This window comes from Pseudophaeobacter sp. A-200-2 (assembly GCF_041008815.1).
GTDB classification, from domain to species: domain Bacteria; phylum Pseudomonadota; class Alphaproteobacteria; order Rhodobacterales; family Rhodobacteraceae; genus Phycobacter; species Phycobacter gallaeciensis_A.
The window spans coordinates 1-55,161 of sequence record NZ_JAXGFU010000017.1 but is presented as its reverse complement, the minus strand read 5'-3'; the positions used below and the strand labels follow the sequence as shown (position 1 = coordinate 55,161).

The window sequence follows — 55,161 nt, the reverse complement described above, 5'->3', positions numbered from 1 at the left end:
TTTCGTACGATCTATCCGAGTCTTTGATGTCCGGTATGCGCGACAGCACGAATCCGGACGTGACGGCGACTGCAACCGTAGCGCCACCGTTGTCCTAGGCACATATGGAACGCAAGGTGGCTTCGCCTGGCAGAGGTCTTCGATCACCGCCCTACCGGCCGCCCATGTAGGTCTCGAACGCTGGGGTCAGTATTGTCCCGGTATCTATCACCGCTCCGTCTTCGTCGATTGGCGTGATTACGAGGGCAACTACGGCTTTGAACAGGTGAATTACTAACCAGTCAAAATGCCACAACGAAAGGGTTGTGTGACCCAGGATCCACTGAGTGGCGCTGCCGCTCGCCTCTGAAGCCTTCCGATACAGGCTTGCTCAACAGCAGTTGCGGCAACGAGCGCTCTCACCATCGGGCTTTGGAAGCGGCTAAATTTCCGGCACCTGAAACAGCCTATTCACTGTGTAAAGGACATCGACGGGCTTTCTTCATTTCAAAGAGGTCAGCCTAAAAATGCGTATCCCAACGTGGATGCTTCTCATCGATAATTAAAGAGTGGCTGTGTGTGCGATGCCCCTGCAGATGAGGGTGATCTAGCGGCAAATTGTCGTGCGTATGTTCGACCTCTGAGAGGTCTTCGACAGGCCAAACGAACAGGGCAAAAAAAAGGCCGCTGGCCGCGAGCATTGCAAGAACAAGCAACGCGCCCAGACTTCCATGCACAGTCAGAAGCCAACCTGACAGCGGATAGGTAAGAAGCCAACATGCGTGGCTCAGCGCGAACTGCGCGGCGAAAAGCGAAGGCCGGTCCTCGGCATGTGCCGAGCGGCGTATCAGGCGCCCCGAGGGGGTGAGCACAGCCGAGTAGCCGAGCCCGACCAACAGCCAGGCGCCAAGCAGGAAAGGCCAGTCGAGCCCGATAATGGCGATCCCACCGGCCAGCGCCATAAGCGTCAGCACCATGAGAGCCGCACCCCCGACCATTACGGGCCTGTCGGGCACGCGGTCGAGCAGGCGCGGCAGCAGCAGCGCAGCAAGCATCGACCCCGCGCCGAACGCGAACATCGTCCAGGCCAGCGCGCTTTCGGAAAGCCCTAGTGTGCCGCGTACCAGCACAACAGAGTTGACCAGCACCATCGCTCCTGCCGAAGCCGCAGCTAAATTTAGTGCCAGAAGCCCACGCAGACGCGGCGTGGCGAGGTAGATGCGGATACCGCGTGTCGTGCGGTCGTAGATGCCACGCGGTTCAGATGGCTTCGGGCTCGGCAGCATCACTGAGACGACCAGCAGCGCCGAGGCCGAGAAACCCGCGACGGTGCCGAGAAAGAGAGAATTGTAGCTCATCACTGCGAGCAGCAGCGCGGCAAGCGTCGGACTCACGATGTTCTCCAGATCGTAGGCCAGCCGCGAGAGCGACAGCGCACGGGTGTAGCGCGCCTCCTCGGGCAGTACGTCAGGGATAGTCGCCTGGAAGGTCGGCGTGAAGGCAGCCGAGGCCGATTGCAGCAGGAAGATCAAGACGTAGACGTGCCAGACCTCGGTCACGAACGGCAGACAGAGCGCCGCCCCCGCCCGCACCACGTCGAGCCCAACCAGGAGTGCGCGGCGGTTTACCCGGTCCGCGAAGGCCCCGGCGATGGGGGCGATGCCGACATAGGCCACCATCTTGATCGTAAAGACCGTGCCCAGCACCATTGCCGCCCCGTCGTCCGCGAGGTCATAGGCCAGAAGCCCAAGTGCAACCGTCGCCAGGCCAGTGCCCAGCAGGGCCATGACCTGCGCGAGGAACAGGTGGCGGTAGGTGCGATCGGCGAGGATCTCCAGCATCGATAGGCTCAGAGGTAGCGGGCGATGGCTTTCAGCTCATCGCGGTCCGCGGGTGAATGGTCTTCGTCCAAGCAATGGTCCATATGATCGTGGATCAGGGCCCGCTTGGCATTGACCACGGCCTTTTCAACTGCCTGCAACTGCTGAGCGATATCGAGACAGGGTTTGCCGTCTTCGATCATCGCGATCACCGACCGCAGATGACCGTCAGCGCGTTTCAGCCGCGCGATCAGGGCGGGATGGCTTGCATGGACATGCGGCTTTGTCATAGAACAACGATATCCCCCCAGGGAGGATAGAACAAGACGGTCTCACGAGAGGCCGCATGGCTGAGCGGGCAGATCGAATGAGAGCAATTGCGGCATATGGGCGGATAGCGTTTGCGACGCTTCTGTGCCTGTCGCTGACCGTCTGGTCCGTCGTGCCGACTGCAACGCACACACCTGCTGTGTTTGAGACAATCCAGGACCATCTGGAAATGATCGCGGATCATGGCCATTCGCACGGGTTTGAAGAGGACCTCTACTGGGCCATGCACGGCCACAGTCACGATGTGGCCGACCATGATCACAACCAGGCATTTCTCTCAAAAGGGCCACGTCCGGAGCCAGTTGCGGCGATCAGTGAAATCTGGCTGAGCATATCTGCGTTCAGCGGGCCGTCTCGTCAGTTCCGAATAGACCGACCTCCGCGCGCATGATCGGCGTGGCTTTGCCACGGTGCACTCGATCACGTTCAATCCAAAGCGGAGTAAACCCATGAAGACCCTCACTCGGGGCCTCAGTCGCATGTCAACGCGTCTTGCCTTGTTCATTCTCACAACACTGGTGCTGTCAACAAGCGCAGCCCTTGCCCATGACGTCACCCCCGGTGACGCAGGCTATATCCAGGAAATCTGGGGGGTGCATATCATCCCGTTCATCTACCTTGGCGCAAAGCACATGATCACGGGATACGACCATATCCTGTTCCTGCTCGGCGTCGTCTTTTTCCTTTACTACATGAAGGACGTGGCGATTTACGTCAGCCTGTTTGCCATCGGGCATTCGGTCACGATGCTTCTCGGTGTTTGGTTCGGCTGGGGCATCAATGCCTATATCATCGATGCCATCATCGGCCTGTCGGTGATCTACAAGGCCCTCGACAACCTTGGCATGTTCCAGAAATGGCTGGGCTTCCAGCCCAACACCAAGGCTGCAACGCTGATCTTCGGCCTGTTCCACGGCACGGGTCTTGCATCAAAAATCCTTGAATACGAAATCGCAGCCGACGGCCTGCTTGCCAACCTTCTTTCGTTCAACGTGGGCGTCGAGGTCGGCCAGCTTTTGGCGCTCTTCGTCATTCTGATCGTGATGGGATACTGGCGGCGAAGCCCGAATTTCCTGCGGCAAGCGGCCTATGCCAACTGGATCATGGTCGGGCTGGGGGTCTGGCTGACCTATATCCAGATCGCCGGTTACATCACCTACCTACAACAAGCCTGATCGAGGAGATTACCCATGTATAATGCACCACAACCCAAGCTCGAAGACCTTCCCAGCAAGGCGCAGCTTCGCCGGTCGTCCATCATTGCCGGTATCGGCGCGGTCTTTATCGGCGTGGCCGTCTACATGCCCGCTGAACTGGGCCGGGACCCGACAGGCATCGGCTCGCTTCTGGGCCTCACCGAAATGGGCGAGATCAAGCAGCAGTTGAAGGCAGAAGCAGAAGCCGATGCGGAAACGCATAGCGAAGTCCAGCCATCGCTGATGGACGACATCCTCGGGCTATTCGTGTCCACCGCCCACGCGCAGGAGGCCTGGCAAGACACGATCACGTTCACCTTGGAACCCGGGGAATACACTGAGATCAAGGTCACCATGGAGGAAGGCGCAACCCTCTTCTATGAATGGTCCTCGACCGGCGGACGAGTGAACTTCGATCTGCATGCTCACGCGGGCGATGATGCCGTCACATACGAAAAGGGCCGCGGTCAAACAGAAGGGATCGGTAGCTTCGATACTCCATTCGCGGGCGATCACGGCTGGTTTTGGCGCAATCGCGATGACGCGGCGGTGACCGTCACCCTGTTACTGCGCGGGGACTACAGCGCCATTGTGCGAGACGAGTAAATGGATGGAGCGCACCTCAGAGACCACAGGTGCGCTCCATATACGCATACACTCAAGTTTGACAATTTGATCTGCCAGCTTCACAGAAGCTGACTTTCGCGGGATGAAATCAACTCGGTAGATAGCGCCCCATAAGTTCCTACCTTGCCATCTTCCACGATGTCCGGCGAGTCAGCCGTCTCTTTCTACCAATTGAGTGGTGGCGACTATCTGGTAAGCTTATTTGGTGCCGCTTCTTCGGATCCGCTTGAGGCCGTCGAAGTCGATTTCTTGCTTCTGTTCCGCAGTCAGATCCGGCCGGGCTTCCGATACCGGCTGGGGCCCGTGGACGTCCCACATCACCGCATGGGCGCCTGTCGTCCATCGATACACCCAACCAACAATGCTGCACCCATCGGTCCCGATCAGATTGGCGATCGCGACGCCCTCACCTTTATCATCGTTCACTGTTTACTGACTTCCTGCACTGTGGCGCTGAATTTGCGGCGTGGTATCATAAGGCGCTAACTTGCGCCGAAGGCCGCACGTGGTGGATGTTGGCTAACTGCTCTTCATTGAGGAAGCTGATGTCACGAGGAGACATCCAAAGCGGAACGCCCCAAAATTTCTTTGCTTTCAAATTTTGTGGTCGGGCTCCGTGGCGGCTTCGACAATCGACAGGACTTCGTTTTTGTCAAAGCCAATGACCCTCGCCAGAACTGTAAACTCCACGACGTCGATACGACGCTCGCCGCTTTCGAGACGTGCCACAAACGACTGGTGGCGCTTGAGCTTGGCTGCCAACTGCTGCTGGCTGAGACCCGCATTCTGACGTGCTTCAACCAACGCACGGACGAGCGCCAACTGGCCATTTGTTCTGATTGTTTTCGCCACGCGTCACATACCTTTTGTGACGTCGCTAGCGGATGAAATCTGTTATCTAAAAAGTAGATATTTGAGGGTGTTATCGGCGTCTGGTTTCCAAGGGCTGCAAGTCTGGTGCATGCCCAGTGGCCCATCAATCCCCCACCAGTTCCAAAAACCGTCCGTAGTCCTGACTGACTTCGCGGGCTTCGTCGAAGGCACGCGCACGCTCCAGCTCGAGACAGCGAAAGTAGTCCTGAATGTCCGTGATGTAGACCTCAAAGTCCCGCCGAATGATATCGGCATAGTCACTGGCCGCTTGCGAATCGCTTGGAACAAACGGCCGGACAGGGGCGAGACAGGATTCAGCGTGGCTTGCAGCCGGAACGAGCAAAAGCATTGCTACAGACTGCATGCCCACCCATCGGCTCAACCGCAGGTTTCTGAAACCTCTATTTTCCTTGATAGACGCCAATGGCCGTGCCTAGAGTTTGAGTAACCGAGATACAGCCGTATCTGCCGCATTATATCTTGCGGTTAATAATATACTATCGTAACTCTGGGCTTCAAGTAGGAATGCCCGGGCGTTGCGCGTTTGAAGAAAGCGTGAGCCGGGCCATGAACTGGGACATCGAAGCACCAAATGTGGTTACGGAAGCGCGTTTCCGCGAACTTGTGGAAAGCGGCTATAGCGCTGAAATCCTGTGCCAGGAGTCGGCACACAAGAAGGGCCCCAGCTATTATGGGGTCTGGATCATGCGTGTCGTCTCTGACGAGGGCGTGGAGAAGCTGCTGGTCACGGCCCGCACCCGGACGACCTACAACGACATCAAGATCCGCGAGTTCAAAACCATCACGGGCGTGGTGTCCTTCCTTATCGGGATCGGTTTCTCCCATGCCGATGTGCCGCTCGAGGAAGGCCAACGGACAACGCACAAGCTGGCTGCAACCGACAAGGGCGGCAGCAAGTAGCCTTCTTCTTTTCTGGTATCTCGCGGGTCCCGCCGCTGCTCAAATGGTGTTGGTCATGGAGAGCGATGGCTCTCTGACCCCGTCTCGCTCCCAGGGCAGCTTCGCCCGCAACTACAATGACGGCATTGGACAGGGGTCTGCGTCGGACGATCTGGCGATCTTTGGCGAACAGGACGATGAGCCAGAAGACATCCAATTGGCAGCCCTCTCGCGGCCTGCACCCCTGCCACGCGCCGATGTTCTGGCGGCCATCGAGGCCACCGCTCTTCGTTACGCGGGTCATCCCGGGCTGCGCCGCACGGAGCTCTCGGTTCGCGATTGGTTGACCCTCTACCGGGCCAATATCGAGGTGGAGAGCGCCTACCGGCAGGATGCGGTCTCGAGTGCGGGCGCTATTGGCCTTGGTCAATTGATGCCAGCGACGGCGCGGGACCTCGGCGTCGACCCGCGTGATCCGCTGCAGAACCTCGACGGCTCCGCCCGCTACCTCGCGATGCTGCTGAGTGAGTTCGGAAATCCCCGTCTCGCCCTCGCCGCCTATAACGCCGGACCCGATGCGGTCCGCCAGTATGGCGACATTCCCCCCTACCGAGAAACCCAGACCCACGTGGCCCGTGTCATGGCCGTCGTGGCCCGATTGGAAGGATCAAATTCATGAAGCACATATCTAACCTGTTTATTGCGTCGCTCGCGCTCTTCCTGCTCGTCGCAGAGCCTGCGCTTGCTCAAAGCATCGATCTCTCCCCGATCCAGAGCTTGTTGCAGGGGATCGTCGATGCGCTGACCGGCCCGCTTGGCGTCGTCATCGCGACGCTGGCCGTGCTGGGCGTCTTCCTGAGCTGGTTTTTCAACATCATCGACCTGCGCCAAGCCCTCTGGGTGCTTGTTGGTATCGCCGGTGTTGCCGCCGCTCCCACCATTGTTGCAGCGGTCTTTGCCGGTGGCTGAGCGCTCGCCCCTCTTTCTGGGTCTCGTGCGACCGCCCAAGCTTTTGGGCCTGCCCATCATGTACGCGATGGTCTGGCTCTTCGGTTCGGTGCTCTTGTTCGTCTGGGTCCAGCACATAGCGGTGCTGGGCGTGGCCGCCCTGCTCTACCCCGTGCTTTGGAAGGCCGCGGACTGGGACCCGCGCTTCATCGACGTGATGATGACGGCGCTGCAGGAGACACCGCCGACGCGCAACCGCTCCATTCATGGCGGGGACAGCTATGCGCCCTAATACAGCCATGGACGAAACGCTCGATGCCCGCACAATGACGCCAGACTGGTATGCGCGCGAGACCCGCCTCGCGCACATGCTGCCCTATGTGAGCTTAGTTGATGACCAGACCGTGCGGACCCGGGTCAACGAGCTTTTCCAGTGCATCCGGCTCGACGGGGTCAATAGCTACACGACCGATGACGCCTATCTCGACAAGGTGACCGCGCTCTTTGCCCGGATCATTGCGCAGCTGGGGCCGGAGTTCAGCTATTACGTCCACAAGGTCTCGAAGGCGATCACGCCGGACCTCGAGCCTGTGCGCGAGGACAGTTTTGCAGGAGAAGTCGACCGGCTCTGGCGCTCGAAACTCGAAACCAGCGGCCTGCGCGACAAGACCCTGACCCTCACCGTCATTCACCGCCCGCCCCCCAAAAGCGTCCTGCCCTTCCTCAATCGCAGCGCCCCGGATCGCCTCAAGGAAGCGACGCAAAAGCGACTGCGCCGCCTTGGTGAGGCGGTGAGCGTGTTCACGTCAGGCCTGACGGAGCTAAATCCGCGCGTGCTCACGGCAGAAAGTGGCGAGTTGATTGGCTTTCTTGGGGCGCTCAACACAGGTCAAGAACTGCCGCTCTACCCAGCCAATACCTATGGCTTCCTGTCCTTCAACGTCGCCAATACCCGCGTGACGTTCCACGGCGATCATTTCGAGCTCTCCGAAGGAGTCGTGGGGCATCGCTTTGGGAAGAGCTTCACCATCGGGGAATACTCCGAGGCGACCTCCTGCACCATGTTCGACATGCTGAACCTGCCTGTCGACATGATCGTCACGCATTCCTTCACGCCGATAAATTCGAACCTCATGGCGGGCCGCATCAAACGGCAAAAGCGGCAGATGCAGGCGAGCCAGGACGCGGCCCTCTCGCTCCTCGAAGCCCTTGATATCGCTGCCGATGATCTCGAGGCCAAACGCCAGAGTTTCGGTGAGCACCACATGGTCGTGACGATCTTCTGTGACACGCTGGACGAGTTGCAAACGCTCAGCGCCGAGATCCTCAACGCCGCCGCGACCGAGGGCGTGAAGATGATCGGCGAGCGGGTCGCGGCCAAGGCGCATTACCTGAGCCAGCACCCCGGCAACCAGCCCAAGCGCGTGCGTGCCAGTGCGATCACCAATCGCAACTTCGCGGATTTTGCAGCCTTCCACCGAACGCAGCTAGGGAAACCCGCCGCGAAAACCCCTTGGGGCAAGGTCATCACTTATCTGCCCACGCCCGAGCAGAGCGCCTATCGGTTTTCCTATCACGAGCAAGGCTCGCCCGACAAAGAACCGACCAGCGGGCATACGCTGATCATGGGACGACCCGGGTCAGGCAAATCGGTCCTCTCGGCCTTCCTCATGACGCAAGCCCGTCGAGCAGAGTCGCGGATCTTCGTCTTCGATTACCGCCTCGGTATGGAGATGGCGGTCCGCGCCAATGGCGGGCGTTATGCATCGCTCAAGGCCGGGCAACCCACCGGTCTCAACCCGCTCTGGACGGAAACTGATAGTCGCGGCACCGCCTGGCTCTCGGACTGGCTCGCCACCCTGCTCTATCGCGCAGACAAGCCGCTGACGCCGGCACAGACCAACCGCATCCAAGAAGTCGTGCGTCAGAACGCGCAGGCCTCCAATCCGGCCCTGCGGAACTGGCGGGATTTCGCATCGCTTTTCGTCTCCACCGATGATGGCGGCGATTTGCACCAGCGATTGCTCGAATGGACCGAAGAGGGCCGCTACGGCTGGATCTTCGGGCAGACGCTGGAAGACACCTTCTCGCTCGAAGGAGATGTTGTCGGCTTCGATCTCACCGGCATTCTCGACAGCGAGGCGGAAAAGGAACGGATGGCTGTCCTTTCCTATCTCTTCCGCCGGGTCGAGCGCGAGATCGAGGACCGTCGCCCCACGATCATCGTGATCGACGAGGCCTGGAAGGCGCTCGATAACGCGTATTTCGCCGAGCGGCTGTCGAACTGGCTGGTGACTGCGCGCAAGCAGAACACCGTCGCGGTGATGATGACGCAATACGCCAGCCAGCTCGAGCGCACCCGGACCGGCAAGACGATTGTCGAGGCGGTGCCGACGCAGATCCTGCTCCCGAATATCCGCGCCCATGCCGCCGATTACGCGATGCTGAACCTCTATGAGAAGGAACTCGACGTGCTTCTCAACACTGGCAGCGACAGCCGCCTTGCTCTCATCCGCGACGACCAGGGATCCATCGTCGTCGATGCCGATCTGAGCGCCCTCGGGCCCAATCTCACCATCCTCGGCGGCATGGAAAAAGGCGAGGCGCTGGTCGGCGCCGATTACCGCGACCGCCCCGACTTCTGGAGGCTTTCATGATCCGTACCCTGTTTTTTCTCACCGCGCTCGGCGCTTTGGCCTCCTGCGCCCAGTACCAGGAACCGCAGGCGAACTGCTTCACATTCCTCGCGTCCACGGCACCTGTCGCGCCTGATTGCACCTTTGCGCCTCTAGATGCGCCGGAGGGCGACATTGAAGTCTAGCCTGCCTCATATCGTGGCTCTTTGCCTGCTGCCCGGTCTGGCCTCGTCTCAAGGTGTGCCGACCAATGACAGTGGGCTGACCGCGCGTGATATCGTCGAAACCGGGGATCGGGAGGCCGACCTCGCGGTCCAGGCCGACAAGCTTGCCGTGCGCGAACTCATTGCCGAGATCGAACGCGACCAACTGGAAACCCTGCAACGCATCCTCGATGCCCAAACCAGCTTCGGCGGCCAGGGCCTACCCGCGATGGTTTCAGGGCTGGAAAACGGAAGCGGCGATCCGGACCGTTCCGTCGAAGCGGTCTACGGCAATGCCGAGATCGACCCCAATCCCGGCGGCGCACAGATGTTCGGGGATGCGGCAGAAAACATCGAGCAACTCATCATCCGCGTCGCCCAGGAAACCAGCGGCTTTGCGGGCGTGGGCCGCGCGGGCCTCTCCCCAGTCCAATGGCGCGCACTCCTACAGGCGCTCATCTGGCAGGAAAGCCGGTTTACCATCGGCGCGCGCTCGCCGGTCGGCGCTTTTGGCCTCACCCAGATCATGCCCGGTACGGCCAGCGATCTCGGCATCAACCCGGAATACTACGACAGCCCCTACCTGCAGGTGCACGGAGGCGCGCGCTATCTGGCGGCCCAGCTCAACACATTCGATGGCAATGTCATCAACGCCCTCGCGGCCTACAACGCCGGACCCGGTCGCGTGTTCGAATATGGTGGCGTGCCGCCGTTCGCTGAAACCCAGCACTACGTCCAGGTTATCCCGGAACGCTACAATCTCTATCTGAGCCGCATCGGTGGGATCGAAGCGCTCGGCACGATCGATCCGGCGCTTCTAGCCAATGCGAACCTCTCAATCACCGGGCATGGTGCGGCCTTCTATGGCAACAATTCCCCTGCGGCGATTAGGCAGGCCGCCTTGCGTATTGCGGACATCGTCGAGCGGATTTCCGAAACGGAAGATGTTCAGGAAAGCATCGCGCTCAACACCTATGCCCGCGCCGAACTCGTACGCCTGGTCGCCGCCCGCATCCGGCTCCAGGCAGCGCGCACCCGCGTCCTTTCCGCCGAAGAGCTGGCTCAGGCCAGTGCCCGTATGGCCGAAGGCACGTTCATGGAATTCACGATCAGGGAGATTGAATGATGGGACAGATGTTCTTGAGAACGGCTTTGGCCACGACGCTTGGGATCGGTCTGCATTTCAGCACCCTCTCCCCTGCCGCGGCGCAAGGTGTGCCGGTCGTCGACACCCAGAATATCGCGCAAAACATCCAGCAGCTCCGGCAGATGATCGAAGACGAGATCCTGCAAAACGAGCAGCTGACGCAGCTCCGCGAACAGCTTGCGACACTCACGGATCAACTCGCGGAGCTGCAAAGAACCTATGAGGCGCTCACCCGTCTTGCCGAACTGCCGGAGATCATCCGCACGGAAATGGAAGACGAGCTGAACGGCCTGCTCGATCAGGAGTTCGGGGACATCCTTGCCACTATTGAAGCCATCAAGACCGGAGACTTCTCTGGCCTCTCTGGCTCCGGCGCGAGCGAGATCGAAACCCAGATGGACCGGGTGCTGGCCGATCTAGGGTTTGACGACGACACCCTCTCGGAAATGGCCACGAGCGGCAATCCCGGGGCCAATCGCGTTGCGACCCAGGCCACAACCGGCGCGCTCGTCTCGGCCGCTGCCCAGAACAGCTACGAGGACGCGGGCCAATCGCTGGAACGCGTCGACCGGCTTGTTGGGCTCATCGATGACATGGACGAACTCAAGGAAAGCATCGACCTCAACACGCGCGTGACCGCGGAGCTCGCCATTGCGCTGGTCGCCATGTGGCAGCTCGAAGCCGTGCAGACCGTAGGTGACGGCACAGGCGGTGTGATCGATGCCGCCACCATCGCCGAGGAGCAGCGGTTTATGGACTTCACGCTGCCCGAGTTGCGGGCAGACTGATCAAGGGTTGTGACAGGTGGCGAGTGAACAGGAAATCATCGAAGAAGAGCTGGTCTATGGTGCCCTGCGCCGCGAACGGCTCTGGCAGCGACTTGGGCTGATCGGCCTCATCTTCGGCATTCTCGGATGCCTGAGCGCGGCGGCTGTCGCGATCCTCGATGTCGATCCGCCGCCTGTGGTCGTGCCCTATGATCCGGCCACTGGCTTCGCACTCCCCGAGGTCTCGGTGGGCGCGACCTCGGTAACCGCCAATCAGGCGATTATCGAGGCGGAGGTCTTTCGCTACGTGACCGACCGTGAGGTCTACAACCAACTCGACAATGATCTTCGCATCCGAAGCGTCCTGCGCCGCTCGGACGGGGCGGCCGAGAGCGGGCTGCGCCAGATCTGGAACAGCGCCAATGAGAACTACCCGCCGACGGTCTATGGCCCCAATGCGCGGCTCGACGTGGAGATCCTCAGTATTAATCGCATCGGCACCAACCGCGCCACGGTCCGCCTGCGCAAGCGCCTGACCTCCATCAATGGCGTCCAAACCGGGCTTTTCACCGCCACGCTTCTCTTCGAGTTCCGCCCCGAGACCCGCCGATCAATCGATGAGGTCTGGACCAATCCTTTCGGCTTCACGGTCCTCGAATATTCCATCCGCTCCGACAGATTGGAGAAATAATGCGTTTCCGGAATTCAAATCAAAATACCTTGTCGCCAATGTCCCGAGAGCGCGCAGCGCGGCAGGGTATTGGCGACACAACTCTTTCCGGAAACGCATGGTTGTTCACAAGATCGCTTGTTTTTGTCATTGCCCTGTTGCCCGGCCTTGCCTCCGCCGAAGCCATCCCGCGTGGCGGTCCCAACGACAGCCGGGTGCGCTTGGCCACCTACCAGGAGGGTCAGGTCTACCGTCTCAGCGTGTCGCTCACCCATGTGACCACCATCGAGTTCGGCGAGGCCGAAAGCATCCGCTCGATCATTGCGGGCGACACGGAAGGCTTCGAGATCGATGGCGTCCCCGGCGGTCAGGCCTTCGCGATCAAGCCCGTCGCGCGCGGTGTCCATACCAACGTGACCGTCTACACGAACAGGCGGAGTTACTACTTCAACGTCCAGGAATCCCGCAGCCCAACCTTCTACGTGGTGCAGTTCCGCTATCCTGATGACGCTGCGCGCCCGACCCAGGCCATCGCGGCACAAGCGCCAAACTACAATTACGGTGCCAGCGCGCGCACCGACTTCACCCCGACCCGCGTCTGGGATGACGGAACCTTCACGTATTTCGAATTCCCGCGGAACGCGCCGGTGCCCGCGATCTTCCGCTACGCCAATGGCCGCGAACGGACGGCCAATACGCAGGCCACCGAGGATGGCGTGATCCGCGTCTCTGGGGTGAACCGGCAATGGGTCCTGCGGATCGGGGAAGAGGTGGTCTGCATCGAGGCCACACCGCCCGCGGGGGTAGGCTCATGAGTGACACAGGAAACGCAGACCTCGAAAAGCGCCTCGCCGCCCTCGAGCAAGGCAAAGGCGCTGGTTCGCCCCCTGCCCCACGGCGCTCACCGCTGCTCGCATTGGTCGTCGTCCTTGTGATCGGCGCGGGCGGTGCCTTGCTCTATCTCCTATCCGAACCCGAGGAAGAGGAGGCCCTGCCCACGGCCACGCCGGACGTGTTCCAGAACGAAGGCGATGGCTTCGGCGCCATCGAAACCCTGCCCCCACCCGAGCCTGAGGTGGTTCTGGTCGCGCCGGAACCGGTCGAACCAAATGCAGAACTTCTCGCACAGCTCGCAGCCCTGCAGGCCCAGATCGAAGAATTGCGCAATGCGCCGGAACCGGTGGTCCAAGAAGACACGGCAGCCGCGGAGGCCATCGATGCGCTGACCGCCCAGATCGCCGCCTTGCAGTCCGCGTCGGAAGCCGCGCAACAGCAGTTTCGCGATGAGCTGACGGCCCGCGATCGCGAGCTGGAGCAACTCCGGATGGACCTCGAACTTGCGCAGCTCGAAGCCAACCGTCCCCTTCCGGCACCAATCGGGCCAAGCCAAGACGAGCTGCGCGCGCTGGAAGAAGAACGGCTCCGCCGCGAGGAGGAAGCAAGACGTCTCGCGGAACTCGAGCGCCGCGCGGCTGAGGAACGTGCGTTTCAGGAACGCCGGATCACCTCGCCCACCATCGCCTTTGGTGGCACCTCCGGTGCGAATGAGACGGCGCTCACCGAGCGCACCTTTGGCGAGGTGGCGGATTTCGTGCTGAACGGCGCGCTGCCCACTTCGGCGACGCAAGCGGAAGTCATTGCCAACCCGTCCAACACCATCATTCAGGGCACGATGATCCAGGCCGTCATGGAAACCGCCCTCGACAGTTCTCTGCCCGGCCAGACTCGTGCCGTCGTCTCCGAAGATGTGTTCAGTTTCGACGGTTCTCGGCTCTTGATCCCGCGTGGATCCCGCCTCATCGGGCGCTATCGCTCTGGCGTCGATATCGCGCAACGCCGGGTCACCATCGCCTGGGACCGGATCATCTTGCCCGCGGGCCAAACCGTCCAGATCAGCTCCTTCGGCGGTGATGAACTTGGCCGTTCGGGTGTCACCGGTTTCGTGGACACGCGCTTTGATGAGCGCTTTGGCTCGGCAGCGCTGATTTCGCTGATCTCCGCTGCTCCAAGCGCCGCCGCCGCAAATGTGCAAGATGAGACCACAGCGGATGTGCTCGAAGACGTGGGCGATGATCTGGCCGATGCCACAGACAGCGTGATCGGCGATTATCTCTCGATCGGTCCGGTCATCTATGTCGACCAGGGGGCCCGCGTCACAGTGATGGTCGACCGCGACCTGGAGATCTTCTGAGCCCATGTCGCTGAGCTATCTCCAAACTTCGCTTGATCGGATCGACGCTGCCGCACGCGACGACGTCATCGAGATCTGCATCAATCCCGATGGCAGCTGCTGGGGAGAATTCCAGGGCGATCACTTCATGCGGAAACTGGATCAGAAGCTGACCGCCACAGAGGTTAAGGACCTCGGCAACCAGATTGCGTCCTCCGCCAATACCACGATGAGCAAGGACCGCCCGATCGTCTCGGTCTCGATCACCTACAAGGGTCGCCCGATCCGGGCTCAGGTCATCACACCACCTGCCGTGCTCTCGGCCATGTCGATCAGCCTTCGGTTCTTCTCAAGCCTGCCACTCGACGGGATCGCGCTCGATTTCCTCTATGGCAAGGAACGCAAACTCGAGGAACTGCGCCTGGAAAAAACGCGCGAGTTGCGCGAGGTCGTAGCCGCGGGCGTGATCGACGATGCGCTGGCTTTTTGCGTCGACAATAAGCTCAACATGATCGTCTCGGGCGGCACCTCCACCGGCAAGACCGTGGCTGCGCGCAAAATCCTCTCGCACGTGCTATCCGAGGAACGCATCGTCACCATCGAGGAAGCGGCCGAGCTTCTGCCGACCCAGCCCAATGCCGTGACCCTCATCGCCAATCGCGACGCGGAGTTCCAGACCGCCGATGTGCTGCTCACTGCCACGCTGCGCATGCGCCCCGACCGGATCATCCTCGGCGAGGTGCGCGGCAAGGAGGCCATGACCTTCCTTGAAGCAATCAACACCGGCCATGGTGGGTCCATGACCACACTGCACGCCGAAACCCCGCAATTGGCCGTGCAGCGTCTGGCCATCGCGGCGCTCAAGACCGAGATCCCGATGACCTATACCGACATGATCCAGTACATCGAGAACTCCATCGATGTGATCATCCAGGCCGGTCGGCATGACGGCCGGCGCGGCATCACCGAATTTTACCTCCCCGGCGCAAATCAGATCGGAGCTTCCCAATGAAGACCTTTGAATATGACATCCTGTTCTTCCAGGTGAAGAAGCAAAAGGACTACGACGCGATGCGAAGCGCCTTAAATGAGCGCGGCGCGGAAGGGTGGGAAGTCATCACCGCCGAGGCCGGTGACTACGGCTACACTACTTTCCTGAAGCGAGAGATTGCTGATACGAAGGCAGCATCAGAATGATGCGAGCCGTTGCAATCGGAAGCCTGCTGGTCGTTCTTGTCGCAACCGCTGGCGTGGCCGAGCGGAACCTGATCCCAACGCTCGAAAACCCGCCAGATGTCTGTCCCGACCAGCCTCCAGAGCCACAGTGGATGCAAGACATCGAAGTACGCGAGTCCCACAAACGGCTCCTGATCCAACAAATCTATCGTGCGAAGAGCATGCAACGCATCGTTGAAGCCCAAAGCTGTGAATGTCCGACGCGGTATCCGTCTTGGGAGGCAGCTGAAGGCGTCTTCGTCGAACATTTCGCCGCATCTGAATACTGGGACATCGTGGAAGCGACTTCAGATTACCGACGGCAGGCAAATGAGCTTCGGCGTGAAGCCATACCAATCTGCCAAGCCGCTGGAAACTGGTAGGGTTCCATGAGCGTCGTCACCTACTTCGTGGAAACGGCTGAAGGATATCTCAATACCGCTGCCGAGACTCAATTTGGCGCGGTTGCCGCAACAGTCGGAACGATGCTCGTACTCGGCACGACACTCGTTGTCATCCTGGTTTTCATCAACACGATCTACCAGTATCGCGCCATGGACGGGCGTACGGCCTTTTGGCTCGCCGTGAAGATTGGACTGATAGGCGCATTTGCAACCAACTGGGTGCAGTTCAACATCCTTGCTGCGGCGATCCTGAACGGGATCGACAGCATTGCCGGGTCGCTCGTGGCCTCTGTCGGCGGCGGATCACCTGGCCCATCCGGCACCTTCGCAGAGGAGTTCGATGACCTGATCGCGGCGCTCGGGGACTATCTGAATGCTGCGGGGTCTGAACTGAACTGGATGGCCGGTGCCCTGTTGGACACCCTTGGGGTTTTGCTGCTCTCAATCCTCGGTGGCTTGGCGGCGTTTATCGTCGTTGCGTCCAGGCTCATGATCGCTCTGCTGATCGGGATTGCGCCGGTCATGATCTTCCTGACCCTTTTTGAAGTGACCAAAGATTACTTCGCACGCTGGCTTTCGGCGCTGATTTCCTTTGCGATGTACCCGATCGTCGTTGCGGGCGTGTTCGCGACGATCACGGGTGTCTCGCGAGCGCTTCTTGCTGAGCTGGGCGACCCGGAAGGCGCCTCCAATATCGGCGCGCTCATTCCGTTCTTCATGATGGTGCTGATGGCAAAGGGGTTCATCATCGCAACGCCCTTCCTGGTTCGGGCGATTTCCGGAAACATCATGATGCCGGCGCTCTCGGCCGGGTTCGGGGGAAGCTATGCCTTCGCCAGAGGGCTCGCAGGCAGCCAACAAGTCTACAACCGCTACGCCATCGGAGGTGCGACTGGCGCGGAATACGCAGCTCTGCGCGCGCGACAATTCTTTGGTGTGCAAGCGTTGCCAAGCCGACCCAATACTGCGGGTGGGCCAACCGCAGCTCCTTCCGGTGACGCAACCGGCACAGGAGCCCGAATGCTGGCGCAGCTTTCAAGGTTGGGTCGTCTTGGACGGCGGTAAAAGTCCCGGAGTTGCCGTTGGTCAAAGATGGCGGTTGTCGAGGGCCGCATTCCACACTGGTCATTCACTTTGAGAAAGGTGATCTCAGCGAATGGCAATCTATGTTTGTTCTGCCCGTTGCTTGGGTATGCCAAGGTCCAACGTCTTGTTTTCTTTTGTGTATGCAGGACCGATAACATAGTCCTCTAGCTCGAGTTCCGGATTCATCATAGAGGTCGTGAATATTAGCTGAAACGGCTTTTCGATCTCTGTAACATTCTCGACGATCAGCCTTTGGAACAGATGGCTTCGCTCTTCTTGCATGCCTTTGTCTTCGATGTTGTCGAAGAGCGCAAAGTGGGGATGGAAGAAGCCGCTAGATTGACCTGCGGCCAAAAACAACGCGAGGATCGAAGCGTTTTTGAGATAAACATTGCTGCTCTCGGCAAAGTTGATTTTGCCGTCAACCGTCATAGAATCGTTCTGGAAATCCATCGTGACGTTTTGTGCGTTGATGAACTCCTCTTGCCTGGGCAAGTCGGACCTGAGAAGCCTAGCTGCTATGCGGCCAGCGGTTGTGAGCGCAATGCTGCGGCGCTTCGAGGCAGCTGTCCGCAGAGCACCAATGCGTGATTTGATTTTTTCCAGATCCTCATTGATCTCAGATTTTTCTTTGCTTAGGCGCTCGATTTCTTCGGCTGTCTCCATTCGGGCCAAGATATGAGACGTTGCCGCATCGATGTGACCAAGTCGGCTCGCGCGCTCCGCGAGAAATGCCTCACGTGGCCCGTTCTTTCCCGAGAACCGGAGACTGAAGTCTCGCAAAGCTTGTTCTTGAGCGAGCTTTGCCTGTCGGAGCTGCTGCTTGTTCTTGCTCAGAGCGAATTCCTTGTCAGAAATAAGCTGATGCGTTTCGCGCATCTGAATCTCGAGATCGAGCCTAATTTGATTGTAGCGTGATTGCTCCTTTTCAGGGTCTCTCTCCATCTTGCAGACAGCACATGTTCCTTCGGGCACATCTTCTGACAAGGTTTCGCCGCACGCAGGGCAATGCACAAAATCGATGTGCCCAATCACGTCGAAAGTGCTTTCGGCGCGCGCCAGCTTCTCGGTTTGCTCCGCGAGGTGATCAAGGAACGCAGCTAGTTCCCGCTGCTCGAACTCGGTGGTGGTGACGGAGGTTTCCAACTCCCGAAGTTTGTCCCGTTCCCTCACCAGCTTTTGTTGCGCGTCGCGACGCTGTCTTACATATTCAGACACTTCGCCCGGCTCTATGAGTTCATCGACCTCATCTATTTCCTTTTCTATTCTTTCGCGTTCGCGTGCGAGGTTGCCAATCTCAGCGCGGATTGCCGCCGGTGACGTGATCGCCTCTTTTGAGCGCAGCGACCGCAGCAGTGCGCTGAGGCGAGCATTAACGTCATCGTATTCTTTCTGTCGCTCGCGTTGCTTCAGCGTCAACTCATAAAGTTCATAGCCACTGATGCCGCAAATCAGATCCCCGACAGCTTCGCGAATGTTTTGTGTATCGAAGTTTTCGAACCTAAACAGACGCGTCGCAGGTGTGCGCTGATCAGAATAACAGAGTCGCAGAAGCTGATGCATTGTAATGTTGGATGCCCCATCGCTCTGAGCTTCGGGAATAAGCATCGACCGAAAGAGGATCTGCGAGAAACTCTCTTTGCCGCTTCCACTTCTGTGGAGATTATATCGCTCCCACCCATCCAATGGGCTTTTCATGGCGTCAGCCATGGCACCGAAGAAAACCGAAATCGGTTCTTGTCGTTTTGCGATACTGCGTTTGAGCACAAGGGCTCCACGAGGAGTGAGAATTTCGGCCTGTACCTCGTCGCATTGGCTCGCTGCGTCTTTCCAATCATCGTATTCGCCGCCGAGTGCGTAAAAGATGAAATCTGAAATCGTCGATTTGCCAGAGCCGTTTTGCCCCCGGATGATGTTTACACCCGCATGGAAGGTCTGATCATAAGCTGCGCGCCCGCGTCGCATGACGCGGAAACGACCCAATTGGAGAAACGGTGCGATTGATGCCATCAGCTCGCTCTCCGTAGCCCGGTGCTTTCGCGCAAGGCTCTCATTCCGTCTTCTCCGACCGGGCCGAAATCCTCAATCAGAAACGTCGCCAAGTCAATTTCGTGATCGTCAATGTGGTGACGCAGCTTGCTGTCATAGAGTGACCGTCCTTCTGCGGAAAGTGTTAAGACACGTGGATCGTCCTTCACTGGCTGCGCGAGGCCCTTGCCAAGGAGCGCGCTGAGGGCGTCTTTTTGCACTGGTTCCATCTGATGAAACAGCAGTCGGGCTGATGGATATGTCACAAAAGATTTTTCCGGACGGGGTATTCTTAGTTCTCGAAATTGCGATCTAACATCGATCTTCATCTTCGTATGGTGGAGCATGGGAGAGTTCGCGAAATAAAAATCCAAAATATAAAGCCGCTCTCTAAAAAAGCCGTCTGGCCTCAGCGACATAAGACAGGCCATGCGGCGCATGCAATCGTAGATATCGAGTTGGGCAAACCACAGTCTTCCGATCATGATTCCGGCGCATCCCACCTGATGTGGCACTGCTCGGTCAGGTAATAGAGCGCGTTCAACACCGAAGTTGCATCAAACTTCGAGCCCCCGATCTGCTTGTTGGTCAAGGGTTGGATCACATGATCCTGGAGAGCCGCGCGAACTTCATTGTCGGGCGCATACGAACAGATCAGCGGGTGGAAGACATGGGTGACGAACCGCGCTTCAATCTCTGAGAGAAAGCTGTCGTGGTCTTCACGCGCGGCCGTGAGCAGTCCGGTTTTGACGTATCGGCGCGCAAATCTGTTCTGGGCATTGTTCGCGTGGTCGTACTCATGCTCTCGCCCGGCATCAATCAGCTTCTGAAGAAGATCGCGACGATCACTGTCTGAGGGTTCGGTATAGCTTTCGATGCCGAAAACCTGCCCGGCAGGACATGCATCTACAACTTTCCTTACATGCCGCCGAATACCGCGGAACACGATATCGTCCCGGTTCGGCGGTTTGCAGATGTTGATGTGATCCTTGTCAACGGAAACCGGGATTGCCCCGGCCACGCCCGGGTCAGCACTATCACGCGAGACGACCACCTTCACTTTCTTGGTCGCGTGTTTTTCATAATAGATGGCCGTACTCAAATGATCCGAGCCGTTCGCAAACTTGCGGTAGTGTAAGTTCAGATCTTCCAGGAAGCCCGTTTCATTTGCGAGGAGCTTGATCTGCTTTGAGGTGCCCGGCAGGATTTCTAGCGCGCTCGCGAGGGAAGCACCAGTATGAGGAGTTGAAAGAAAAACAACGAGGCGGGCCTCTTCGGCGATGCACTTCCAGTCTTCATCCTCTGCGTCGCACGCTTTGCGCAGGATCATCTTAATGAGGATACCGCCAAGACTGTGGGTGACAAATATGATGGGCTTCTTTCCCAGGCCATGACCAGCAAACAGCTCAAGGACATTCCCGGCGCGCTCAAACATGTCCATTTCCTTTTTCGCCCACTTGGCAAAGAGGGAACTTGGAAAGCCCAAACTGTAGAGCGCTAATCCGGGGACATCTTCGAACAGCCAAGTCGGCCAAAAGTCGGTACCACCCTCAGCAATCCAGGTGCTCGACGCATCACCTGTCAGACCGTGAATGAACACCACATCCACAGCGCTATTTTCGTTGCCGCAAAGGCATTTGAAGTCCGGTTGATCTGTCACCTATCGCCCCAAAGATTCACGCAGGGCGCCTAAGACGCCGGAACACGAACAGCTTATGAAAAAAACTGGAGAACATGTTGTAGTTGTATTATCCGGCATCACCTAAATCCAGTCTCTAAGTATGCCATTGGTCGAAAAGAACGGCTGTGAAAACCTCTCATACGATGGCACTGACTGCGTAGAAGCCGTAGTCGATCGGCTGTAGACTTGACATGGCTAGGTCTGCTTTATGCTCCTCGCGGTTTAAGTATCGCCAGGGCAGCGCATGACCGGCATTCCGGCGAGCTGACAGACTTACCTTTCTCGCCACGCTATCGAGCAACCAGCTTTTCACCACCTTCCTCTCGCAGCATCGCTTCCATATCGTCCAAACCATCAACGGCAGAGCGCATCTGCGCCTCATCATCCACGCTCGCAGCCTCCGCATCCGTGAATTGGCCCCCAAAATCCATCTCCATCTGTCGTTGTTCCTCGGCGAAAACGGCTTGAACGACAGGCGCGGTCTTCTTTGGGGCGACATCGGTTTGCCCTGACGATTGGCCATCAGCAGCCTGGCGTGCGGCCTCAACGTCGGCCTCGGATCCGCCTGGCCCGCTCGACGGCGGTGTCATCGGCATGGCGCGCATGCTCAACGGTAGCGTGCCTTGCTCCCCCCCTCCCCCAGGCTCCGGAAACGGCAACTCGCCCGTCTGCGCCGCATGGATCGCCTTGAACAGCCGATCGTCAAAGTATTGGATCCGCTTCGCCCGGACAGGCATTTGCGCGTCTATGACCATGACGATTTCATCGAGCGGCAGGCGGCGCGCTTCATCTTCGGGCAACAGAGAACTTTCCTCGGTCCGGGTGGACTGGCTGCGGCCCTCGAAGGGGTTTTTGCCGATGGACTGGGATCGCGTGACGACGGTCTTCGTGGTCTTGCCGACCGCTTTGCTCAGCTCCTCGACGGTTTTTTCATCTGACGGTGTCAGGTAGAGCTTCACGCCTGCGTTGCCCTGTAGGGCACGACGGGTGTTTTCTCCATAGATTTCGTCGAGGGCGGGAATGGTTTGGGTGACCACGGCCAAATGCCCACGATAGGTGCGCAGGGTCTCGATGCTTTCGACCACGATGGGCATCTTGCCCAAACGGTTGAACTCGTCGAGCATGATCATCACGGGCCAGGGCTCATCCGGCCCGGGGTCCTTTTCCTGCATAGCCGAGAGCAGATCGGAAAAGAAGAGCCGGATCAGCGGCGCCAGCGGCTTCACCATGAGGGGCTGGACCACGAGATAGACCGAAAAGGGTTTCTTGCGGATCGTCCGGAAATCAAAATCCGACACCGCCGTCGCCTCATCAATCGCTGGGTTCTGCCATTGATCGAGCCCCGAGGTCATCAGAAGTGAGACATATGAGGTCAGCGTATCGTTATTGGTCGAGGCCAGCCGTGTGAAGATCAGCTTGGCGGCCCTGTTGTCGACCTCGTGCCCCCGCGCGAAATACTCCTTCTGCTTGTTCCCTCCCGAGGCCGCGATGCGGTAGATCTCGCCCAGGGTCGGGCGCTTGCGCTGGAACGCCAACAGGCCTGCGGCCACAAAGAGATCGATCCCGCCTTTCAGAAGGCCCTGCACCCGGTCGTTGTCGCTTTGCAGGAAGAGCGTCGCGAGAAGCTGCAATTCCATCTGCTGGCGGGCGGGGTCTTTCAGCTCGAAGATACGCAGGAGCGGGTTGTAGCGATGCGTGCGCTTGCCCTCCCAATCGGTGGGGGCAAAGTGGTAAACCTTGTCACCTTGGGCGGCGCGGTGCCGGGCCGTAGCCTCGAAGCATTCCCCCTTCACATCGAGCGTCACGGCGGAGCCTTGCCAGGTCAGCAAGTTTGGAATGACGAAGCCCGTGGTCTTGCCGCGACCCGTGGGGGCCACGATCAGCGCGTGGGGAAAGACCTTGGAGCAGATGTAGTTGGCGCGGGAGCCGGGCGTCCCCAGTTTGCCGAGGATGAACCCTGTCCCGGGCGCGCCGAAAAACCCATTGGCCTTCATCTCGCGGGCAGATTGCCAATGGGTCTGGCCAAACCGTGTCAGGGCGGACCCCGAGAGGGCGAGGCTCAGCATCAGGCCGGCGGCGGCGAAGCTGCCGATGATCAAGTGAATAAGTTGCGCGTCCTCCGGGCGGTGATCGAGGATCGCCAGATAGTTCTGCGCGATATAGGCAAAGTCGATCTCGGCCCCGAAGCCGAGATCCTGGTAGGTCAGCACCGCCGATGCGATGGTATAGCCCATGGCCCCGGTCACAAGCGTCACAAGCAGGACGCCCGTGGCGATCCGCGCTTTTCCCATGGCGGCGCTCAATGGACCTGGCCCCGCTCGGTCTCGCCATCCACGTCTGTCGCGCGGTGTTTTTCATATTCGGCGTCGGCGAGTTCATCGACCACCTGGCGCAGGGCGTCCGTGTTAGCCGTCGCGGCATCAGATTGCAGGTAGACCTTGGCGACGTAGAGCCGGTCGAGACGGTCCTCGAGAACCTTGTCCAGCGCATCGGCATCGCCGGATGTGAGGCGGCCCAATTGGCGTTCATCCAGCACCCGCGCGATCTCCTCGCGGAAGGCGCCCCGCTCCGCCTCGGTCTCGAAGGGCGCGGACAGCTCCCCGGCCCGTTCATGATCCAGAACACGCGCAATCTCGTCTGCGAGGCGGTCGGTACGGTCAGTCTGCGGCGCCGTTTCATCGCGGGTGGCTAGACGTTCGTCACGCGTGCCAACCCCAAGCCCCTCGCGCAACTCGTTGTCGCGGCGAACCTGATTGATGGCCTCCGTGTCGCGTATCTCGACGACGGCTGCATAAGTCGCGCCGAGCCCACGGGCGAGGTGGGAGGGCATGTCCGGATAGCGCGCGCGCAAGTCATCTGCGACAGCATCCGCAACAGGTGTGCGGAGATCGCGTCCCTCCATGATGCGGTCGACTTCGCGGGTGATCGCACTGGCGCGGGCTACATCGGTGATGGTCTCCCGGTAGGGCTCAGACCGGTCGATCACATCGCCAGGGCGTGCGAGCAGCTCCGCATGTGCCTCGAGATACGCGCGCTGCTCCGCCTCGATCCGGCGCTCTGCCCTTGAGACCACCTCCCAATCCCGGTCCTCGATCTGCTGCGCTGTCAGGCCGTCGGCGCGCATCTCCTGACGGATTGTCCCTTCCATCGCCCGGACCGCGTCCCGGTGATAATGGAACCGCTCGCTGACCGGTTCCGCTTCCATGACGCCATCCCGGCGCAGCACGTTCTCGCGCTCCAACAGCGTGCCAAGTTCCACATGCACGTCATTGAGAATGTCGCGCGCCTGTTCCAGATCGGCGCGGCGTTCGAGGTTCAGATCGCGCGCCTCAGCCACCTTGGAGAGATCATCTGCGATCCATTGATGCTCCAGCGCGGCGCTCGAGGCCCCGGTCTCGATCCGGGCCACCACTTCGGATGTGCTGATCCCCGTGCCGCGCAGGGCCGCGTCGATCCGTGAGCGCAGGCCTGGCTCGGCAAGACGTTCTAGCTGGTTGGTGTCGATATTCGCCTCTGAGTAGACCCCGCCCTCCGACGGCACCTCAGACAGCGTGCTCGATCGCAAACCGAGAGGCTGCATGTGCTGGACCTGCGTCTGGATCTCGATGAGGCGTTTTTCCAGCACGGGACGTTCCGCGTCAGATTTTTCGGCGATCATGCCCTGCACCCGCGCGAGCTTTTCCGCATAGAGGCTTCTGAGATCCTCGAAGCTTTGATCCTCGGCCATATACACATCTCCTGTTCGGTCCACCTGCCCGCCATGCGCCAGCACCTCGCCCGCGCGGAAGAGTGCCGCGGCAATATCCTCGCGGGCTTCACGCGAAGCCTCCGCGGCAAGCGAATGGTAGACGGTTCTGGTGTTGGCGATCTCCGCCAGCGTCCGGGTCAAGTCGGCCCCCACGCGTTCGCGCTCGCGGGGCGCGCGGCCCTCGTCTTTCGCGGCGTAAACCTCGCTGGTGCGGGCTGGGTAATGCACGACGCCGCGATCCACCCGCCGCGTGGCCTCCAGCCGTACACCATACTTCTCGGCCTCCTCGACCATGGCGAGGCGGAAGTCGTCATAGTTGAAGCGGTGGTTGCGCCCCAGAAAGAAGAACTCGCCTTCCTGCGAGCGGCGGTTCAGCACCAAATGCGCATGCGGGTGATCGCGGTCCTCATGCACCGCGATGATGTAGTCGAAATGCCCCGCGTCGGTCTGGAAGAACCGCTCGGCCACATCCGTCGCGATGTCGCGCACATCCTCCCCGCGCGTGCCGATGGGGAAGGACATGAGCATGTGGGTGGTCTGCCCAAGCTTGGGCTTGAAGCCCGCATCCCACCGCTTGGCAAAGCGCTCGGTCAGATCCTTGATGTCACCCGCCTCGAGCTTCGTCTTGCCATCCAAGAACCCGCTGCTGTCCACGATATGGGTGGACTTGGTGGTGAGGTACTCGAGCTGGTTTGTGAGCTGTGATTTGGTATGCGTACCGCCGCCCCGGATCGCCTTGAAGACGGCTGGCCGATGCCCTGCCGCCGCGCGCACAAGCTGGCTCTGCTTGGCGACATGCAGCCCCTGCATTGAGCCCCGGACGCGGCTCCAGCCATCCCGAAACACCTCGCCCGTGACGGCATGGACGGCATCATTCAGCTGCATGCGCAAACTCCCTCAGCGCGGCCGTGGCCTGCAGCTGCATCGCATCCCGACGGCGGCGCAGGAGCAGGTCGATCTCGTCAGCGGAGTCGAGGATGAACCGCGCCAGTCCGCGCATCTGCGCGAGGCGCAATTCGGAGAACTCCGCACGCGTGCCACCATTAGCCCCCTGCCCCATCTGGTTGGCCCGCGTCATCTGCTTGGCGATCTGCGCGACCCCATTGCCGACCTCGTGCAGAGAGGCGCGGTAACGCGCCATTTCGGCCGCCATCTGCGCGTCCGGAACGAACACCCCGCCTGCCGCCTGAATGAGCCGCCGCAGACCCTCGGCCCGGCTCTCGATCCCGGCCGCGGCCAGCACCGCGTCGAGGGCTGCCAGCTCCGCGGTCGTCACCTTCACACTGACAGCGGAGACCGGAATTGCGGCATCCGTCTGGCGCTCGGCATCGGCTTTCAAGACATAGCGCACGGCCCGTGATGTGACCTGGAAACGCTCAGCCAGCTCAGACGTCGACACACCCTCCGCGGCCTCGCGGACGATCTGCATCTTCTCGATCTCTGTCAGGCGTTTTGTTCGGGACATGCGGAAGAAAGACCCCCTATTTCCTGCCACCTTCCACCAAGGCTGCCTTACCTTACGATAATATACCTAACTGTCAATTATATACTTACGTTGCATTCAGCCCCGGGCAGCCTTGGTGTCCGCTTCACGCCGCGGCCCGCAGGGACGCGGCTCTGCCGCCCTCACCTCCAAGCGACACCTGTCCCAGGGGTCCCGTCCGCCAGCCCCGCCCGAGGCTCTGGCCGAACACGCATGTGTTCGGACGGAACCGCGGGCGGGCGCAAACCCCTCCGACAGGGCGGACAGGCAGGGTCAAGGAGGGCCAGATTTGGCTCCGCCAAATCTCCGCCGCAAAAACCGGGAGGCCCTGGCCGATAGGTTTTTGCGGATGGCCCCCTTGAGGCTGACTGGCCGGTCTGTCGCGGCCTAATTCTTCCGAGCGGCGATCGTCCGTTGAGCGCGCAGCGACCGGCACCAAGAGGAGGTCACCTCGGGCGATCTGACCGCCGGACCCGGCATCCCTGGAACAGGGATCGGGCCGCCCCAAGATCGTCCTGGGGCGGCCCATCCTCGTCAGAGGATTTAGTCCTGGGGATCTTTCGCGCTCGGTGGGAACATCACCAGCTCCGAGACCGCGACCGGGAAGTCGAGCTTGAGGCTGAAGAACTCCGTTCCATCCCCGTTGCGGGTGTTGCGAAACATCGCACCCACGCGCTGAAAACGGGTGCGCTCCTGGCCATCGGTATCGGTGAACTTGACGGGGACGGTGGCGACGTAGTGGTTGGTCATTTGGGTTACTCCTTGTTGCGATGGGGATCACCCAGCACGGGGGCAACAGGTCCGGTCGCAAGCGCAAATGCGGAGGGTCCGCGGCCAGCCGTGGAAGCCGTATTTGTGCTTGCCGAAGCGTGAGCTGAGGGCACGATTGGGCCGACCCCGTGCGATCCACATCTATGAGCAAAAAGGAGTGATCCGGATGACCCTTGCCAACACGCAGCCGCCACCATCCGCGTCCGCGTCCCGCCGATCCTGGCCGGGGTGCTGACGGAGCCCGCCCGCGTGGATGCGATGTTCCGAAACACGCCCCGAGGGACGTGCAGGTGTTCAGCCTCATATGCGACGTCTCGACCCCTCGCGTATTGCGCTGCTTTCGATGTGCGTGAGGTGCGTACCATCCCCAGCCCGTACCGATGCGGATGGGCCGCACTCTGACGGACCGGGTAGAGGGATAACGCTGCTGGCCGCCGCAGACTACCGATCACGCGTGACCGACCGCACGCGCCATGAGACATGACGAAAGGGCCGCGCCAAGCGCGACCCCCTCTCTTCAATCCTGCGCAGCCTTCTTCGCCGGGTCCGCAACCCGCATGACCGTCAGACCTTTCGCTTCCGCCTTCTGCCCGAGGTTCAGCGCGACCCCGTTGCCGCCGAAGAGTACAACCCCCGTCGCCGCGAACTTGTCGTCCAGCATTTCGTCGTTGCACTTGAACGGTGCCGCCCGCCCGTGCGCGGACCAGCGCGGATCGAAGCGCGCCTGTGCGACCCCGCGTGCCCGGGCCCACCGGGCCGCAATCATCTCCGCCCCGTGCTTGCCACCCTTGTGGCAGAGGAAGATCTCCTGGTTGCGGTTCTGCTTGATCCGTTCGCGAACCTTGTCGAGCGTGTTGAAGATCACATCAACATCGGTCCAGTCGGTGGCGCCTGAGACGATCAGGGGCACCCCCTCGACTTTCGACTTCTCGGCAGTCTCGCGGTCGTGCTGCTCCAGCAGCTGCCGCGCCTCGAAGACCGCCCCGGTCTCTTTCGCCCGGACGCTTGCGCGCGATCCGGCTGCCGGGATGTAGGCGTGGCCCGTCTCGATCTCGTAGCATTCCGCCGCCGCCTCGCTCATCACCTCGATGGCGCTCACAATCTCGCGCAGTTGCACAAAGCGGGCCTGCGCCTCTTCGAGCGCGGTCTCGGCGATCTCCGATCCGTCGTGAGATTTTGCCAGCGCGCCGATCTTGTCGGCGGTGCGGTCGACCTCCTTGCCAAGCGCCACCTTGCGCCGCTGAAGGATCGTCGCCAACCCGTGAGCCAGTGGTTCGATTTCTGCTTCGAGGCCGGTATTGCGCAATTGACCAAGCAGAGCCTCGAAGCTCTCGCGGACGATGTGGTCGGTCAGGATGTGATCTTCCGGGATCGGCAGCTGTGCGTCCTTCTCGGTCAGTCCGAAAAGCTCGATGGTCTCGTAGGTGTTTGCGGTGTCGTAAGCCATGTCTGGTCTCCAGTATTCAGTTGCAAGGCCACCACGTGAGTGTGGGGGCATGGCCGAATGCCTGGTTTCCGAATCTGCCCGGGTCAGGGACGGCGCAGCCGCCGGCTTGCCGGGCGCAAAAGTTTTCCGCGCGCAACGACCGACACACGCACACCCTCACGCATGGAACCGCCCCGCGCCACAGGTCCCGCCCTCGCCGAAAAGTTTTGCGATCCTTGAGGCGGGCTGATTTGGGGGCCATCCGGAGGATATGCTTCCGCGCTCATGTGTGTGTGTTTTGACGGTAGGTTTGCCCGACCCGAGCAGGCAAACGGCCCGACCGGACGCGAGAGACGGATGAAGCGACGGGATCGTTTTGCCCCGCAAAACAGACCAGAGCGCAATCCGGCGGAGCGGCCGGGGAGCGACGTGCTCGCGAGGCGGGCAAACCGGGGGCCTGGGTGCAACGCCGCGGTGAGGCCGCATGGCCGAATGCGCGACGGACCGAAGGGCCGTTCTCCCCTGCGACTTGGCGTACCGAGCTGGGGAAGGCCGACAGGCTATCGACGCACCACGCTGTATCGGCCTGCACGGCTTGCCAGACATCGCAATACTTGGTAGTCTATTGGAGCACTAAGGAGTCTGCCATGAGCGTTCAAAAGCAATCTGTCAGCTTTACCGACACGGCCTACACTTTCGCCAAGGAACTGGTCGAAGCTGGAGAGTATCCGAATGTGAGCGCGGCGGTTTCGGGTGAATTGGCGAAGGCCAAGGCAGAGCGAGATCGCGAACGGTCTTTGTTTGAGGCAGAATTGGAACGCCGCCTGTCTCTTCCACTCGACCAATGGGAACCCCTCGGCGAAGCCTCAGACGTCACCGCAGGCGCGCGGGCTCATCTTGTGGCGATGGCTCAAAAGACCTGACGCGTTTTATCAGGCATCCGTTCTTCGAACGCGACCTTATCGGTATGGTTGATCATATTGTCGATGTGACAGACGGTGACATAGCTGCAGCAAGCCGCAGGCTCGATGAAATCGATACCCTTATCCAGAAGATTGCCGAAAACCCAAAATCCGGTGCTCGCCTAAGCGGTAAGCTGGACGGATGGCTCGTGCGTCATGGCGGTGCAGGTCACCGACTGACCATCGTATTCAAACCGGATTTAGATGCGGGGCAGATCTATCTCGCTCTTGTCGCGTTCGGCGGCCGGGATTGGATGAGACTGGCGTCAGCGAGACAGGTGTTCGCTGACTAGCCTTAGAGCCATGGAGTGGCGGAGAAGTTGTAGACCGTACCTTCGCTGCGCTCGAGCTGAACGGACCAGATGCGGACCAAGGTGCCATTCGCTTCACATCTTCCAGAAGCCGCCTTTGGGCACTTGGTTTAAAACGATCAGTTTGAGGGCAGTCTGCCACCTTTCAGAAAATGAAGTTTTCTATGTCGCCTGATGTGCGATAGGGCGCACTGGCATGCCCAAATTTGTTTTAAATTGGCTCAACGTCTGCGGTGCAGACTTGATTATGTCATAGCCCATCGAACAGAGGGTCACGCCTGTTTCTTGTGGGCCCTCTCGGTGCCTATCCAGAGCCCTGCGTGCCATCGGTCTTATGCGCCACACGGGGCCAAACGCGAGAAGGCCGCACACGCATTTGTGGCGGCCTTCCCATGCGAAAGACAGGCAGGAGGTCAGTCGGCGACAAGCGGTGTGACGGCCGCTGGCGTGACTTGAGCCGCGACGGCTTTGCCACCCCCAAACGTAACCGGGCGCTTGGCTTGATCATCGACATGCAGCGAGAAGATGTCGGGGCGTGCATAGTGGCCGACGGGATCGAAATCGAGCTTGCTGCGTGTCAGAGTCATCTGGTCGAGTTCGGCATAGAGGATGGTTGCCTCGTTGAACACAGGTCCCGCGATCACCTCGCCGAGCGGTCCAATGATCATGGAACCGCCGCGCATCAAAACGTCCTCCGGCTTTTCGCCCAACTGACTGCGGTAGTCCGGCCCGTACTCTCCAAGGGTAATGTATTGGCAGGAACTGAGCACATAGCACCGCCCTTCCATCGCAACATGACGCATCGTGGCCAAGAAGGTGTCGCGGTCATCGGCGGTGGGCGCGCAGTAAATCTCCACACCTTGGGCATACATCGCCATGCGTAGGGCTGGCATGTAGTTCTCCCAACAGATCACCGACCCGATGGTGCCCAACTCGCTTTCAACAGGCGCAAGCGTGGAACCGTCGCCAAAGCCCCAGATCAAGCGCTCTGCGCCAGTGGGCTGGAGCTTGCGATGCGTACCGACCAGCCCGGCGCGCGGGTCGATGTAGACGACCGTGCAATAGAGCGTCCCGCCCCCTTGCTCGATGATCCCCATGACCACGAATGTCCCTGTTTCGCGGGCAGCCTCGGTGATCGCGGCCAGTTCGGGGCCATCGAGGGTCACGGCGCCATCATAGTAGCGGCGGAACTCCTCGCGCCCGAGGGGCTGGCGGTTGCCCACGGAGACATCGAAGTTGAGACCTTTGGGATAGGTGCCAAGGAAGGCTTCCGGGAAGACCACGATCTCGGCGCCGTTTGCGCCCGCCTCACGAATGAGGCGGCACGCTTTGTCTGCGGTGGCGGGGGCGTCGAAGGGGACAGAGCTGTCCTGAACGACGGCGGCATTTACGGTCGGTTTCATTACACGGCCTTTGCGGTTGCGGGCACTTCGTCGATTGAAGCGTCCTGAGAAGCGGGCGTTGCGTCCATGTAGCGGGCGAACATCCCATGATAGTTGGCGATGGAGGCGTCGGAGACCGGGCGTGTGACCATGCTGACCAAAGCGGTCACAAGGACATTGACCGCCAAGCCAGTCGTGCCAGCACCAAAGCCAATGGACAGGCCACCGAACTTGATCACCAGCAGTGTGACCACGCCTGCGATCAGCCCAGCAAAGGCACCAGATTCCGTGATGCGTTTGAAGTAGAGCATGCCCAGAGCCTGCGGCACCAGTTGCAGACCAAGGCCAAAGCCAAGGGCCGCCACGGGCACCAAATGACCAGCACCGCCGGGCGTGAGTGCGAGGGCAAAGACCAACACGGTCAGACCTGCCACCACGTACCGGGTGATACGCGTGTTTTCACTGTCGCTGACCTCACGGCCCCGCACAGTGCCCCAGATGTCCGTTGCCACGAGAGACGCAGACGAGAGCAACTGGCTGTTGATGGTAGAGATCGCCGCCGCGAGGATACCAGCAACCACGAAGGCGGCCAGAACGGGGGCGTGTGCGGCAAAGATCTGCGGCAGGATGGTGTCAGAGGTTTCACGGGTAACACCGGGGGCCACGCCGGGCAGGATCGCGGCAAGGCCGATGATCAGCGGGATGATCGCCATCATCCACGAGTTCCAGAACGGCGTCGCAACAGCAACTTTGCCCAGCGTTTCGGCAGATTTGGCCGAGTAGAACTTTTGCCACATGTGCGGGAGCGCCCATGCGCCGAAGCCAAGACCCAGAAACAGTTCAAGCATGCGTTCAGGCTTGCCGGAGTTCGTCACAAGCTCGGGCTGGATTTCTGCGACGCGGGCAAAGAGAGCGAGACCGCCGACCAGATCAAGAACATAGAGTGCGGTGAAGATCATGATGCCTGCAAAGAAGACCCCGAGAAAAAGGTCAGTCCAGGCGGTGCCTTTGAAGCCAGCCCAAAGCACGATCACACCCACCATCAGCGACGCGATTGTAACACCCAATGCGTAAGGCACAGCGCCATCGGTCAAGGTTTCCAGCGCACGTGCGCCGCCGCTGACCTGAATGAGCATAACGGGCACAAGGGCCGTGATGCCTACGACCGCCACCAGCAACCGCAGACGTTTGGAGCCATAGTAGTGCTCAGACATTTGCCCCGGTGTGAGGAAGCCAAAACGCTTGCCTGCCAGCCAGATGCGCGTGCCGAACATCCATACGAACACGCCATGGAAGATGGTCCAGACGGCAAAGCCCGCAAACCAAATCCCTTCGCGGAAGTACGCGCCGAAGGATCCAAGCAGCGTCCAAGTGGAGAAGTACGTCGCCCCCATGGACAAAAGCAGCACGACGGTGCCGATCTGACGGCCACCGACGACAAAGTCCTCCGCACTTTGCGCACCTTGGGTCTTACGGCCGGCCAAGTAGGCAATGGAGAGAAGGATACCGACAAAACCGGCAAGAATGATAAGAGTGGGAAGTGCGCTCATGGTCTTAAGCCTCCTCAATCGGGTTGGCGTCGAGCTTGGCCTGCAGCGGGCGGAAGCACAGCGGATACAGGGCAATGACGCAAAGTGTCAGAACCACATTGGCGCCCAGTACGAGGGCCAAAGCTTGTGGAAAGGGGCCGATAAAATCAGGAGCGGCGAAGAACCCCAGATACGGCAGGGCGGTAACACCCAGGCACACCAATAGGAGCGCCCAAATCAGGCGGCGAAGCAACAGCATAGATAAGTCCTTTCAGACGAGATGCCCCTGTTTACCTAATGACAGCGTTCGTGCATATTTCGATTTAGCAACCTCCCCGTTGCTCAAATTAGAACGCTTAGGATTTTGAATGCTCTCAACTGCGCATCGCTACGTGCTTTCTGTTGCCGAAACCGGGTCAATCCGATCCAGTTCACAACGGCTCAACGTCGCCGCTTCCGCAATATCTAGACAAATCCAGCTTGTGGAACACCAATTCGGGTATCCACTCTTTGAGCGCTTTGCCTCAGGCATGGTGCTGACCCATGAAGGCCAAATCCTTGTCAGACACTTGCGGCACACAGCACGCGAGGTGGAGTTGGCACAGGCAGAGATGAATGCGCTTCACGGACTTGTGACGGGAACCATCCGTTTTGCAGCCATTGAAGGCGTACTGACGTCTTGGCTGATCCCCGCCATGGCCGCGTTCCGTGCCCAACATCCCGGCGTTACCTTTGAAGGACAAATTCTCGGGTCCCAAGCAGCCTACGACCTTGTCATGGTGGACCGCCTAGATTTCGGCGTGGTCGTTTACACGGACGAATGGCCGGGTATCGAGATCCGCAAGCGCTATGATACGCCTTTGCTGGCGGCAATGCACCCTGACCATCCGCTTGCGGGCCATCCTGCCATCAGTCTTGAATTGCTCGCGCGTGAGCCTCTGATCATGCTGGACCGCAGTTACGCAACACGGACCGCCTTTGATCGGCTGATAGCGAACGCAGGCCTGACCTCCGTGGTGGCTTTTGACGTCAACCATATCGAGATCGCCAAACGATATGTTCTAGAGACTAAAGGAATGACAATTTTGCCGGAATATGCGGTCAGCATGGAGGTTACGGACGGCTCAATGGTGACACGCCCGCTAACCACAGGCCAAGCGGTCTTGGATACTGTTCTGTTCACGCGCAAATCCGCCACACACAACAAGGCAACAGACAGCTTTTTGCGCGCATTGATGCTCGCAGCTACCGATTTTTAGTTCATCTCTGCTTCGCACGGTAAGTTGGTCTTGTTGGTCTTGTTGGGCTTCATGATCCAGGCCGTCGTCTTGTTCAGAAACCAAGTGCGTATTGGCCCCATGGACGTTGCCTCCGTACGTTTCTTGCTAATCGCATAGCCAGTCGAGCCTTTTGGAATGATCCGGGACCCGCAAACGGGTTCTGGTCGTTTGAGTAAGCCGGCCGTGTAGCCGTAGATTTACACGTCAGACCAACATAAAAAGGCAAGACTTTTGTGCCTAACTCTGAGATCTTCTACATCATCAACGCGGCCAGAGTCTCCAGGAATTATTCAGCTGCACCCCCTAAGAAGAGCTACTCAAATCTACCTGCAACTTATCTGCCCGAACACGCCTAAGGTGCGGGAAGCAGGCGCTGGCCGAAACTTGACCATTGGTCAATTTGGGCTCTTCGGTTGCATTCGCTGCGGGCGACACGAACGTCTGCAATGTGCGCCGGGTTCATTCAAACCACCAGCACAGAAAAAGGGGAACCATGTCACCACGACTCCCCTATCGGTTCAGCTTGTTCAGTCTCAAACGCTAATCACGCGACCAGCGAGAGCCCCGCGCCTGCGTCCTGTGGCTGCTCACCGCTGTCGATGAACGGGATGATCGAGAAAGTCTGCCCGCCGCGCTGTTCTTCGTTCTGCACGGCGTTGACGCGCAGGTCGCCATCGGGCGTGTTGATCAGCAGCGAAAGGTAGTCATTGCCGGTGCGTCTGCTCTTCGCCATCCAGGCCGAGCCAACACGGATCGGCTTGCCACGGGGCGAGCTGACCTCTATCCGGTAATCGGGGTGGGTCTCTTCTGACTTGTAGTCGTTCTCGATCAGCATGAACTGCAGATCGAACATCATGTTGGCGATGTAGCCGGCAAAGGCGTTGTCAGCGTCCATCGCGGTGAGCTCGCCCGAGATCGAGCCGGATTTCATCAGGCCGTTCGAGACCAGTGGGATGATCTCGAATTCGCCGCTCTGGGCCGCGCGCGCCTCTTTCGTTTGCACCGCATTGACCCGGAACGGGCCCAGGCCGACATCGATCTGCATCGAGATGTAGGGATTGCCGCTGGTATTGCCAGTCTCGTTCCAAGCCGTGCCGATGCGGACCTTGCGGCCCGACTTGTTGATCGCCGTCACGTCGTAATCCGGGCTGCGTTCGGACATCTTGGCCCGTGCCTCGAGCTGGATGGCGACATCGAAGCGCGTCGAATGGATCATGCCAGAGTACTGAGCGGCTGCGGTCTCGACATTGCGGGTAAGGGTTCCTGCGAACATGGGATGGTTCCTTTTGGATTGGCCGGTGTCTGACGTCCTTGCCAGCGCATCCGGGATTGCTTTCTCGACCCCTTGAGGGATCACAAATCAGAAAGCCTGCTTTCCTTTCAGCCCCGCCCAAAGCTCAGAGCTACCGTCCGAGGCCTCACGCAGCAGCACCTGGACGGCCGCGGCCTGCATCAGGTCGTAGGCCATGCGCCAGTCCCAGGCACCGCCGGCATCGCTGCCAAGAAACGTCTCGCGCATGACGCGCGCGAGCGCTGAGCTGCGCAGGGGTTGGTGGTGGATCTCTGTGCCGATAAGCGCTAGCGCAGAGGCGAGATCGGCTTCGGAGATTGCGAGAGCCGGGTTGGCCGTTCTGGGTTTGGACATGGGAATTTTCCTTTGGATCAGGGTCTGAGTTCCAAAGGACAAAAAGCCCGCTTTCGCTTTTTAGGGTGACGGGGGTCAGACCGCGCCGACCTCCAAGGCTTGGTCAGGACTTGGGTTCGACCTCCCGTTTCGCATTAATCAATGCCTGTGCGGTCTGCATCACCTGAACTTGAGATGTTCCCGTGCATTCCTCCTCCAACGCGGCCTGCACCTTCGCGCAAAACCACGCGTCATACGAAGTGACATCAGCCGCCACGGAAATGCTCCTCGAGCCCGATATCCAGCAGCTTGCCGAGGTCATCGGGCATGTCTGCAACATGCACAGCAATTGGGAAACGGTGCCCCGTCAGGTCAGGCGCGCATTGCTCCTCGAACCCGAGGTGCTGCCTATCCTTTTCCGCCTCAATCATTGTGCTTTCTCCGACCGTATTATCAGCCGATGCTACATCTTCCAGCGGAGCGTCGTAAACGATAATGCCAAAGGGTCGCGGCAAGCTGGCCCACTTACCGATCGGGCGCCCCTTCAAGGGAAGTTTCGAACCGCTTGTCCGCGGCCGCAACTTCTTTCAAGAGCGCGTCGAAATTGTCAGGTGGATTGCCATCTTCCAACATCCCTTTGAACGTCGCATAGGCATCCGTCTTGCTGCCGTAGGCGCGCAGGGTCTTGTCGTCGTTCACCCAGGCCACCACGATGACCTTCGCATCGCTGTTGAACCGATAGAACAGCCGATACTGCTGGAAGAATTTCTCCCGGAACCAGTGCTTGCGGTGATCGCCGAGTGTGCCGCCTTGCCGGAAGGCGGCGGCACCTGGATCTGCCGGTATGGCCTCGGTGACCAGCTTGAAGATCGCGGCCAGCCGTTTCGTCGGGTTTTTCTTGCGCCAGGTCTTGGGATCGCGAGCCTTACGCGCCTCGACCTCCAGGGTCAGCCCTTCGAGCTGGTCCAGAAAGAGCGGATGCGCATAAATCGACCATCCGTTTACGACAAGGGGCGCTTGGGCAAGCACGCTATCGCCGCTCATTCATCCTCGAGCGATAGCGGCGCATCTAGATCGACGTCAACGTCTCCGACCAGGGCTGCAAGACGGTCATGCAAAGCCCCATCGAACGCCCGAATGCGGTCCGGATGCGCCTTGATATCGGCCTCGACAAAATCAAGAAATGCGCCGATCACGGGATCTTCCTCGTCGCTGCGCACGGGCTCGATATAGACCCTGCCACTCGGCTCGATGCAGTAGCGAATCTGGTCGCCCTTGCCCAGCTTGAGCTGTTTGCGCACACCTGCCGGCACGGTCGTCTGATACCGATCCGTGAGCTTCGAGACATCTTGTGCGAGGGCTGTCACGGCAGTCTCCTGAAGAAATGGGTCTTTGCTGCCCGCGATAGGTAATGCATTTGCATTGCCTTGTCAAGAAAAGCCGCAGGATCTGCTGTCACCGGGCAGGTCGATGAGCTGTCCGGCGCAGCACCTAATTTCGCCCCGCCAGGAACTCCGCCAGCACAGGACTAGCCGCGACTTTCGCGGAGCTGAGCAGTTCCGAGCCCGCAAGCGAGGCCTTCGACAGGCGTACGAGCCCACCGGTTTCCTCGATGCGGTAACAGCGGCGTTTTTGTCGGCCCCGCCTGTAGTGCGTCGCAGTGACGATCTGGCAGGTGCTGCCATCGGTGAGCGTCACAGGTGCTGCGAGTTTGATCTTGTCGCCTTCCTCGTAGTCCGGGATCGAAGCCCAATTCCAGCAGCGCTGTCGCCAGTCCTGGGCGTAGCTGTCCGGGTCTTTCAGGTCGGAGAGAAGCTCGATCAGCCCAAGGGGAGCACGAGACTCGTTCGGGCCAGCACTTTCCTCCATGTCCTTGTAGCCCCAGCACCCGTCATCGTATCGGGTGAGGAAGACAGCCCCGAAAGTGATGGAGCCATCCGCATCGGTCACATAGGTTGCGTCTTCGACAGCGGTGCCGTCGAGATTGGTGACCCTTGCCGCCGCATACCAGGTAGAGCCGACCTTGCAGGCCTTGACCAGTTCGGTTTTGCGCGTGTCGCCCTTGAAGTTGCAGAGCCGGGCGATTTCCGCTTTCTCATCCGCGTAGGTCTGGACGCGGCCGGCGGTGTAGAAGAGCCAACCCATTTCAGAGTCCTTTCTCTCATTGGGGGAATTGTTGGCGCCAATGTCCCGAGAGGGCCGCAGGCTTGGCGGGATATTGGCGATGCGTGTTTGAGAAAGGGCGCGTTACGCCGCCCTCCGGTCATCGATTTCCATCAGCGCATCGAGCGGCACGCGGTAGGGCTGCATGGCGTCGAAATCCTCACAGTTCCCAGCGTTCTGGACGATCGCGAAGGTGTCGCAGGCATCGTTGAGGACGACGCGGAAGGTGCCGCCGAGGCCCGAGGGCACCTCGTAGGTCCCGCCGATCAGATAGTCCGAAGCCCGGCGTTTGAGGCCGCGGATGCTGTGGCCATCGGTGGCGAGCCGGATCGCCCCCTGCCCACGGTCGATGAGCACCTGCACGTCGTCGAGGATGTCGGTATAGAACTGGCCGGTCAGATCGCGAAACGCCATGCGGCGCTGCGCCATCCAGTCGGTGTCCCGAAACGGGTTCATGCCGTCGGCGAAGGCGAAAGAGGGATCGGCCTGTTCGGTGGTGACGATGCGAGTGGTCGTGCCATCGATGCCGTTTGAGCGCAGATGCACACCATTGCCGACGATCAGGATCAGGGCGGGCCTGTCCACGGGCCCGTTCCAGTTGGGCAGGAAGGTTTTGCAGGCGCGCGCATGGGCGATCTGTGCCGCAACAGCGGACGCAGAGAACTTGAGAATAGCCATGAGGATGTCTTTCTGTTCGGTTTGGAAGGGTCGACCCGCGCGGGCGGCATGGTCCACGCGCGGGTCGCGTGAGGACTCAGGCCGCTTGCGCGATGTCGCCGTCAGGCTCCGGGGTTTCCGCAGTTGGCTCCGCCTCATCAAAGGCAATACCGGCGGTCTGCATCATCGGCGGGCACCAAACGGCCACGGCAGCGCGCTGCGCGTCCGTGAGCGTGGCGAAGGGTTCGGCGAAGAGCTTGTCGCAGAAGGCGACGATCTCCTTCTTGCTCGACGAGGCCAGCGTCACGGCCTCCTGGGTGAGACCCAGTTCCTCGCCGAGGATTTTGAGGAGCCAAGCCTTTTTGAAGCGGTTGAAGAGCGCCGCGTTCGGCGTCCAATGCGCGCGAATGTCGGGCATGATCTCAATCTCGAAATCATGCATCAGGCTGTCGCGCTGTCGGTCCCGCGCGAAGCAGGACTGCGTGGTGCTGGCCGTGGCATAGGCGACGAGCTTGGCCTTCTCCCCTGCCTCCAGCGCGCGAAACGCCGCGAACTGTTCGGCGGGTGCGCGGGTGTCATCGAGCCAGGACAGATCAAGCACATCATGCGCCGCCGCCACCTGGTCGAGCGAGGTCTCGTCGATCTCGTCCATCTTGGCATGGCTGCGGTATTCCTTGCGGGCATCAACCTTGATCGCCTGCGTGACGCTCATGCCGCTGGCCAGAACGTCACTGACCAGCTTGAAGAGCGTCAGATCGAGCGTGACCTCCGGATGTTGCGCCATCGCGGCGCCAAGGGCCATGGCCCGCTCGGTCTTGAGATCCTCGGCCAGCGAGGCCGGGTAGGTGATTTCACCGGCGTCCGGGGCCTCCTCCCCAGTCGGGTTAGCCGAGGAGCCGCGCGCGCCCTCCTCGTTCACGGTGTCTTCCGGGCGGACGAGGCCAACATGGAGGGTCACCTGCCCACCCTGCCACGAGGCGATCACCCCAGACCGTGCGAGGTCCTCGGCGCTGTAGGCCTCCTGCAGATCGCGCGCTTCCTCCTCCAGAGTGTCGACGCGCTCGTAAAGGGCATTGTAGGCACCGTCCTCGAGCCCCTCATCCTCCATCTCGAGCTGCAATTTCTCGAGCTCTGCGGTGATCTCATCGATGCGCTTCTGGGCAGCCTCATCCGGCTCGATCGGGCCGGGATAGACCCGGCCATAGTCGGCCATGGTCGCGTAATCGTAGCGGACCATCGCATCCGCCCAGGCAAAGCCCAGTTTTGCGCGAGCCTCCTCGGCGGCGACCCCGAGCTTCTCGAGCAGGATGGTCTCGACCAGCGCCGCATCCTCGAGCACGGAATGCTCTTCCAGAAGGTCAGCCGCGACAGCGCCGCCGCGTGCCTCGTAGTCCGCGCGCACGAAAGCCCCGATATCGTCGCTGACCTGCACACCGCGGGATCTGAGCGCCTGACGGACGGTATAGGCCTGCAGGTAGCTGTCTTCCTTGGTGAGTGCCTCGTAGACCTCCTTCTGCACCTCCTGGCTGGGATGCTCGGCAAAGGCCTTCATCGTATCGAGCGTGATCGTCTTGGCCCGGGCCGCCGCGCGGACATCGGGGTGGATCAGGCCATAGCGCAACCGGCCTTTCACGGCAGCGATCGTGGTGCCGAATGTCTTTGCGATCGTCTCGGGTGTCTGGCCGTCGACTTCCATCATCCGTGCGAAGGCCTCGAACTCGTCAATCGCGTTCATCGGGGCTTGCGTGATGTTCTCAGCGAGTGACAGCGCTGTGGTCACGTCGCAATCCTCCGGCACAAGGCGGCAGTCGATCTTGGTCTTCGCGGTGAACCCCTTGGCGGCCTTGTCCGAGACCAGCTCCTTCAGCGCGGCATGGCGGCGACCGCCGGCGAGCACGGCATACTTGCCGTCGAGCTTCTGAACCAGCAGCGGCTGCAGGAGATCCAGCACGGCGATGCTGGCTTTCAGGTGGGCGATGTTCTCGGGATCATAGGTTTCCGGCGCGTTGCTGCGCACATTGGCGGGATGCGGGACGAGATCGCCGATAGCGACGGTAAGGGGAGCAAAGCTTGTGGTCATGGGATATCCTTCCAAGAGGGTGAGGTGTGGCCCGCGCGCTCACGCGCGTGACCAATCCCCGGCTTCAGGGATCACAACAACAAAAGGCCCACTTTCCCTTTGAGGAGTCAGCGGGCCTTCATCGTCTCAGATGTCAGGGGGGAGGAGTCCCCTGCCCTACCAGTCGCGCGCCAGCATGATGGTCAGCACGCGCATGGTGGTGGCAGGATTGTCCGGGGTCTCAGCCCCATAGCGGAAGTCCGAGTCTGCTTCATAGAGATCGATCTTCCAGAACACGGTCTCGCCCCGGATCTCGACCGCCCCGAAATCGTGCCAGCCTTCAGGGTCATTCTCAGGCTCGAACATGGCAAACTCACCAGTTGCCTTCACCGCCTCGGCCATGAAGCCGTCGCCAGCCTCCATAAGCGAGCGGGTGACATGCATCCGGCCCTGTATGGGCTGCACCGGCGGCACCCCGAGGCATGCGAGCTTGCGAAACGCGTCGTTCTGCGCCGCGATCACACTCGGATCAGGGCTGTCTGTCTGGGTTTGTGCGGTGATGGTCATGGGGCATTCCTCTGTGAAATTGAAACACCGAATCCAAAGCCCACTTTTCCTTTTCCGCACGGCGGATGAATCGAGGCCGAAGGCGCCCTACCCGAACAGCCCCTTGGGTCTGTAATTCGGGTTGGGGATGGTTTCGATCCAGCCGCCCTGTTCCTTGATGCTCTCGAGCGCTGCCGAGAGTGGATAGGCGCCCTCGGACTGGCTCCACCAATAGGCACCGCGCTTGAAGGTGATGATCTTGCGGCGGCCACCTTCAAAGCAGGCCACCCGCAGCGTCTTGGGTTCCTTGCGTGACATGGGCGTCTCCGTTCTCCCTGTGGTCAGGCGGCCTCGGCGTCCTCCTCTACCCTCCCCACCTCCGATCTGGCGATCAGGTAGTCGCAAGCGCGCTGCGCGTCAGCGGCGTGCTTGAAGATCGCGCCCTTGTCCGACCGAAGAACGCGCAACCAGTTGTGGAGGTAGGCGGCATTCATCTCGAGCGTATGCGCCGTGAAGCCGAGCGTCTGACCCAGGAACACCGAGGTCAATTCCGCGACGATCTCCTCGCGCGCATAGGACGTGTTGCCAAACTTCGAGAACCCGAAATCGCGGTTCAGTCGATGGGGGGCTTTCGTGGCATGGGCCAGCTCATGCGCCCAGACCCCGTAGAAATTGCGCGGGTCCTGGAACCGCGTGATGGACGGCATGTAGACCTTGTCCACGGGCGGCAAATAGTACGCCTCCGTGCCCGTGAAGACGGTCTTGATGTCGATGGCATCGAAAAACGCCTGCATGTGCGGGATCGGCTCGGACGGCGGATGCTCGGGTACGGGCTCCGGGTCAGGGTAGAAACTTTCGGGCAGGCCATCGATCTGGCAGGCATTGAACACGCGATATGATTTCTGGAAGCGGAAGATGCGGGCTTCCTCGGAGCGATCATCCCCGTCGCTGCGGTCATCCTCATCGCCGGCATCCCTCCGGCTTTGACCGTAGTAAACGACGACAGAGGACTTTTCGCCCTTGCGGACCTTTGCGTCCAACGCATTGGCTTGCGGCAGCGTCATCCAGAAAGGTGAGCTATGGCCCGCCATCACGGTCCGCATCGTCAGCAGGAAGTTGTTCACCCCCTGGTAGGGTTCACCGCCCACGCGCAGGGGACGAGAGCTGCCCCCTGCGGTCCATGGCTTGCGCCACGGCAGGACGCCGCGCTCGATGATGCGGATGATTTCGTTTGTGATGACCTCGGAGGCATCGAATTTGGGCGTGCGGGATCGGGCCATGGCTGGCCTCCTTTCGAGTTTTGGTGAGAGGGAATGGTGATCAGGCTGACTGACGGGGCCGCGGATCATTGGTGATGCTCACGCCAAGCTGTTCGACCATGTCGATGTAGGTGATCAGCGAGACGGACTTGCCAGGCCCCCAAGGTTCAGGGTCGACCGATCCGTCCCGCGTCACCCGCGGCAAGTTCGCGAAGGCGATGAAGTCACTGATGGGTCGGATATCGATGAACGGGGTTCCTCGTGCGACCGCGAGGGCGGCCAAGGGAAAGCGCTCGATCGGCGCGAGGGTCGAGACGGTGGTCCAACCGAGATGGATGAACGTGCCGCCCTCTCCGCAGATCACATGGGCATTCGGCAGCGTCGCCGCCTGCCTGAGATAGCCGAGATCACGCAGGACGGTCTCGCGCTCGAGCTGCAGTGCCTGGCCCGTCTGGCCAGTTCGGCGTAGTTCCTTGTGCCGCCACCACGAGGCAGCGGTCGCGCGTAACACGCGCAAGACACCTGTTTGCATCGGAATGCCCTTCATCAGGAAAGACAGACCGGAATCCGGCCCGGACCCATCTGAGGGACCCCAAAGGCCCTCATCCGTCAGTCACAAAACCCGAAGAACACTTTCTCTTTTTCCGGCCCTTTTGGGCACACAACAAAACCGAAAAGCCCGGCCCTTCTGCCGAAGCCATTGATTTCATGCAGCAATTCTAGATCGGCAGCCAGGATCGGCAACGCATATCGGCAAAACCTTGCTTGAAAGTACGAAATGTGTTTATTTTTCAATTACTTTGCAAACATAGAAGATCGGCAAAATGCTGGAGACACCCGCCAGGATCGAACCCTGCTTCTTTGAGGAGCATATTCCTACAGAACTGGCAGACCTTTCGGTCGACATCCAGAGGCAAGCCACCGGGCTGGGACAAGGGTTGCATCCTGACAGCGCAGCCGAACTTGCCGATCTCGTCCGTGTGATGAACTGCTACTACTCCAACCTGATCGAAGGACACAACACGCGCCCCCGCGACATCGAAAGGGCGCTGGCTGGTGCCGAGCTTGAGGAAGAAACCCGTCCCCTCGCCCTTGAGGCCCGGGCGCACGTCATCGTTCAACGGGCCATCGACGAGATGCATCGCAAGGGCACCCTGCCCCGCCCCACATCCGTCGAATTCCTGACTTGGGTCCATAAGAGCTTCTACGACGAGATGCCGGATGAGTTTCGGGTCATCGAACATCCCGACGGCACACAAGAGCCCATCGTTCCGGGACGCATGCGCCAGGATGATGATCGGGAAGTTGCGGTCGGGCGCCACCTACCTCCTTCATCGTCGCGCGTCGCGGCATTCATGGACCATTTCGACAAACGATTTCAGATTGCGGCGCGGTCTTCGAGCGGACGGATCATCGCGATCGCCTCTGCGCATCACCGGCTCAACTACATCCACCCTTTCCCAGATGGTAACGGCCGTGTCAGCAGACTGATGTCTCATGCCATGGCCCTCACAGCGGGGATTGGTGGCCAAGGGCTCTGGTCCGTATCACGTGGGCTGGCCCGCGGGCTAACCGATCGGGGCGAGTACAAACGGATGATGGATCTGGCCGACAGTCCACGTCGCGGAGACCGCGACGGACGGGGGAACCTGTCAGAAGCGGCACTGAGGACGTTCAGTGAATGGTTCCTAAAGGTGACGCTCGATCAGATCATCTTCTCAGCAAGATTGTTCGATCTCGGCGGACTGGACCAACGGTATCGTCGTCTTGTTGCAGATACCATCGATGACAAGCGTGCGCCGGAACTGATCTCGGCGGTACTTCGGCATGGCGCACTGGAACGAGGCGACGCGCAGATTGTGCTCAAGACATCCGAGCGTACTGCTCGCAACACACTGAGTAAACTGACTGCCGCCGGATACCTGACCTCCGCATCTCCGAAGACTCCGGTGCGGTTGGCGTTTCCGTTGGACTACCGGGAACGTCTTTTCCCTAACCTGTTTGGCGATGGTGACCTGCCGGCGTGACTGGCAACCGAAGGACCCTGTTTCTGGCCAAGTCCGCGAGCGCAGCCTCTGACCGTGTTGGAAAGAAGTTCACAACTGTGAACTATCCCGAGCTATCCTACTTGTCAGCCGAGTTCACAGCTGTGAACTCATCATGCAGCATCCCGCCGCATCAAGGCCATGATCATCGGACCGCAGGAGAACTCCCCAATTGCTGCCTTTGAAGATAGGGTTCTCAAGTAGCCTCCAGGTGATCGGATATCCGCAAACCGTTCAAGCATTGCTACGATCACAACAGACGCTTCTTCGGGACCCATATAGCGTTTGGCCTCGTCCCACGCGGACGGGGAAATACCCATCATGGGCCTGACCACATCAGCCACCCGGACCAGATCGTGCCAGTGGCGCACGGGCTGCTCGGAATACGCTTTGAATTCCTGACAGGAGGCGAGGACGAGACCAAGCGGTATGTTCGGCATCAGTTGATCGTCAATAGTTGCCGTTGAGTTGCCCTCATCTTCAGAACACAGAGGACTATTGGCAACTTCTGGAGTTTCGCGCACAGCGCCTCCGCCCCGCGCTTTTTCTAAGCGAGGTTCAAGATCATAAGAGTCTTTATTTGAATTCTGATAGTGCTGCTCAGAAACAGCATCATTGGTGCTCATATTTTCTGTTTCACAGCCATCCAGAAGGCTTCGGGCGTGATCTAAAGCTGACCCCAAAGCGTCTTCGATGCGCCTAAGGTCTTCCATTTCGAGTTTTCTGCGAAGATCTCGGGCCGTTAGGGCCGCAAGATCAGAGAATTGGTCCCAGACGCCTTGATCCGGACGAAGTGAGCGCCCGTACTCGGCCAGCCCTGCGAGGTCACGCCGCATGAGGCTCACAGTGGCACGTAGGCGCTTGTACCGCTCTTCTGCGGCCCGGACGGTCTCAGCGGCCTCACAAACCTCCTGGAAGCGTCGAACGAGCGGAGAGAGGTCGAACCCAAACGCAACCTTTTCGTCGCCGTAGCGGCGGGCATAGCGCTTCCCATTGGGGCTATCGCGCCGGATAACAAAGCCAGTCTGCACAAGGTTGGAGAGGTGGCGCCGCATCGTCGAGCAGGGCATGCCGTTCAGGCGCTCGCAAATCGCCTTGTTGGACGGATGTACAATCAATTCGCTGTCATTGCCTCCGAGAATTGTCGCTTGGTGAAAGCTGACCAGCGCCTGAAGCACCGTCAAATCCCGATCGGACAAGCCGAACGCGACTCGAGCGGCAGCGAGCTCCCTCAGGACCTCCCACTTGTTGGCGCCGGCTGGGGGCAGGTCTTCCTGGGTCGCTGCCTGATGTTTCAGGATGGCAGCATCTATCGTTCGCCGGAACGGCGTTACGGGCGTGTATTCCATTTTGTCATTCACGAAGACAAAAATATCCCGGTCCGCGAATCACTTTGGACTTGCGGAAAATAGCTCCGGACACTACCTTGAAGGTGCTAGAAACAAGTTAGGGTCTCGTGGAGTGGTCGCTTTGCGGGACCTTTTCTTTTGCCTTTTCGTGCCTCCTTCTTTGATTTCTGCTCTTCCTCAGTCTTCCGACCGCTGCTTCCAGCGTTCGTGAAGGTCTTCAATCATGTCATGTACTTGCGTCTCGACCCAATCGGCGAAGTCTCCACCCGCCAACTCGATCGATAGGCCCTTGGCAGTGCGTTTGACCGTGCCGCCGCGTTTGCCGCCGATCTTCAGCGGGACGCTGGAAGGTGGGGCAGGGGAGGGCGACTTGGCCGGTTTAATCGCCTTGGTCACAGCCTTTTCTACGGCCAGGAACGCTTGGATGGACGGGTCATTGGTAGAGGCAACGTCATCCACCACCATGGAGGTCTCGGCATTTTCACGTGCCTCTTTCGCGATCCCGATAAGGTCCTCGCGGTCCAGACCATTCTCGTCGATGGCCCGACCAAGGGATTCCCATCGGGGTCGGCCAATGCCATGGGCGGCGCCAATGGCGCGTACCAGATCCGGCCCGACCATGTCCGCGATCGCGATCGCCATAGATATGGACGACTTCGTGACGGTAAGAATTTCTGCAACTTGAGATTGATTTCCGAAGCCGGACGACACAAGGTCCTTTGCGAACAGGGCCTTTTCAATAAAAGACAAATCGCGCCGCCCCATGTTCTCCGAAATCTGAGCACGCAGAGCGCTGTCGTCATCCAGGTTGGTGACTAACGCGCGAACCTTGGTAACCTTATCGGACTGACGGATCGCCTCCAGCCTGCGTCGCCCATAGACCAAAAGGTAGCGATCATCTTCACCCGGCGCACGTCGCACGAGGATCGGAACAGTCTGACCGTTCGCCTCAATCGCGTCGCGCAAATCCAGTACATCGGCCGGGTCAAGTCGGTCCGCCATACGCCCGTCTTCGATGCTCGCCGGGTCCAGTTCCCAAACATGATGGGAATCGACCGCGTCGCGGGCGGACCGAAGGGCGCGATTCGAGGTCATCATCGGTGTCACAGCACCTGTCTGAGGGGCAGGGGAGGGGGCCCCAGCTGCCGCGAGACTGTCCAGCATTGACATGCGCTTCTTCTTGCCACTGGTCATGTGCGCCCCCAGGTTCTCTGGATCAGGTCGGCGATCTCGTCATTCAGCGTATTCAGGCTCTCAATCGCGCGATCATAGGTGGAACGCGTGAACGCGCTGCGTTCCACTTCATAAAGTGTCTGCTTGGTCAGGCCCGCATCTGAGATGGCTGTAGACTTCAACATGGGCGAATTCAGCACGGCTTCGCCGTACATTGTTCGCAGGAAAGCCACGATGCGGTTCTGCGGCGCATCCTGCGGCTCGTAGCGGGTCAAAACATAGCGCATCCAGTCATGAGACATGTCAGCGCCGCTCTCGGCGATCACGTCCATGAGGTCGGCTGTCATGCGGAGGAATTGCGACATGGACATCACATCGAGCATCTCTGGATGGATGGTCACCAGAACGCCCGTGGCCGCGGACAGGGCGGACATGGTCAGAAAGCCAAGCTGCGGCGGGCAATCTATGACGACCACGTCGTAGTCCTCATCGACCTGGGCCAGCGCCTCCTTCACGCGGAAGAAGAAAAGTCCGGCATTGCCCTGTGCCAGCGCGCGCGGGGTGTCGTGCTCGAATTCCATCAGTTCGAGGTTGCCGGGGATCAAGTCCAAATTGGGGATATAGGTCTTGCGGATGACCGACCGGATCGGCTCCGGGTCCTCATAGCGGATCGCATCGTAGAGAGTGCCACCATCTTCGAGGTCCAATTCCGGCTGAACGCCGTGCAGCGCGGTGAAGGAAGCTTGTGGGTCAAGATCAATGCCCAGCACACGATATCCGCGCAGGGCAAGCCGTTGGGCGAGATGGGCAGAGGTTGTTGTTTTTCCGGACCCACCCTTGAAATTCATCACGCCGATGACCTGAAGATGATCACCTTCTCGTCGTCCGGGAACGTAATCGCCCGGCTTGCGAGCGGTTTTTTCAAGGAGTACACGCAGCGCCTGGATATCCTGCGCCGAGTAAAGACGACGGTTGCCGGCGGTAAGCTCGGGAGAAGGCCCTTTGCCATCCAAGTTGAGTTTGCGAAGATAGGAATCGTTTACGCCGAGCAGCGCCGCAGCCTCACCAGAGGTGAATTTGCGCATGGTCTTCTCGGCATCGGGTGGAAACAGGCTCTCACGTTGCGAATGCAACTGGTTCGCCAGCCATTCCGAATGCTGGCGGATCACCGCGTTGAGATCCTCATGCACAAAGGTATTATCCATCTGCCCTCTCGCTTCCGAGACATCGCGTCTTTGGCGTGTTCACGGAAATTGACGTTTTTTGCCTCGTTTCCGTGACTATTGGCGCAAGAGTCGGATTCGCGCAAGGTTTTTCCACATCTAGTGGGCGAGTCGTCACCGAACACAAGGCTGTTAGGCTTCCTGCTGCATGGTGTAACGCACCGCATCTCACGAAAAGGGACAGGGGAGAACTCTTGTCGGAGGGCTCCAGCATGGCTTTGAGCGCACCAGAGCTTGCCTTTTGGCAGTTCTGGATATACATTACTGGATGTTTATCCATGCCTGAGAGGACAAGATGCAAGTTGCCAAATGGGGAAACTCCCTTGCCGTCCGGCTACCCGCGGATCTTGTGAGGGAACTCGGCTTAAAGGAAGGCGATCAGGTCGACCTGGTAAAGGACGATGGAACCATTCTTGTGAGACGCCAAACTCGCGCCGATGAAGTTCTACAAGGGCTGAGGCGGTTTCGCGGAAAACTGCCCAAGGATGCGCGTCTAAGCCGCGACGCCGCGCATGAGCGCTGAATTCGCAGACACGAATGTTGTGCTCTACCTGCTCGACGATGGTCCAAAGGCTGAGAGGGCGGAGGAAATTCTGGGGCAGGGACCCCGGATCAGCGTTCAGGTCCTGAACGAAGCGATGGTCAATTGCCGACGGAAAGCTGGGCTCAGTTGGGAAGATACCGGAGCGTTTCTTGAGGGTATTACGTCCGTATGCCCTGTCGAGGGCCTAACGGTTCAAACCCATCAAGTCGGTCGCGCGTTGGCAGAGAAGTACCAGTTATCGGTCTATGACGCGATGATCGTGTCTGCCGCGCTGATCGCTGGGTGCACGACTTTGTGGACTGAGGACATGCACGACGGATTGCTGGTCGAGGATCGGCTGCGCATCGTCAATCCATTTGCCTGACCAGCAACCCAAGTCGCTCCGCCCGTTCCAACAGCATCCTGACGGATGACGGTTGCCAGCTTGTGCGTCCCCGTGGAGTCCGCTCACGCATGGCTTCCAACCGGTCGCAGATCGCCTGTAGCGTGATATCCGGGTCCGAACCTTTGATGGCCGCAACAATCGCAGGCAGGCGATCGTCGGTTTTGCGGCGTCCAGCGCGTCCAAGCACTTCAGCGGGCAGGAACCCATCCCGCACATATGCCTTCACGGCACGGAGCAGGCGGCTTTGCGTCCAACGGCGGTCTTGGGGCAGGGGGGCATTGATAATCCGCAGCACGTCTTCCCAGGCCATATCCGGCCGTAGGCGGCGCACATGGGGCACCCAATCCTGCGCGGTTTCGTTCAGGCGCTCCATGTAGCCGTCCTGTCGTGCCAGCCGCACCTTGCGCAGCGCGGCGGGGTCTTTGGTGCGAAGCCCAGGATTGCCACCAACGCGGCCCTTGGCGCGTGCAGAGACAAGCCCGGCCTTCGTGCGCTCACGTATCAGCGCGCGCTCGAACTCCGCCGCGGCGCCCAGAACCTGCAATGTGAATTTTCCTTGAGGGGAGGCGGTGTCGATGGGGTCCTGCAGCGAGCGGAAGAAAGCTCCCTTGGCCTCCAGACGCTCGATCACCTCCAGTAAGTGCGACAGAGACCGCGCAAGCCGGTCGATCCGCACGACGACCAGCGTATCGCCCTTGCAAATCCGCTCCAGCACACGTGCAAGCACGGGCCGCGCGCGATTGCCGCCCGAGGCGTGCTCTTCAAAGATCTCGGCGCATCCCGCAGACTGCAGTGCCTCAGACTGGGGCAGGGGGGTCTGATCCTCGGTGGAGACGCGCGCATAGCCAATCAGCGGCATGAAACTGGGCCGTTTGCAATTTTATGTACCACCAATAAACGACCGATTGATAGCGACGAGAGGAGAAAGGTCGCATGGTGGCTGATCATCGCCCACGATTAGCTTCCATTGACCAAAGCTGAACATTGGCATATATTGCCAATGAAGGAGACCTGAACCATGGTGACACGCAACGTAGTCCTCACCGAAACCCAAGACCATCTGGTTCAAGCACTGGTGGCGTCCGGGCGCTACCAGAATGTGAGTGAAGCCATGCGCGCTGGCCTGAGGCTGCTCGAGCAGGAAGAAGCACAGCTGGCCGGGATCCGGAAGGGTCTCCTAGAAGGTCTGACGCAGGCCAAGGCGGGTGATCTTGCGGAGGGCAGCGGCAAAGATGCGATCCGGAGGGCCTTTGCGTCTGCGCGCACGCGTTCATGAGTCGATCCTTCCGGCTGACCCGTCGTGCGGAAGCCAGCCTCACCGAAATCGCTAGGTGGACGATCGAAAATTTTGGGCTGCGCCAAGCAGAGCTCTACGAGGCGGAATTGCTCAACTGCTGTGAAAGTATTCTGAACGGCCAGGCCCATAGCCGGAGTTGCGCAGTTCTCGTTGATGATGTCGAAGACCTGCGGTTCATAAGGTCAGGGGAACATTTCATGGTGTTCCTAGATCAGCCTGACGAGGTCATCATCGTGGATATCCTGCATTCCCGCAGTGATCTTCCGCGTCATGTCGCAGCGTTGGCAGCCCTCAGAAATGTCGACCTATAGCCCTGCGGCTTTGGTCAGGTTCACCCGGAACCGGTCGCGCCGTCGCTGATAGCGGCGGGTCATCTCGGCCGAGGCGTAGCCAAGCTGCTTCTGGACGTAGCGCTCGTCGACTTCGGCGGAGCTGGCGAGACCGGCGCGCAACGAGTGGCCGGAGAACAGCGCCAGGCGGTCTTTATCAGGCAGGTCCGACCGGATGCCGGCGTTCAGAACCGTGCGCTTGATCAGGCGCGCGACATGCTTGTCGTTTAACCTGGTTTCAGATGCCCGCTTGCCATCGCGCGAGGTGCCGACAAAGACCGGACCAAAGTCGATCTTGGCAAAGTGCAACCATTGTTCCAAGGCATGCACAGGGCAGGTCTGCTGCTTCGAGCCGCGGCCAATTTCGACCTCGCGCCAGCCGGTCTTTGCGCTCAGGGTGAGAAGGGCGCCTTCCTTCAATATTTCGATCCAACCGCCAGAGTCCGGCGTATCGTCCTTGTGAACGTCTAGGCTGATAATTTTGGAGCGGCGGAGGCCCCCTGCATAACCGAGCAACAGGATTGCCCGATCCCGCAGCCCGCGCAGGTCAAAGGGTAGGGTCGCCACCATCGCGAGAATGTCTTCGGCCAGGATCGCTTCTTTCTGCACCGGCGGGCGCGCGTGCTTGCGTTTGATCTCGGCCAGCACTGTGGCGATGTGGCGGTTTTTGCGATCGAGGGCAAAGCCGCGCTGCGCATAGTTCCAGGCGCGGCCGGAAAGTCGACGCTCAATTGTCGACACCGATAGAGCAGGGGAGGGGGCCGAACCGCTGGCCAGATCGGCAATGTAAAGCCCGATCATCTCAGGTGATGGAGGCAGCGGTTCCGCACCCTTCATACGACACCAGCGCGCAAAATGCGCCCAGTCCTTAGCGTGTTCTCCGACGCCGCGGCACGGGCATAGTCGCGGGCGGTGTCGATAAGCCGGTCAAGCGCGCCGGAGCCCGCCACAAAGGAAGGCAGGCTCAAGGCTTCGCCGTCAGGGCGATCTCTCTCGGTGTCTTCGTTGTACGAAGACCCGATTGGCGGCACTGACCTAGATTTCTCGTTGTTTTCCGACATGACCCTGAGCGTATTCATTTATGCCCGATAATGTAAACTTTCTCTACCGCCTCAATGGACGGCAGGTTCTGAAAGTTGGCCTTGAAGGAGGAAGTGGTCTGAAACATCTGGAACGCCCTTCGAATGTCATTCCCGATGGCACTTATCAAACCCAAAGCGACTTGGCCAAGCTTACGCAGAGACGGCTTTGAAATGGATGCTTAGATCGTCGGCAAAATCCGGTCAGCGGCAGTGGCATGCGAAAGGGTTGGGTTCAGCCTTCACCTTATGGGCTCTGCTCCAAGGGGAGCTGAATGGCGTAGAGCATGCCCAGACGGGTCCATTTCCGTAGGTAGCACGTCAAACTACTTGCAATGTGGTCAGCTACCGGCCAACTTAGAGCGCGGCATTAGTCTTTGCTGCGCAAGTTTTGTTCACCATTTATCCCGGAATTTTTCTGATGACAGTTGAAGTTACTCTTACTGACCTGAACGGGTTGATCGAATACACTTTTGATGACGTAGACCTCCTGTTCTTTGCTGGAGGCGGTGCTCGTTTTGACTTTGATTACTTGGATGCCAATCAGTTAACCGGATTGGCAGAGATAACCCCCGCCACCATCCTGCCAGAGAATACTTTTCGCCTGACTTACTACAGTAACACAACTGGATCAGTCACAGCTGACCTCGTTGGCGATTGGCCTGAGCCGCTTGTACTTTCTGAAATTGGGAGCAATGACGCCTGGGTCGAAAGTACGGCGGACATTCATATCGACGAAGTCACCGTTATAGTACCGCACTCCTACAGGATTATCATAGACTTCGATGGCAACGGTCCGACGGTGCAGGATTTTGTGGAGAACTGGACCGAAGCCGATCTGGCAGCGCTAAATCCCATGGTGAATGGCGAATTTTCGACGGAAGACGGTTGGTCGGGAACGAGCGGCAAAGACCGTTACACCGGCACACGTCAAGACGACGTGATTGAAGGATTGGGCGGGCGTGACATCCTTAAGGGCGGGCGCGGCGATGACGAAATCCTTGGCGGAAGTGGGAACGACAAGCTTTTTGGGCAGGCTGGAGATGACACGCTGGACGGTGGTTCGGGCAAAGATAAGCTGTCTGGCGGAGGTGGCCGCGACACCCTTTCAGGCGGGGCCGATAAAGACCGCCTAACCGGTGGTGGTGGAAACGATAGCCTTGTTGGTGAAGGTGGGAACGATGTTCTCTCCGGCGGCAAGGGGGCCGACGTACTCCAAGGCGGCGAAGGCAACGACCGGCTTCTTGGCGGCAGCGGTAACGACACAATCTCCGGTGGCTCTGGCAATGATACCTTCGTCGATGGCGACGGAGATGATTATATGTTTGGCGGTGGCGGCCGTGATCTTTTTATCTTTGAGATGGGGGATGCTGGCGGGGATGACTTCGTTTCCATGCAACGGTTCGGAGGCGATCTCATTCGTCTCGAGGGGTACGGTATCGATATAGATACTTCGACTGCCAGTGCCGCTGAGATTGAGGAGGCGATGGCAGGGCAGGGGATCTTTGTAACCCAATCGACTGCGGGAGGGAACTTCGAGGTCGAATTCGATGGATCCGGAGATACGATCACCCTTAGTTTTGACCAAACGGTCCTTATGTCGCAGGTTTGGGATTACTTCGAGTTTTCTTGAAGCTTGTTGATCTTCTGAATTGCTCCAGCGCGCCAAGCTCGATGCTTGGCGCGCTGGAGCATTTACACGCGAAAGGTCTGCGCTTCCCCTTCGTCTGCACGTCACTCCCAACCTAGACGAAAATGGCCACTTTGATGCTGCCGCTGCGCAGATCAAGTCTGCATTGGACTGCGGCCGGTCATGCGCTGCGCCTGGGGTGAAGGTCGGGTTTGGGCCGTTCTTGTCGCTTGGTCGATGTGGGCCTTTCTACGCGGACCCAATTGGTCATGATTTGCCGTCGTCATGAATCTCCTCCTTGTGCCTCAGAGTCTCGGGGAAGGTGTCCCAATAGTGCGATCCGGTCCTAAGCTAGTGTCGCGTAGCCCTTAATTGGGTTCTGCCTCAATTTGTGTGGCGCAACTATCCTGAGCTTGGAACATTCGGGAGGGATAGTCGTGATTTCAAAAAAGCACTGGTCGCCCGGGAGCGACGTTTCGGTTCAAGGCGTTAAGCGACGTGATTCCGGCGGGTGGCTTGTATCCGGTGTTTTGGCACCCAGAGGCATCTGCCCAGATTGTGGTTTGCATTCTCGGCGTCGTCACGGGTGGCGGCAAAGGCGGCTACAGGATTTACCTGCACTTGGCGACAAGGTAACAATCGCACTCTGGGTCTGCAGGTGGCGATGTCGCGCTTCCACGTGCCCGCGGCGGACTTTTTCGGACTACACCTCGTCAATTGCGCGTCCATTTGCACGTCGAACTTCGCGTGCTGATGACATTGTAGTTCATCTGGGGCACGCCACGGGTGGACGGCCTGCCGAGCGGCTCTTGCGCCGTTTAGGCGTCGGTGTCAGCAATGACACGGTGCTGCGACACCTCAAGAAGTGTGCGGAAAGCGTCGCCCCGCCGCCAACGGTCATTGGCATCGACGATTGGAGCTGGCGCAAGTCGCAGACTTACGGAACCATCATCGTCGATCTCGAGCGGCAGACCGTAATTGATATTCTTCCGGATCGGAGCGTTGAAAGCTGTGCGAGCTGGCTGCGGCAGCACCCTGAGATTGAAGTCATCAGTCGGGATCGTTGTGGCGGATATGCGAAGGCCGCACGTCAGGGTGCACCGCAAGCCCTGCAGGTCGCAGACCGTTTCCATCTCGTCCAGAACCTGCGCCAGGCCATTGAAGAGCAGATGAATATGCATGGCCGCGCCACCGGGCGGGCGCTATTGTCAGATGCCGAAAACATCAGCACGGCCAATCATCTACTGCGATCGCGTCTTGCTCATCGGAAATCACGTGAGGAAATTTTCCGAAACATCCATGCGCTTCGTGATCAAGGGCTGTCTTGTAGCGAAATTGGACGTCGGACCGGCTTCCCGCGTCGTAGTGTGGCGAAGTGGTTGAGCTCCGACTCGCCACCAGACCGCCGCCGAGCTGCATTGAAGCCCACGTCGCCGTGGTATTTTGAGAGCATACTGGCCGATCTCTGGAAACAGGGTATCCGGTCCGGCCAGGAATTATTGGTCGAAATTCAACGCCATGGCTATGAGGGCAGCTTGTCTCATTTGCAACGTCTGCTGGCCGGATGGCGAAGGGATGAACAAACCGTTCTAGCAGGCCCGACCGACACGCCGCTGCCCCTGGCGCCTGTGCGGGACCCGCAAACCGGTCACGCCATTTCGCCGGTTGTCGCAGCGGCGCTCTGTATCAAGCCGCGACGCAAATTGACCGCAGACCAGGCCCAAAAGGTAGATGCATTGAAGGCCGGATCGCCAAGCTTTGCCACGATGCGGAGCCTTGCCATGCGGTTTCAGGGCATTTTGCGCGGCGACCAGTCCGCCCCGCTGGACGCATGGATCGACCTGGCCATTGAGACTGGCATCCCACCAATCATGCGCTTTGCCCGCACGCTGCACCGCGACATCGAGGCCGTGCGCAATGCCATCGAACTTCCGTGGAGCAACGGTCAGGCTGAGGGCCAAGTCAATCGCCTGAAGACCCTCAAGCGCGCCATGTACGGTCGCGCCGGACCAGAACTCCTCAGAGCCCGAATGCTGCCACTGCGCCACACAGATTGAGGCAGAACCCTTAAATATGAGATTTTGTCTTTAATTCGGGAGTGGACAGAACATGGGGGTCATGCGGCGCGTTTTCTGTTTGCGACGGTCAGCCGACCATCGAGAACTGCGGCCCTTGTGACGGCTACTCGGTGAGCCCCTTTGGGCGACCACCGCATCCTTCTGCGCTT

60 protein-coding genes and 2 pseudogenes (1 of these 62 only partly in view) are annotated in these 55,161 nt (G+C 59.7%); 29 read left to right on the top strand and 33 right to left on the bottom strand.

Annotation, left to right across the window (positions count from 1 at the left end; all coding sequences use genetic code 11):
* Positions 1 to 277: the final stretch of a hypothetical protein gene (locus tag SM766_RS19985; protein ID WP_274869026.1), read on the top strand. Its footprint begins 470 nt before the window's first position; 277 of the gene's 747 nt are visible here — the last part of the coding sequence; its start codon lies off the left edge, out of view; it ends in the stop codon at positions 275 to 277.
* Positions 278 to 500: 223 nt separating this feature from the next.
* On the opposite strand, the gene SM766_RS19980 is transcribed toward SM766_RS19985, so the two are convergent.
* Both SM766_RS19980 and SM766_RS19975 read right to left on the bottom strand, forming a co-directional pair.
* Complete coding sequence (locus SM766_RS19980; RefSeq protein ID WP_274869027.1) at positions 501 to 1,820, bottom strand: MFS transporter; 1,320 nt, start codon at positions 1,818 to 1,820, stop codon at positions 501 to 503.
* A gap of 8 nt (positions 1,821 to 1,828) precedes the next feature.
* Entirely contained in the window at positions 1,829 to 2,089 is a 261-nt protein-coding gene (locus SM766_RS19975) for a metal-sensing transcriptional repressor (RefSeq protein WP_274869028.1), read from the bottom strand.
* Positions 2,090 to 2,145: 56 nt separating this feature from the next.
* Between SM766_RS19975 and SM766_RS19970 the strand changes: the two genes are divergently transcribed.
* The 3 genes from SM766_RS19970 to SM766_RS19960 are packed head-to-tail and all read left to right on the top strand — an operon-like array spanning position 2,146 to position 3,931.
* Positions 2,146 to 2,520 (top strand): hypothetical protein, encoded by a 375-nt coding sequence (locus tag SM766_RS19970; protein WP_274869029.1) that lies wholly within the window; start codon positions 2,146 to 2,148, stop codon positions 2,518 to 2,520.
* 58 nt (positions 2,521 to 2,578) lie between these two features.
* Positions 2,579 to 3,304 (top strand): HupE/UreJ family protein, encoded by a 726-nt coding sequence (locus SM766_RS19965; RefSeq protein ID WP_397444411.1) that lies wholly within the window; start codon positions 2,579 to 2,581, stop codon positions 3,302 to 3,304.
* Between the two features lie 15 nt (positions 3,305 to 3,319).
* Positions 3,320 to 3,931 (top strand): transmembrane anchor protein, encoded by a 612-nt coding sequence (locus tag SM766_RS19960; RefSeq protein ID WP_274869030.1) that lies wholly within the window; start codon positions 3,320 to 3,322, stop codon positions 3,929 to 3,931.
* 219 nt (positions 3,932 to 4,150) lie between these two features.
* Here the strand turns inward: SM766_RS19960 and SM766_RS19955 are convergent, their stop codons facing one another.
* From SM766_RS19955 to SM766_RS19945, 3 genes are all read right to left on the bottom strand, one after another.
* Complete coding sequence (locus SM766_RS19955; RefSeq protein WP_274869031.1) at positions 4,151 to 4,378, bottom strand: hypothetical protein; 228 nt, start codon at positions 4,376 to 4,378, stop codon at positions 4,151 to 4,153.
* Between the two features lie 168 nt (positions 4,379 to 4,546).
* Positions 4,547 to 4,804 (bottom strand): helix-turn-helix domain-containing protein, encoded by a 258-nt coding sequence (locus tag SM766_RS19950; RefSeq protein ID WP_274869032.1) that lies wholly within the window; start codon positions 4,802 to 4,804, stop codon positions 4,547 to 4,549.
* A 124-nt stretch (positions 4,805 to 4,928) separates the two neighbouring features.
* Positions 4,929 to 5,189 carry a hypothetical protein gene (locus tag SM766_RS19945; protein WP_102884506.1) on the bottom strand — a complete coding sequence of 87 codons (261 nt, stop codon included), beginning with the start codon at positions 5,187 to 5,189 and terminating at the stop codon, positions 4,929 to 4,931.
* A gap of 203 nt (positions 5,190 to 5,392) precedes the next feature.
* On the opposite strand from SM766_RS19945, the gene SM766_RS19940 reads away from it, so the two are divergent.
* From SM766_RS19940 to SM766_RS19870, 15 genes are all read left to right on the top strand, one after another.
* Entirely contained in the window at positions 5,393 to 5,746 is a 354-nt protein-coding gene (locus tag SM766_RS19940; RefSeq protein WP_012187165.1) for a hypothetical protein, read from the top strand.
* A gap of 43 nt (positions 5,747 to 5,789) precedes the next feature.
* Positions 5,790 to 6,404 (top strand): lytic transglycosylase domain-containing protein, encoded by a 615-nt coding sequence (locus SM766_RS19935; RefSeq protein ID WP_274869033.1) that lies wholly within the window; start codon positions 5,790 to 5,792, stop codon positions 6,402 to 6,404.
* The gene (locus tag SM766_RS19930; RefSeq protein WP_035252599.1) at positions 6,401 to 6,694 is read left to right on the top strand and encodes a TrbC/VirB2 family protein; all 294 of its coding nucleotides are present in this window, start codon (positions 6,401 to 6,403) and stop codon (positions 6,692 to 6,694) included. Before SM766_RS19935 ends, SM766_RS19930 begins: the two co-directional genes overlap by 4 nt.
* Positions 6,687 to 6,965: a VirB3 family type IV secretion system protein gene (locus SM766_RS19925; protein WP_008327373.1), complete on the top strand. Its 279-nt coding sequence runs from the start codon at positions 6,687 to 6,689 to the stop codon at positions 6,963 to 6,965. Before SM766_RS19930 ends, SM766_RS19925 begins: the two co-directional genes overlap by 8 nt.
* A gap of 7 nt (positions 6,966 to 6,972) precedes the next feature.
* The gene (locus SM766_RS19920) at positions 6,973 to 9,330 is read left to right on the top strand and encodes a VirB4 family type IV secretion/conjugal transfer ATPase (protein WP_274869034.1); all 2,358 of its coding nucleotides are present in this window, start codon (positions 6,973 to 6,975) and stop codon (positions 9,328 to 9,330) included.
* Positions 9,327 to 9,494, top strand: a complete 168-nt coding sequence (locus tag SM766_RS19915) for a hypothetical protein (protein WP_274869036.1) — start codon at positions 9,327 to 9,329, stop codon at positions 9,492 to 9,494. The genes SM766_RS19920 and SM766_RS19915 overlap by 4 nt, the downstream gene beginning before the upstream one ends.
* Before the next feature lie 55 nt (positions 9,495 to 9,549).
* Positions 9,550 to 10,638 carry a lytic transglycosylase domain-containing protein gene (locus SM766_RS19910; RefSeq protein ID WP_274869054.1) on the top strand — a complete coding sequence of 363 codons (1,089 nt, stop codon included), beginning with the start codon at positions 9,550 to 9,552 and terminating at the stop codon, positions 10,636 to 10,638.
* The gene (locus SM766_RS19905) at positions 10,638 to 11,447 is read left to right on the top strand and encodes a type IV secretion system protein (RefSeq protein WP_274869055.1); all 810 of its coding nucleotides are present in this window, start codon (positions 10,638 to 10,640) and stop codon (positions 11,445 to 11,447) included. The genes SM766_RS19910 and SM766_RS19905 overlap by 1 nt, the downstream gene beginning before the upstream one ends.
* Positions 11,448 to 11,463: 16 nt before the next feature.
* On the top strand, positions 11,464 to 12,117 hold the full coding sequence (locus tag SM766_RS19900) for a VirB8 family type IV secretion system protein (protein ID WP_274869038.1): 654 nt from the start codon (positions 11,464 to 11,466) through the stop codon (positions 12,115 to 12,117).
* A 101-nt stretch (positions 12,118 to 12,218) separates the two neighbouring features.
* Positions 12,219 to 12,911: a TrbG/VirB9 family P-type conjugative transfer protein gene (locus SM766_RS19895; RefSeq protein ID WP_274869039.1), complete on the top strand. Its 693-nt coding sequence runs from the start codon at positions 12,219 to 12,221 to the stop codon at positions 12,909 to 12,911.
* On the top strand, positions 12,908 to 14,287 hold the full coding sequence (locus tag SM766_RS19890; RefSeq protein ID WP_274869041.1) for a TraB/TrbI/VirB10 family type IV secretion system protein: 1,380 nt from the start codon (positions 12,908 to 12,910) through the stop codon (positions 14,285 to 14,287). Before SM766_RS19895 ends, SM766_RS19890 begins: the two co-directional genes overlap by 4 nt.
* A 4-nt stretch (positions 14,288 to 14,291) precedes the next feature.
* Complete coding sequence (locus tag SM766_RS19885; protein WP_274869042.1) at positions 14,292 to 15,278, top strand: ATPase, T2SS/T4P/T4SS family; 987 nt, start codon at positions 14,292 to 14,294, stop codon at positions 15,276 to 15,278.
* Entirely contained in the window at positions 15,275 to 15,463 is a 189-nt protein-coding gene (locus SM766_RS19880) for a hypothetical protein (RefSeq protein WP_274869043.1), read from the top strand. The genes SM766_RS19885 and SM766_RS19880 overlap by 4 nt, the downstream gene beginning before the upstream one ends.
* Complete coding sequence (locus tag SM766_RS19875; RefSeq protein WP_274869044.1) at positions 15,460 to 15,864, top strand: hypothetical protein; 405 nt, start codon at positions 15,460 to 15,462, stop codon at positions 15,862 to 15,864. Before SM766_RS19880 ends, SM766_RS19875 begins: the two co-directional genes overlap by 4 nt.
* A 6-nt stretch (positions 15,865 to 15,870) precedes the next feature.
* Positions 15,871 to 16,950: a TrbL/VirB6 family protein gene (locus SM766_RS19870; protein ID WP_274869045.1), complete on the top strand. Its 1,080-nt coding sequence runs from the start codon at positions 15,871 to 15,873 to the stop codon at positions 16,948 to 16,950.
* 99 nt (positions 16,951 to 17,049) lie between these two features.
* Here the strand turns inward: SM766_RS19870 and SM766_RS19865 are convergent, their stop codons facing one another.
* From SM766_RS19865 to SM766_RS19830, 8 genes are all read right to left on the bottom strand, one after another.
* Positions 17,050 to 18,981 carry an AAA family ATPase gene (locus SM766_RS19865; RefSeq protein WP_274869046.1) on the bottom strand — a complete coding sequence of 644 codons (1,932 nt, stop codon included), beginning with the start codon at positions 18,979 to 18,981 and terminating at the stop codon, positions 17,050 to 17,052.
* Positions 18,981 to 19,484 carry an ABC-three component system middle component 5 gene (locus SM766_RS19860; RefSeq protein WP_274861711.1) on the bottom strand — a complete coding sequence of 168 codons (504 nt, stop codon included), beginning with the start codon at positions 19,482 to 19,484 and terminating at the stop codon, positions 18,981 to 18,983. Before SM766_RS19860 ends, SM766_RS19865 begins: the two co-directional genes overlap by 1 nt.
* Positions 19,481 to 20,659 (bottom strand): ABC-three component system protein, encoded by a 1,179-nt coding sequence (locus tag SM766_RS19855; protein ID WP_274861710.1) that lies wholly within the window; start codon positions 20,657 to 20,659, stop codon positions 19,481 to 19,483. The genes SM766_RS19860 and SM766_RS19855 overlap by 4 nt, the downstream gene beginning before the upstream one ends.
* Before the next feature lie 311 nt (positions 20,660 to 20,970).
* The gene (locus SM766_RS19850) at positions 20,971 to 22,971 is read right to left on the bottom strand and encodes a type IV secretory system conjugative DNA transfer family protein (protein WP_368948886.1); all 2,001 of its coding nucleotides are present in this window, start codon (positions 22,969 to 22,971) and stop codon (positions 20,971 to 20,973) included.
* Positions 22,972 to 22,979: 8 nt separating this feature from the next.
* Complete coding sequence (locus tag SM766_RS19845) at positions 22,980 to 25,313, bottom strand: relaxase/mobilization nuclease domain-containing protein (protein ID WP_368948881.1); 2,334 nt, start codon at positions 25,311 to 25,313, stop codon at positions 22,980 to 22,982.
* Entirely contained in the window at positions 25,300 to 25,893 is a 594-nt protein-coding gene (locus SM766_RS19840; RefSeq protein WP_368948880.1) for a helix-turn-helix domain-containing protein, read from the bottom strand. Before SM766_RS19840 ends, SM766_RS19845 begins: the two co-directional genes overlap by 14 nt.
* 561 nt (positions 25,894 to 26,454) lie before the next feature.
* Positions 26,455 to 26,661 (bottom strand): hypothetical protein, encoded by a 207-nt coding sequence (locus SM766_RS19835; RefSeq protein WP_090525678.1) that lies wholly within the window; start codon positions 26,659 to 26,661, stop codon positions 26,455 to 26,457.
* Positions 26,662 to 27,199: 538 nt separating this feature from the next.
* Entirely contained in the window at positions 27,200 to 28,129 is a 930-nt protein-coding gene (locus SM766_RS19830) for a DUF2493 domain-containing protein (RefSeq protein WP_368948879.1), read from the bottom strand.
* A gap of 626 nt (positions 28,130 to 28,755) precedes the next feature.
* On the opposite strand from SM766_RS19830, the gene SM766_RS19825 reads away from it, so the two are divergent.
* Both SM766_RS19825 and SM766_RS19820 read left to right on the top strand, forming a co-directional pair.
* Positions 28,756 to 29,031, top strand: a complete 276-nt coding sequence (locus SM766_RS19825; RefSeq protein WP_274830656.1) for a hypothetical protein — start codon at positions 28,756 to 28,758, stop codon at positions 29,029 to 29,031.
* A gap of 44 nt (positions 29,032 to 29,075) precedes the next feature.
* Positions 29,076 to 29,363, top strand: coding sequence for a type II toxin-antitoxin system RelE/ParE family toxin (locus tag SM766_RS19820; RefSeq protein WP_274830657.1), 288 nt, complete (start codon positions 29,076 to 29,078; stop codon positions 29,361 to 29,363).
* A gap of 431 nt (positions 29,364 to 29,794) precedes the next feature.
* On the opposite strand, the gene SM766_RS19815 is transcribed toward SM766_RS19820, so the two are convergent.
* Genes SM766_RS19815 through SM766_RS19805 form a run of 3 tightly spaced genes read right to left on the bottom strand, consistent with a single transcriptional unit; the run spans position 29,795 to position 32,551 of the window.
* Positions 29,795 to 30,784, bottom strand: coding sequence for a carbon-nitrogen hydrolase family protein (locus tag SM766_RS19815; RefSeq protein ID WP_274830658.1), 990 nt, complete (start codon positions 30,782 to 30,784; stop codon positions 29,795 to 29,797).
* Positions 30,784 to 32,313 carry a sodium:solute symporter family protein gene (locus SM766_RS19810; protein WP_274830659.1) on the bottom strand — a complete coding sequence of 510 codons (1,530 nt, stop codon included), beginning with the start codon at positions 32,311 to 32,313 and terminating at the stop codon, positions 30,784 to 30,786. The genes SM766_RS19815 and SM766_RS19810 overlap by 1 nt, the downstream gene beginning before the upstream one ends.
* Positions 32,314 to 32,317: 4 nt before the next feature.
* Positions 32,318 to 32,551, bottom strand: a complete 234-nt coding sequence (locus SM766_RS19805) for a hypothetical protein (protein ID WP_274830660.1) — start codon at positions 32,549 to 32,551, stop codon at positions 32,318 to 32,320.
* A gap of 109 nt (positions 32,552 to 32,660) precedes the next feature.
* On the opposite strand from SM766_RS19805, the gene SM766_RS19800 reads away from it, so the two are divergent.
* Positions 32,661 to 33,551 carry a LysR family transcriptional regulator gene (locus tag SM766_RS19800; protein ID WP_274830661.1) on the top strand — a complete coding sequence of 297 codons (891 nt, stop codon included), beginning with the start codon at positions 32,661 to 32,663 and terminating at the stop codon, positions 33,549 to 33,551.
* Positions 33,552 to 34,116: 565 nt separating this feature from the next.
* Here SM766_RS19800 and SM766_RS19795 read toward each other — a convergent pair.
* From SM766_RS19795 to SM766_RS19740, 12 genes and pseudogenes are all read right to left on the bottom strand, one after another.
* Positions 34,117 to 34,845, bottom strand: coding sequence for a DUF736 family protein (locus SM766_RS19795; protein ID WP_274830662.1), 729 nt, complete (start codon positions 34,843 to 34,845; stop codon positions 34,117 to 34,119).
* Between the two features lie 147 nt (positions 34,846 to 34,992).
* Positions 34,993 to 35,217 (bottom strand): annotated as a pseudogene (locus SM766_RS19790) (hypothetical protein); the annotation flags it as partial.
* A gap of 245 nt (positions 35,218 to 35,462) precedes the next feature.
* Positions 35,463 to 35,627, bottom strand: coding sequence for a hypothetical protein (locus tag SM766_RS19785; RefSeq protein WP_274830664.1), 165 nt, complete (start codon positions 35,625 to 35,627; stop codon positions 35,463 to 35,465).
* Between the two features lie 94 nt (positions 35,628 to 35,721).
* Positions 35,722 to 36,240 carry a type II toxin-antitoxin system YhaV family toxin gene (locus SM766_RS19780; protein WP_274830665.1) on the bottom strand — a complete coding sequence of 173 codons (519 nt, stop codon included), beginning with the start codon at positions 36,238 to 36,240 and terminating at the stop codon, positions 35,722 to 35,724.
* Positions 36,237 to 36,563 (bottom strand): type II toxin-antitoxin system PrlF family antitoxin, encoded by a 327-nt coding sequence (locus SM766_RS19775; RefSeq protein ID WP_274830666.1) that lies wholly within the window; start codon positions 36,561 to 36,563, stop codon positions 36,237 to 36,239. The genes SM766_RS19780 and SM766_RS19775 overlap by 4 nt, the downstream gene beginning before the upstream one ends.
* A 124-nt stretch (positions 36,564 to 36,687) precedes the next feature.
* Positions 36,688 to 37,341, bottom strand: a complete 654-nt coding sequence (locus tag SM766_RS19770) for a DUF6927 domain-containing protein (protein WP_274830667.1) — start codon at positions 37,339 to 37,341, stop codon at positions 36,688 to 36,690.
* A gap of 102 nt (positions 37,342 to 37,443) precedes the next feature.
* Positions 37,444 to 38,037, bottom strand: coding sequence for a regulator (locus SM766_RS19765; protein ID WP_274830668.1), 594 nt, complete (start codon positions 38,035 to 38,037; stop codon positions 37,444 to 37,446).
* Between the two features lie 76 nt (positions 38,038 to 38,113).
* Positions 38,114 to 40,096 (bottom strand): ParB/RepB/Spo0J family partition protein, encoded by a 1,983-nt coding sequence (locus SM766_RS19760; protein ID WP_274830688.1) that lies wholly within the window; start codon positions 40,094 to 40,096, stop codon positions 38,114 to 38,116.
* A 156-nt stretch (positions 40,097 to 40,252) separates the two neighbouring features.
* Positions 40,253 to 40,642, bottom strand: coding sequence for a DUF3768 domain-containing protein (locus SM766_RS19755; protein ID WP_248411060.1), 390 nt, complete (start codon positions 40,640 to 40,642; stop codon positions 40,253 to 40,255).
* Positions 40,643 to 40,729: 87 nt separating this feature from the next.
* Positions 40,730 to 40,939 carry a DUF6330 family protein gene (locus tag SM766_RS19750; protein WP_274830669.1) on the bottom strand — a complete coding sequence of 70 codons (210 nt, stop codon included), beginning with the start codon at positions 40,937 to 40,939 and terminating at the stop codon, positions 40,730 to 40,732.
* 23 nt (positions 40,940 to 40,962) lie between these two features.
* Positions 40,963 to 41,901, bottom strand: coding sequence for an ArdC family protein (locus SM766_RS19745; RefSeq protein WP_274830670.1), 939 nt, complete (start codon positions 41,899 to 41,901; stop codon positions 40,963 to 40,965).
* Between the two features lie 40 nt (positions 41,902 to 41,941).
* Complete coding sequence (locus SM766_RS19740) at positions 41,942 to 42,427, bottom strand: hypothetical protein (RefSeq protein ID WP_149789500.1); 486 nt, start codon at positions 42,425 to 42,427, stop codon at positions 41,942 to 41,944.
* A gap of 277 nt (positions 42,428 to 42,704) precedes the next feature.
* Between SM766_RS19740 and SM766_RS19735 the strand changes: the two genes are divergently transcribed.
* Positions 42,705 to 43,907 carry a Fic family protein gene (locus SM766_RS19735; protein WP_149789499.1) on the top strand — a complete coding sequence of 401 codons (1,203 nt, stop codon included), beginning with the start codon at positions 42,705 to 42,707 and terminating at the stop codon, positions 43,905 to 43,907.
* Positions 43,908 to 44,038: 131 nt separating this feature from the next.
* Here the strand turns inward: SM766_RS19735 and repC are convergent, their stop codons facing one another.
* From repC to repA, 3 genes are all read right to left on the bottom strand, one after another.
* Positions 44,039 to 45,274 carry a plasmid replication protein RepC gene (gene repC, locus SM766_RS19730; protein WP_248411057.1) on the bottom strand — a complete coding sequence of 412 codons (1,236 nt, stop codon included), beginning with the start codon at positions 45,272 to 45,274 and terminating at the stop codon, positions 44,039 to 44,041.
* 177 nt (positions 45,275 to 45,451) lie between these two features.
* On the bottom strand, positions 45,452 to 46,468 hold the full coding sequence (repB, locus tag SM766_RS19725) for a plasmid partitioning protein RepB (RefSeq protein WP_057821967.1): 1,017 nt from the start codon (positions 46,466 to 46,468) through the stop codon (positions 45,452 to 45,454).
* Complete coding sequence (gene repA, locus SM766_RS19720) at positions 46,465 to 47,652, bottom strand: plasmid partitioning protein RepA (RefSeq protein ID WP_149789497.1); 1,188 nt, start codon at positions 47,650 to 47,652, stop codon at positions 46,465 to 46,467. The genes repB and repA overlap by 4 nt, the downstream gene beginning before the upstream one ends.
* 313 nt (positions 47,653 to 47,965) lie before the next feature.
* Between repA and SM766_RS19715 the strand changes: the two genes are divergently transcribed.
* Positions 47,966 to 48,193: an AbrB/MazE/SpoVT family DNA-binding domain-containing protein gene (locus SM766_RS19715; RefSeq protein ID WP_274830671.1), complete on the top strand. Its 228-nt coding sequence runs from the start codon at positions 47,966 to 47,968 to the stop codon at positions 48,191 to 48,193.
* Positions 48,183 to 48,578, top strand: a complete 396-nt coding sequence (locus tag SM766_RS19710) for a PIN domain-containing protein (protein WP_012187367.1) — start codon at positions 48,183 to 48,185, stop codon at positions 48,576 to 48,578. Before SM766_RS19715 ends, SM766_RS19710 begins: the two co-directional genes overlap by 11 nt.
* On the opposite strand, the gene SM766_RS19705 is transcribed toward SM766_RS19710, so the two are convergent.
* Complete coding sequence (locus SM766_RS19705) at positions 48,562 to 49,458, bottom strand: recombinase family protein (protein ID WP_274830672.1); 897 nt, start codon at positions 49,456 to 49,458, stop codon at positions 48,562 to 48,564. The genes SM766_RS19710 and SM766_RS19705 overlap by 17 nt on opposite strands.
* A 159-nt stretch (positions 49,459 to 49,617) precedes the next feature.
* Between SM766_RS19705 and SM766_RS19700 the strand changes: the two genes are divergently transcribed.
* On the top strand, positions 49,618 to 49,875 hold the full coding sequence (locus SM766_RS19700; RefSeq protein ID WP_219436665.1) for a type II toxin-antitoxin system ParD family antitoxin: 258 nt from the start codon (positions 49,618 to 49,620) through the stop codon (positions 49,873 to 49,875).
* The gene (locus SM766_RS19695; protein ID WP_274869050.1) at positions 49,872 to 50,207 is read left to right on the top strand and encodes a type II toxin-antitoxin system RelE/ParE family toxin; all 336 of its coding nucleotides are present in this window, start codon (positions 49,872 to 49,874) and stop codon (positions 50,205 to 50,207) included. The genes SM766_RS19700 and SM766_RS19695 overlap by 4 nt, the downstream gene beginning before the upstream one ends.
* Here SM766_RS19695 and SM766_RS19690 read toward each other — a convergent pair.
* Positions 50,202 to 51,286 (bottom strand): annotated as a pseudogene (locus tag SM766_RS19690) (tyrosine-type recombinase/integrase). The gene SM766_RS19695 and the pseudogene SM766_RS19690 sit on opposite strands and share 6 nt — an antisense overlap.
* Before the next feature lie 439 nt (positions 51,287 to 51,725).
* Between SM766_RS19690 and SM766_RS19685 the strand changes: the two are divergent.
* Together SM766_RS19685 and SM766_RS19680 are read left to right on the top strand one after the other, a co-directional pair.
* Positions 51,726 to 52,937, top strand: a complete 1,212-nt coding sequence (locus SM766_RS19685) for a calcium-binding protein (RefSeq protein ID WP_274869051.1) — start codon at positions 51,726 to 51,728, stop codon at positions 52,935 to 52,937.
* Positions 52,938 to 53,371: 434 nt separating this feature from the next.
* A complete protein-coding gene (locus tag SM766_RS19680; RefSeq protein ID WP_420824325.1) occupies positions 53,372 to 54,991 on the top strand; it encodes an ISL3 family transposase in 1,620 nt (539 codons plus the stop codon).
* Positions 54,992 to 55,161: the final 170 nt, after the last annotated feature.

Coding starts and splice junctions, on each gene's coding strand:
- SM766_RS19885 (WP_274869042.1), top strand. CDS start 14,292: ATGTCGCTGAGCTATCTCCAAACTTCGCTTGATCGGATCGACGCTGCC.
- SM766_RS19920 (WP_274869034.1), top strand. CDS start 6,973: ATGGACGAAACGCTCGATGCCCGCACAATGACGCCAGACTGGTATGCG.
- SM766_RS19815 (WP_274830658.1), bottom strand. CDS start 30,784: ATGAAACCGACCGTAAATGCCGCCGTCGTTCAGGACAGCTCTGTCCCC.
- SM766_RS19685 (WP_274869051.1), top strand. CDS start 51,726: ATGACAGTTGAAGTTACTCTTACTGACCTGAACGGGTTGATCGAATAC.
- SM766_RS19860 (WP_274861711.1), bottom strand. CDS start 19,484: ATGATCGGAAGACTGTGGTTTGCCCAACTCGATATCTACGATTGCATG.
- SM766_RS19820 (WP_274830657.1), top strand. CDS start 29,076: ATGGTTGATCATATTGTCGATGTGACAGACGGTGACATAGCTGCAGCA.
- SM766_RS19875 (WP_274869044.1), top strand. CDS start 15,460: ATGATGCGAGCCGTTGCAATCGGAAGCCTGCTGGTCGTTCTTGTCGCA.
- SM766_RS19970 (WP_274869029.1), top strand. CDS start 2,146: ATGGCTGAGCGGGCAGATCGAATGAGAGCAATTGCGGCATATGGGCGG.
- SM766_RS19780 (WP_274830665.1), bottom strand. CDS start 36,240: ATGAGCGGCGATAGCGTGCTTGCCCAAGCGCCCCTTGTCGTAAACGGA.
- SM766_RS19960 (WP_274869030.1), top strand. CDS start 3,320: ATGTATAATGCACCACAACCCAAGCTCGAAGACCTTCCCAGCAAGGCG.
- SM766_RS19840 (WP_368948880.1), bottom strand. CDS start 25,893: ATGTCCCGAACAAAACGCCTGACAGAGATCGAGAAGATGCAGATCGTC.
- SM766_RS19805 (WP_274830660.1), bottom strand. CDS start 32,551: ATGCTGTTGCTTCGCCGCCTGATTTGGGCGCTCCTATTGGTGTGCCTG.
- SM766_RS19980 (WP_274869027.1), bottom strand. CDS start 1,820: ATGCTGGAGATCCTCGCCGATCGCACCTACCGCCACCTGTTCCTCGCG.
- SM766_RS19965 (WP_397444411.1), top strand. CDS start 2,579: ATGAAGACCCTCACTCGGGGCCTCAGTCGCATGTCAACGCGTCTTGCC.
- SM766_RS19800 (WP_274830661.1), top strand. CDS start 32,661: ATGCTCTCAACTGCGCATCGCTACGTGCTTTCTGTTGCCGAAACCGGG.
- SM766_RS19700 (WP_219436665.1), top strand. CDS start 49,618: ATGGTGACACGCAACGTAGTCCTCACCGAAACCCAAGACCATCTGGTT.
- SM766_RS19945 (WP_102884506.1), bottom strand. CDS start 5,189: ATGCAGTCTGTAGCAATGCTTTTGCTCGTTCCGGCTGCAAGCCACGCT.
- SM766_RS19795 (WP_274830662.1), bottom strand. CDS start 34,845: ATGTTCGCAGGAACCCTTACCCGCAATGTCGAGACCGCAGCCGCTCAG.
- SM766_RS19850 (WP_368948886.1), bottom strand. CDS start 22,971: ATGGGAAAAGCGCGGATCGCCACGGGCGTCCTGCTTGTGACGCTTGTG.
- SM766_RS19890 (WP_274869041.1), top strand. CDS start 12,908: ATGAGTGACACAGGAAACGCAGACCTCGAAAAGCGCCTCGCCGCCCTC.
- SM766_RS19880 (WP_274869043.1), top strand. CDS start 15,275: ATGAAGACCTTTGAATATGACATCCTGTTCTTCCAGGTGAAGAAGCAA.
- SM766_RS19975 (WP_274869028.1), bottom strand. CDS start 2,089: ATGACAAAGCCGCATGTCCATGCAAGCCATCCCGCCCTGATCGCGCGG.
- repB (WP_057821967.1), bottom strand. CDS start 46,468: ATGACCAGTGGCAAGAAGAAGCGCATGTCAATGCTGGACAGTCTCGCG.
- SM766_RS19735 (WP_149789499.1), top strand. CDS start 42,705: ATGCTGGAGACACCCGCCAGGATCGAACCCTGCTTCTTTGAGGAGCAT.
- SM766_RS19710 (WP_012187367.1), top strand. CDS start 48,183: ATGAGCGCTGAATTCGCAGACACGAATGTTGTGCTCTACCTGCTCGAC.
- SM766_RS19870 (WP_274869045.1), top strand. CDS start 15,871: ATGAGCGTCGTCACCTACTTCGTGGAAACGGCTGAAGGATATCTCAAT.
- repC (WP_248411057.1), bottom strand. CDS start 45,274: ATGGAATACACGCCCGTAACGCCGTTCCGGCGAACGATAGATGCTGCC.
- SM766_RS19940 (WP_012187165.1), top strand. CDS start 5,393: ATGAACTGGGACATCGAAGCACCAAATGTGGTTACGGAAGCGCGTTTC.
- SM766_RS19740 (WP_149789500.1), bottom strand. CDS start 42,427: ATGAAGGGCATTCCGATGCAAACAGGTGTCTTGCGCGTGTTACGCGCG.
- SM766_RS19930 (WP_035252599.1), top strand. CDS start 6,401: ATGAAGCACATATCTAACCTGTTTATTGCGTCGCTCGCGCTCTTCCTG.
- SM766_RS19755 (WP_248411060.1), bottom strand. CDS start 40,642: ATGACCATCACCGCACAAACCCAGACAGACAGCCCTGATCCGAGTGTG.
- SM766_RS19810 (WP_274830659.1), bottom strand. CDS start 32,313: ATGAGCGCACTTCCCACTCTTATCATTCTTGCCGGTTTTGTCGGTATC.
- SM766_RS19770 (WP_274830667.1), bottom strand. CDS start 37,341: ATGGGTTGGCTCTTCTACACCGCCGGCCGCGTCCAGACCTACGCGGAT.
- SM766_RS19835 (WP_090525678.1), bottom strand. CDS start 26,661: ATGACCAACCACTACGTCGCCACCGTCCCCGTCAAGTTCACCGATACC.
- SM766_RS19750 (WP_274830669.1), bottom strand. CDS start 40,939: ATGTCACGCAAGGAACCCAAGACGCTGCGGGTGGCCTGCTTTGAAGGT.
- SM766_RS19865 (WP_274869046.1), bottom strand. CDS start 18,981: ATGGCATCAATCGCACCGTTTCTCCAATTGGGTCGTTTCCGCGTCATG.
- repA (WP_149789497.1), bottom strand. CDS start 47,652: ATGGATAATACCTTTGTGCATGAGGATCTCAACGCGGTGATCCGCCAG.
- SM766_RS19760 (WP_274830688.1), bottom strand. CDS start 40,096: ATGACCACAAGCTTTGCTCCCCTTACCGTCGCTATCGGCGATCTCGTC.
- SM766_RS19935 (WP_274869033.1), top strand. CDS start 5,790: ATGGTGTTGGTCATGGAGAGCGATGGCTCTCTGACCCCGTCTCGCTCC.
- SM766_RS19695 (WP_274869050.1), top strand. CDS start 49,872: ATGAGTCGATCCTTCCGGCTGACCCGTCGTGCGGAAGCCAGCCTCACC.
- SM766_RS19785 (WP_274830664.1), bottom strand. CDS start 35,627: ATGATTGAGGCGGAAAAGGATAGGCAGCACCTCGGGTTCGAGGAGCAA.
- SM766_RS19915 (WP_274869036.1), top strand. CDS start 9,327: ATGATCCGTACCCTGTTTTTTCTCACCGCGCTCGGCGCTTTGGCCTCC.
- SM766_RS19830 (WP_368948879.1), bottom strand. CDS start 28,129: ATGGCTTACGACACCGCAAACACCTACGAGACCATCGAGCTTTTCGGA.
- SM766_RS19765 (WP_274830668.1), bottom strand. CDS start 38,037: ATGGCTATTCTCAAGTTCTCTGCGTCCGCTGTTGCGGCACAGATCGCC.
- SM766_RS19825 (WP_274830656.1), top strand. CDS start 28,756: ATGAGCGTTCAAAAGCAATCTGTCAGCTTTACCGACACGGCCTACACT.
- SM766_RS19715 (WP_274830671.1), top strand. CDS start 47,966: ATGCAAGTTGCCAAATGGGGAAACTCCCTTGCCGTCCGGCTACCCGCG.
- SM766_RS19705 (WP_274830672.1), bottom strand. CDS start 49,458: ATGCCGCTGATTGGCTATGCGCGCGTCTCCACCGAGGATCAGACCCCC.
- SM766_RS19845 (WP_368948881.1), bottom strand. CDS start 25,313: ATGCAGCTGAATGATGCCGTCCATGCCGTCACGGGCGAGGTGTTTCGG.
- SM766_RS19905 (WP_274869055.1), top strand. CDS start 10,638: ATGGGACAGATGTTCTTGAGAACGGCTTTGGCCACGACGCTTGGGATC.
- SM766_RS19745 (WP_274830670.1), bottom strand. CDS start 41,901: ATGGCCCGATCCCGCACGCCCAAATTCGATGCCTCCGAGGTCATCACA.